This window comes from Citrobacter sp. Res13-Sevr-PEB04-36, from assembly GCF_015672735.1.
Taxonomy (GTDB): domain Bacteria; phylum Pseudomonadota; class Gammaproteobacteria; order Enterobacterales; family Enterobacteriaceae; genus Citrobacter.
Genome location: NZ_JADABY010000054.1, coordinates 1 through 57,671 on the forward strand (window position 1 = coordinate 1; position 57,671 = coordinate 57,671).

Annotated in this window: 44 protein-coding genes, 1 other RNA gene and 1 other annotated feature (1 of these 46 running past the window's edge); of the genes, 23 read left to right on the forward strand and 22 right to left on the reverse strand. The window is 52.0% G+C overall.

Translation table 11 applies throughout. The features are described from left to right. On the forward strand, positions 1 to 302 hold a 302-nt coding region (locus IMQ48_RS23100; protein WP_230326444.1), incomplete at its 5' end, for a hypothetical protein. A gap of 1 nt (position 303) precedes the next feature. Here the strand turns inward: IMQ48_RS23100 and clpB are convergent. The 3 genes from clpB to rluD all read right to left on the reverse strand — a co-directional run bounded on the left by clpB (position 304) and on the right by rluD (position 4,715). Beyond that, positions 304 to 2,877: an ATP-dependent chaperone ClpB gene (clpB, locus tag IMQ48_RS15710; protein ID WP_096756110.1), complete on the reverse strand. Its 2,574-nt coding sequence runs from the start codon at positions 2,875 to 2,877 to the stop codon at positions 304 to 306. Positions 2,878 to 3,006: 129 nt separating this feature from the next. Next, positions 3,007 to 3,738, reverse strand: a complete 732-nt coding sequence (yfiH, locus tag IMQ48_RS15715; protein ID WP_196209792.1) for a purine nucleoside phosphorylase YfiH — start codon at positions 3,736 to 3,738, stop codon at positions 3,007 to 3,009. Beyond that, entirely contained in the window at positions 3,735 to 4,715 is a 981-nt protein-coding gene (gene rluD / locus IMQ48_RS15720; RefSeq protein ID WP_196209793.1) for a 23S rRNA pseudouridine(1911/1915/1917) synthase RluD, read from the reverse strand. Before rluD ends, yfiH begins: the two co-directional genes overlap by 4 nt. Before the next feature lie 131 nt (positions 4,716 to 4,846). On the opposite strand from rluD, the gene bamD reads away from it, so the two are divergent. From bamD to pheA, 4 genes are all read left to right on the forward strand, one after another. Beyond that, a complete protein-coding gene (bamD, locus tag IMQ48_RS15725) occupies positions 4,847 to 5,584 on the forward strand; it encodes an outer membrane protein assembly factor BamD (protein ID WP_196209794.1) in 738 nt (245 codons plus the stop codon). Positions 5,585 to 5,853: 269 nt separating this feature from the next. Next, positions 5,854 to 6,192, forward strand: a complete 339-nt coding sequence (gene raiA, locus IMQ48_RS15730) for a ribosome-associated translation inhibitor RaiA (RefSeq protein WP_096756105.1) — start codon at positions 5,854 to 5,856, stop codon at positions 6,190 to 6,192. Between the two features lie 102 nt (positions 6,193 to 6,294). Beyond that, positions 6,295 to 6,420 (forward strand) — a sequence feature (Phe leader region). Next, the gene (gene pheL / locus IMQ48_RS15735; protein ID WP_100250063.1) at positions 6,296 to 6,343 is read left to right on the forward strand and encodes a pheA operon leader peptide PheL; all 48 of its coding nucleotides are present in this window, start codon (positions 6,296 to 6,298) and stop codon (positions 6,341 to 6,343) included. Its footprint overlaps the feature before it by 48 nt. A 22-nt stretch (positions 6,421 to 6,442) precedes the next feature. Next, positions 6,443 to 7,603 (forward strand): bifunctional chorismate mutase/prephenate dehydratase, encoded by a 1,161-nt coding sequence (gene pheA, locus IMQ48_RS15740; RefSeq protein ID WP_196209795.1) that lies wholly within the window; start codon positions 6,443 to 6,445, stop codon positions 7,601 to 7,603. A gap of 47 nt (positions 7,604 to 7,650) precedes the next feature. On the opposite strand, the gene tyrA is transcribed toward pheA, so the two are convergent. Continuing rightward, positions 7,651 to 8,772 carry a bifunctional chorismate mutase/prephenate dehydrogenase gene (gene tyrA / locus IMQ48_RS15745; RefSeq protein ID WP_196209796.1) on the reverse strand — a complete coding sequence of 374 codons (1,122 nt, stop codon included), beginning with the start codon at positions 8,770 to 8,772 and terminating at the stop codon, positions 7,651 to 7,653. Positions 8,773 to 8,782: 10 nt separating this feature from the next. Next, the gene (aroF, locus tag IMQ48_RS15750) at positions 8,783 to 9,853 is read right to left on the reverse strand and encodes a 3-deoxy-7-phosphoheptulonate synthase AroF (RefSeq protein WP_196209797.1); all 1,071 of its coding nucleotides are present in this window, start codon (positions 9,851 to 9,853) and stop codon (positions 8,783 to 8,785) included. A gap of 217 nt (positions 9,854 to 10,070) precedes the next feature. Here aroF and IMQ48_RS15755 point away from each other — a divergent pair, with 217 nt between their 5' ends. From IMQ48_RS15755 to IMQ48_RS15770, 4 genes are all read left to right on the forward strand, one after another. Continuing rightward, positions 10,071 to 10,445, forward strand: a complete 375-nt coding sequence (locus tag IMQ48_RS15755) for a DUF2799 domain-containing protein (RefSeq protein WP_196209798.1) — start codon at positions 10,071 to 10,073, stop codon at positions 10,443 to 10,445. Between the two features lie 158 nt (positions 10,446 to 10,603). Then, positions 10,604 to 11,122: a YfiR family protein gene (locus IMQ48_RS15760; protein ID WP_196209799.1), complete on the forward strand. Its 519-nt coding sequence runs from the start codon at positions 10,604 to 10,606 to the stop codon at positions 11,120 to 11,122. After that, positions 11,115 to 12,341: a diguanylate cyclase DgcN gene (dgcN, locus tag IMQ48_RS15765; protein ID WP_196209800.1), complete on the forward strand. Its 1,227-nt coding sequence runs from the start codon at positions 11,115 to 11,117 to the stop codon at positions 12,339 to 12,341. The genes IMQ48_RS15760 and dgcN overlap by 8 nt, the downstream gene beginning before the upstream one ends. A gap of 12 nt (positions 12,342 to 12,353) precedes the next feature. Then, complete coding sequence (locus IMQ48_RS15770) at positions 12,354 to 12,836, forward strand: OmpA family protein (protein WP_196209801.1); 483 nt, start codon at positions 12,354 to 12,356, stop codon at positions 12,834 to 12,836. Positions 12,837 to 12,840: 4 nt separating this feature from the next. Here IMQ48_RS15770 and IMQ48_RS15775 read toward each other — a convergent pair whose 3' ends face one another. The 7 genes from IMQ48_RS15775 to ffh all read right to left on the reverse strand — a co-directional run bounded on the left by IMQ48_RS15775 (position 12,841) and on the right by ffh (position 18,439). After that, positions 12,841 to 14,202 carry a PepSY domain-containing protein gene (locus IMQ48_RS15775; RefSeq protein ID WP_196209802.1) on the reverse strand — a complete coding sequence of 454 codons (1,362 nt, stop codon included), beginning with the start codon at positions 14,200 to 14,202 and terminating at the stop codon, positions 12,841 to 12,843. 63 nt (positions 14,203 to 14,265) lie between these two features. Next, the gene (locus tag IMQ48_RS15780; protein ID WP_370551866.1) at positions 14,266 to 14,676 is read right to left on the reverse strand and encodes a DUF2946 domain-containing protein; all 411 of its coding nucleotides are present in this window, start codon (positions 14,674 to 14,676) and stop codon (positions 14,266 to 14,268) included. A gap of 134 nt (positions 14,677 to 14,810) precedes the next feature. Further along, on the reverse strand, positions 14,811 to 15,158 hold the full coding sequence (rplS, locus tag IMQ48_RS15785) for a 50S ribosomal protein L19 (RefSeq protein WP_002914145.1): 348 nt from the start codon (positions 15,156 to 15,158) through the stop codon (positions 14,811 to 14,813). 39 nt (positions 15,159 to 15,197) lie between these two features. After that, positions 15,198 to 15,965, reverse strand: coding sequence for a tRNA (guanosine(37)-N1)-methyltransferase TrmD (trmD, locus tag IMQ48_RS15790; RefSeq protein ID WP_115257737.1), 768 nt, complete (start codon positions 15,963 to 15,965; stop codon positions 15,198 to 15,200). 44 nt (positions 15,966 to 16,009) lie between these two features. Further along, positions 16,010 to 16,558 (reverse strand): ribosome maturation factor RimM, encoded by a 549-nt coding sequence (gene rimM / locus IMQ48_RS15795; RefSeq protein WP_196209815.1) that lies wholly within the window; start codon positions 16,556 to 16,558, stop codon positions 16,010 to 16,012. Positions 16,559 to 16,576: 18 nt separating this feature from the next. Continuing rightward, positions 16,577 to 16,825 (reverse strand): 30S ribosomal protein S16, encoded by a 249-nt coding sequence (rpsP, locus tag IMQ48_RS15800; protein ID WP_135324692.1) that lies wholly within the window; start codon positions 16,823 to 16,825, stop codon positions 16,577 to 16,579. Between the two features lie 252 nt (positions 16,826 to 17,077). Continuing rightward, entirely contained in the window at positions 17,078 to 18,439 is a 1,362-nt protein-coding gene (gene ffh / locus IMQ48_RS15805; protein ID WP_196209803.1) for a signal recognition particle protein, read from the reverse strand. 165 nt (positions 18,440 to 18,604) lie between these two features. Here ffh and IMQ48_RS15810 point away from each other — a divergent pair, with 165 nt between their 5' ends. After that, the gene (locus tag IMQ48_RS15810) at positions 18,605 to 19,396 is read left to right on the forward strand and encodes an inner membrane protein YpjD (RefSeq protein WP_196209804.1); all 792 of its coding nucleotides are present in this window, start codon (positions 18,605 to 18,607) and stop codon (positions 19,394 to 19,396) included. 18 nt (positions 19,397 to 19,414) lie between these two features. Continuing rightward, a complete protein-coding gene (locus tag IMQ48_RS15815) occupies positions 19,415 to 20,707 on the forward strand; it encodes an HlyC/CorC family transporter (RefSeq protein ID WP_196209805.1) in 1,293 nt (430 codons plus the stop codon). Positions 20,708 to 20,756: 49 nt separating this feature from the next. Here the strand turns inward: IMQ48_RS15815 and grpE are convergent, their stop codons facing one another. Beyond that, positions 20,757 to 21,350 (reverse strand): nucleotide exchange factor GrpE, encoded by a 594-nt coding sequence (gene grpE / locus IMQ48_RS15820; protein ID WP_196209806.1) that lies wholly within the window; start codon positions 21,348 to 21,350, stop codon positions 20,757 to 20,759. Positions 21,351 to 21,471: 121 nt separating this feature from the next. Here grpE and nadK point away from each other — a divergent pair, with 121 nt between their 5' ends. From nadK to bamE, 3 genes are all read left to right on the forward strand, one after another. Next, positions 21,472 to 22,350, forward strand: coding sequence for an NAD(+) kinase (gene nadK / locus IMQ48_RS15825; protein ID WP_096756091.1), 879 nt, complete (start codon positions 21,472 to 21,474; stop codon positions 22,348 to 22,350). Positions 22,351 to 22,435: 85 nt separating this feature from the next. Next, a complete protein-coding gene (gene recN / locus IMQ48_RS15830; RefSeq protein ID WP_196209807.1) occupies positions 22,436 to 24,097 on the forward strand; it encodes a DNA repair protein RecN in 1,662 nt (553 codons plus the stop codon). 149 nt (positions 24,098 to 24,246) lie between these two features. Further along, entirely contained in the window at positions 24,247 to 24,591 is a 345-nt protein-coding gene (gene bamE / locus IMQ48_RS15835) for an outer membrane protein assembly factor BamE (protein WP_196209808.1), read from the forward strand. Positions 24,592 to 24,645: 54 nt separating this feature from the next. On the opposite strand, the gene IMQ48_RS15840 is transcribed toward bamE, so the two are convergent. Continuing rightward, entirely contained in the window at positions 24,646 to 24,924 is a 279-nt protein-coding gene (locus IMQ48_RS15840; RefSeq protein WP_230326448.1) for an RnfH family protein, read from the reverse strand. A gap of 1 nt (position 24,925) precedes the next feature. Further along, positions 24,926 to 25,369: a type II toxin-antitoxin system toxin RatA gene (gene ratA, locus IMQ48_RS15845; protein WP_196209809.1), complete on the reverse strand. Its 444-nt coding sequence runs from the start codon at positions 25,367 to 25,369 to the stop codon at positions 24,926 to 24,928. Positions 25,370 to 25,523: 154 nt separating this feature from the next. On the opposite strand from ratA, the gene smpB reads away from it, so the two are divergent. The 9 genes from smpB (at position 25,524) to IMQ48_RS15890 (ending at position 49,689) form a co-directional block, all read left to right on the forward strand. After that, positions 25,524 to 26,006: an SsrA-binding protein SmpB gene (gene smpB / locus IMQ48_RS15850; RefSeq protein WP_096759347.1), complete on the forward strand. Its 483-nt coding sequence runs from the start codon at positions 25,524 to 25,526 to the stop codon at positions 26,004 to 26,006. A 579-nt stretch (positions 26,007 to 26,585) separates the two neighbouring features. Continuing rightward, the gene (locus IMQ48_RS15855; protein WP_196209810.1) at positions 26,586 to 37,958 is read left to right on the forward strand and encodes a BapA/Bap/LapF family large adhesin; all 11,373 of its coding nucleotides are present in this window, start codon (positions 26,586 to 26,588) and stop codon (positions 37,956 to 37,958) included. 101 nt (positions 37,959 to 38,059) lie between these two features. Then, positions 38,060 to 39,469: a TolC family outer membrane protein gene (locus IMQ48_RS15860; RefSeq protein ID WP_196209811.1), complete on the forward strand. Its 1,410-nt coding sequence runs from the start codon at positions 38,060 to 38,062 to the stop codon at positions 39,467 to 39,469. Further along, positions 39,466 to 41,652: a type I secretion system permease/ATPase gene (locus IMQ48_RS15865; protein WP_196209812.1), complete on the forward strand. Its 2,187-nt coding sequence runs from the start codon at positions 39,466 to 39,468 to the stop codon at positions 41,650 to 41,652. Before IMQ48_RS15860 ends, IMQ48_RS15865 begins: the two co-directional genes overlap by 4 nt. A gap of 7 nt (positions 41,653 to 41,659) precedes the next feature. Next, on the forward strand, positions 41,660 to 42,823 hold the full coding sequence (locus tag IMQ48_RS15870; RefSeq protein WP_196209817.1) for an HlyD family efflux transporter periplasmic adaptor subunit: 1,164 nt from the start codon (positions 41,660 to 41,662) through the stop codon (positions 42,821 to 42,823). Positions 42,824 to 42,895: 72 nt separating this feature from the next. Then, positions 42,896 to 43,258: a transfer-messenger RNA gene (ssrA, locus tag IMQ48_RS15875) on the forward strand. Between the two features lie 204 nt (positions 43,259 to 43,462). Continuing rightward, positions 43,463 to 44,704, forward strand: coding sequence for an integrase (locus IMQ48_RS15880; protein WP_146717335.1), 1,242 nt, complete (start codon positions 43,463 to 43,465; stop codon positions 44,702 to 44,704). A 138-nt stretch (positions 44,705 to 44,842) separates the two neighbouring features. Further along, on the forward strand, positions 44,843 to 48,472 hold the full coding sequence (locus tag IMQ48_RS15885) for an ATP-binding protein (protein WP_146717336.1): 3,630 nt from the start codon (positions 44,843 to 44,845) through the stop codon (positions 48,470 to 48,472). A 542-nt stretch (positions 48,473 to 49,014) separates the two neighbouring features. After that, entirely contained in the window at positions 49,015 to 49,689 is a 675-nt protein-coding gene (locus IMQ48_RS15890; protein WP_153879342.1) for a DUF2971 domain-containing protein, read from the forward strand. 140 nt (positions 49,690 to 49,829) lie between these two features. On the opposite strand, the gene IMQ48_RS15895 is transcribed toward IMQ48_RS15890, so the two are convergent. The 7 genes from IMQ48_RS15895 to IMQ48_RS15925 form a co-directional block, all read right to left on the reverse strand. Further along, positions 49,830 to 50,420 carry a hypothetical protein gene (locus IMQ48_RS15895; RefSeq protein WP_228758114.1) on the reverse strand — a complete coding sequence of 197 codons (591 nt, stop codon included), beginning with the start codon at positions 50,418 to 50,420 and terminating at the stop codon, positions 49,830 to 49,832. A 353-nt stretch (positions 50,421 to 50,773) separates the two neighbouring features. After that, a protein-coding gene (locus IMQ48_RS15900) for an IS3 family transposase (RefSeq protein WP_153879344.1) occupies positions 50,774 to 51,885 on the reverse strand; the annotation gives its coding sequence in 2 pieces (ribosomal slippage) (positions 50,774 to 51,624 and positions 51,624 to 51,885; 1,113 coding nt in all). A gap of 125 nt (positions 51,886 to 52,010) precedes the next feature. Further along, positions 52,011 to 52,676 (reverse strand): GIY-YIG nuclease family protein, encoded by a 666-nt coding sequence (locus tag IMQ48_RS15905; RefSeq protein WP_153879345.1) that lies wholly within the window; start codon positions 52,674 to 52,676, stop codon positions 52,011 to 52,013. Between the two features lie 251 nt (positions 52,677 to 52,927). Then, entirely contained in the window at positions 52,928 to 53,125 is a 198-nt protein-coding gene (locus tag IMQ48_RS15910; RefSeq protein ID WP_014226449.1) for a hypothetical protein, read from the reverse strand. A 295-nt stretch (positions 53,126 to 53,420) separates the two neighbouring features. After that, positions 53,421 to 55,619 (reverse strand): DEAD/DEAH box helicase, encoded by a 2,199-nt coding sequence (locus tag IMQ48_RS15915; protein WP_146717339.1) that lies wholly within the window; start codon positions 55,617 to 55,619, stop codon positions 53,421 to 53,423. Continuing rightward, positions 55,616 to 56,932 carry an ATP-binding protein gene (locus IMQ48_RS15920; RefSeq protein WP_146717340.1) on the reverse strand — a complete coding sequence of 439 codons (1,317 nt, stop codon included), beginning with the start codon at positions 56,930 to 56,932 and terminating at the stop codon, positions 55,616 to 55,618. Before IMQ48_RS15920 ends, IMQ48_RS15915 begins: the two co-directional genes overlap by 4 nt. 3 nt (positions 56,933 to 56,935) lie before the next feature. Then, on the reverse strand, positions 56,936 to 57,671 hold the 3' end of the coding sequence (locus tag IMQ48_RS15925) for a TerB N-terminal domain-containing protein (RefSeq protein WP_146717341.1). The gene runs 1,574 nt beyond the window's last position; only the last 736 of its 2,310 coding nucleotides appear in the window; its start codon lies beyond the right edge, outside the window — the gene reads right to left on this strand; its stop codon occupies positions 56,936 to 56,938.

The window sequence follows — 57,671 nt, forward strand, 5'->3', positions numbered from 1 at the left end:
GCTTCGCTTTTTCTCAGCGGCGCGGGGTGTGCATATTACGCCATCCCGCTACGAAGTCAAACTTTTATTTTGCTTTTCTCCGCGAGGTTCTCACTGGAACCCCGCTGACCCGGCGGTTTGTAATCCGTTATTCCGTGTCAGTGGAGGCGCATTATAGGGAGTTATTTCAGGCTGACAAGCGGAAAATACAAAAAACTTATCAAACGATTACTTTCCCATCAAAACTAGTAATGGAAAGTTATTTTTGCCTGGTTTTTAAACAAAAAACGAGCCCTGCGGGGCCCGTTTTTTGTATTTTGTGACTTACTGCACTGCAACAATGCGATCGTCATTCACTTCCAGACGAATCGTTTTGCCAGGAACCAGCTCACCCGACAGGATTTGCTGGGCCAGCGGGTTTTCGATCTGTTGCTGGATAGCACGTTTCAATGGACGCGCGCCGTAGACAGGATCGTACCCATTCGCGCTCAGCAGTTTAAGCGCCTCGTCAGAGATGTGGATTTCATAGCCACGATCTTCCAGACGTTTGTACAGACGCTGCAGCTGGATCTGGGCAATAGAGGCAATGTGCTGTTCACCCAACGGATGGAAGACAACAACTTCATCTATACGGTTAATGAATTCCGGACGGAAGTTTTGGCTGACCACACCCAGCACCATGTCTTTCATGTGTCCGTAGTCCAGGTCACCAAAACGTTCCTGAATGAGATCGGAACCCAGGTTAGAAGTCATGATGACCACCGTATTACGGAAGTCGACCGTTCTCCCCTGCCCGTCAGTCAGTCGACCGTCATCCAGCACCTGCAACAGAATGTTGAACACATCCGGATGCGCCTTTTCCACTTCATCCAGCAGGATGACGGAATAAGGGCGACGACGCACCGCTTCTGTCAGGTAGCCGCCCTCTTCATAGCCAACGTATCCCGGGGGTGCACCGACCAGACGAGAGACAGAGTGTTTCTCCATAAACTCAGACATATCGATACGTACCATCGCGTCGTCGCTGTCGAACATAAAGTTAGCCAGCGCTTTACACAGCTCGGTTTTACCGACCCCCGTTGGCCCAAGGAACAAGAACGAACCAATTGGGCGATTCGGGTCAGAGAGCCCTGCACGGCTACGGCGAATCGCGTTGGATACTGCTTCCACCGCTTCGTTCTGACCAATGACGCGATTATGCAAATCCTGCTCCATACGCAGCAGTTTTTCACGCTCGCCTTCCAGCATGCGGGCGACAGGGATCCCTGTCCAGCGAGCCAGTACTTCAGCAATTTCTGCATCCGTCACTTTATTACGCAACAGGCGCATGGTTTTGCCTTCAGACTGGGTGGCTGCTTCCAGCTGTTTTTCCAGCTCAGGGATCTTGCCGTACTGCAGTTCGGACATCCGCGCCAAGTCACCCACACGACGTGCCTGTTCAATAGCGATTTTCGCCTGCTCCAGCTCAGCCTTAATCGTCTGTGTACCGGAGAGTGACGCTTTTTCCGCTTTCCACTCTTCTTCTAGCTCAGAATACTGACGCTCTTTGTCATCCAACTCTTCATTAAGCATATCGAGGCGTTTTTTACTCGCCTCGTCAGACTCTTTCATTAACGCCTGCTGTTCCAGTTTGAGCTGGATGATACGGCGATCGAGTCGGTCCAGTTCTTCCGGCTTGGAGTCAATCTGCATACGAATGCTGGACGCTGCTTCATCGATAAGGTCGATGGCTTTATCCGGTAACTGACGGTCAGCAATGTAGCGATGAGACAGCGTCGCTGCCGCAACAATCGCCGGGTCAGTGATCTGCACATGGTGGTGCAGCTCATAACGTTCTTTCAGACCACGCAAAATGGCGATGGTGTCTTCTACTGAAGGTTCAGCCACAAACACTTTCTGGAAACGACGTTCCAGCGCCGCATCTTTTTCGATGTACTGGCGGTACTCATCAAGCGTTGTAGCCCCTACACAGTGCAGTTCGCCACGTGCCAGCGCCGGTTTCAGCATGTTCCCGGCATCCATGGCGCCATCGGCTTTACCTGCGCCAACCATAGTATGCAGCTCATCGATAAACAGAATGACGTTACCTTCCTGTTTCGACAGATCGTTCAGCACACCTTTTAAGCGTTCTTCAAATTCACCGCGATATTTCGCTCCGGCCACCAGCGCGCCCATATCCAGCGCCAGTACACGGCGACCTTTTAAGCCCTCAGGCACTTCGCCATTAATAATTCGCTGCGCCAGTCCTTCGACAATGGCCGTCTTACCGACGCCAGGCTCACCGATTAATACCGGGTTGTTTTTAGTACGGCGTTGCAGCACCTGAATGGTGCGGCGAATTTCTTCATCACGACCGATAACCGGGTCTAGCTTACCCTGCTCGGCACGTTCGGTCAGATCGACGGTATATTTTTTCAAGGCCTGACGTTGGTCTTCAGCCCCCTGGTCATTCACGCTTTCACCTCCACGCATCTGTTCAATTGCCTGAGTGATATTGGCGGTCGTCGCCCCCGCTGATTTTAATAAATCGGTCAGCGTACCGCGCGACTCAAGCGCCGCCAGAACGAACAGTTCCGACGAAATAAAATTGTCCCCACGCTTTTGCGCCAGCTTGTCGCAAAGATTCAGTACACGCACCAGCTCCTGAGAAGGCTGCACATCACCGCCTGTGCCTTCTACCTGCGGTAAGCGGCTCAATGCCTGATCAATGGCTGTGCGTAACTGCCCGGCATTAATGCCAGCAGACGTTAACAAAGGACGGACCGATCCCCCTTCCTGATTAAGCAGGGCGCTCATTAGATGAAGAGGTTCGATAAACTGGTTGTCGTGCCCCAGTGCGAGTGACTGGGCATCGGCGAGTGCAAGCTGGAATTTATTAGTAAGACGATCCAGACGCATAACTCCTCCCATAACAGGTCAAAATTGCTACTGGAGATTAAATGAGGTCATCCCTCAATTATTCAAGGTGAATGACCTGAATTATGTGAAAAGAAAATTACACGTACCGGATCGTCTTGATTCTTTAGGTTATATCAGCCAAATAAAACTTGCCATACGACCGGTGGTTTTGTCGCGACGATAAGAGAAGAAAGTCTCACTTTCGCTGAACGTACAGTGGTCACCGCCGTAGAGGTTTGCGACCCCAGCATTTGTCAGGCGCTGGCGAGCGAGCTGATAAATATCCGCCAGATACTTTTCGCCGCGCGGCGCAAATGCACCGTCCGATTTCGGATCTTTGGCCATAAACGCGTCACGCACTTCAGGCCCCACTTCAAATGCACGAGGACCGATCGCCGGGCCTAACCAGGCAATAATGTTTTCGGGTTTATCAGCAAAACATGCAACGGTCTCTTCCAGCACGCCAGCACATAACCCGCGCCAGCCCGCATGAGCCGCCGCGACTTCCGTTCCTGCACGATTACAAAACAATACCGGCAGACAGTCCGCCGTCATCACCGCACACACGGTGCCCGGCGTATTGCTGTAAGACGCATCCGCACGCTTAGAAGAATAAGGTTCGCCGGTCAGTTTCAGGACGTCCTTACCGTGTGCCTGTTCGAGCCAGATCGGTTTTGAAGGCAGATTGCCCGCAGCAAAGAGTCGTTTGCGGTTCTCTTCAACATGTTCCAGGTTATCGCCGCAATGGGCTCCCAGATTCAGCGAATCATACGGTGGCTGGCTGACGCCACCAATACGGGTAGAACTACAGGCCGCGACGCCTTGCGGCAACGGCCACTGCGGGACAATTAGCTTACTCATAGCCAGGCCACATCATCCTTATGCTCTTCGAAATCGGCGCGCATCACGGCAATCAGATCAACCATATCTTGCGGGATCGGCGCATGCCATTCCATTTCGATACCTGAGATTGGGTGATACAGGCGCAGCATGGTGGCATGCAGTGCCTGGCGGTCGAACTTACGCAGCGTAGAAATAAATTCATCCGATGCGCCTTTCGGTGGGCGTGGACGGCCGCCGTAGACCTGGTCGCCCACCAGCGGGTGGGTAATATGCGCCATGTGCACGCGGATCTGGTGCGTACGTCCGGTTTCCAGACGCAGCCTAAGGCGCGTGTGTACACGGAAGTGCTCCATAATGCGGTAATGCGTCACCGCAGGTTTCCCCATGGGATGCACAGACATATGCGTACGTTTGGTGGGATGGCGGCTGATGGGCTCTTCTACAGTGCCACCGGCTGTCATATGACCAATCGCTACGGCTTCGTACTCACGCGTAATTTCACGCAGCTGTAGCGACTCGACCAAACGCGTTTGCGCCGGAACCGTTTTTGCTACCACCATTAATCCGGTGGTGTCTTTATCAAGACGGTGCACGATACCTGCACGAGGAACATCCGCAATCGGCGGGTAGTAATGCAGTAACGCATTCAAAACCGTGCCATCAGGATTACCAGCGCCCGGGTGTACCACGAAATCACGTGGTTTGTTGATGACCAGAATATCGTCATCTTCATAAACGATATCTAGCGGGATATCTTGCGCTTCAAAACGAATTTCTTCGTCAATTTCAGCATTGATGGAGACACGTTCTCCACCTAAAACTTTTTCTTTCGGTTTATCGCAAAGATTCCCGTTTACCAGCACGCGCTGGTCGAGGATCCATTCTTTTATGCGAGAACGTGAATAATCAGGGAACAATTCGGCCAAAGCCTGATCTAAGCGTTGACCGAGCTGATTTTCGGAGACTGTTGCGGTGAGTTCTACTCGTTGTGCCATAAACTGCTTCTTCGTTTAACGTTGGGTTTTACGGCTTTGCCGTTTAATATAGTGTGCTATTGTAGCTGGTCTTAACCGGGAGCAGGAACAGAGAATCTCCCGTAAAACATTTTGAGGAAAGTCAAAACGTCATGACGCGCATGAAATACCTGGTGGCAGCAGCCACGTTGAGCCTGTTTTTGGCGGGTTGCTCTGGTTCAAAGGAAGAGGTGCCCGATAACCCACCAAATGAAATCTACGCGACTGCTCAGCAAAAGCTGCAGGACGGTAACTGGAAACAGGCAATAACGCAATTGGAAGCGTTGGATAATCGCTATCCATTTGGACCTTATTCTCAGCAGGTGCAATTAGATCTCATCTACGCCTACTACAAAAATGCCGATCTGCCGCTCGCTCAGGCCGCCATCGATCGTTTTATCCGTCTGAACCCGACACACCCTAACATTGATTATGTCATGTATATGCGTGGCCTGACCAATATGGCGTTGGATGATAGCGCACTGCAAGGATTCTTTGGTGTTGATCGCAGCGATCGCGATCCACAGCACGCCCGAGCTGCGTTTAATGACTTTTCCAAACTGGTACGTGGCTACCCGAATAGCCAGTACACAACGGACGCCACCAAGCGTCTGGTATTCCTGAAAGATCGCCTGGCAAAATATGAGTACTCCGTTGCTGAGTACTACACCGCACGCGGCGCGTGGGTTGCTGTGGTGAACCGCGTAGAAGGTATGCTGCGTGACTTCCCGGATACCCAGGGAACACGTGATGCTCTGCCGCTGATGGAAAACGCCTATCGCCAGATGCAGATGACTGCACAGGCCGAAAAAGTGGCGAAAATTATTGCCGCCAACAGCAGCAATACCTGATTCCTCACTGAATGCAAAACGGCAGCCCTCGGGCTGCCGTTTTTTTATCCGTTTACGCCGTAACTGAAGCGGTTTAGCTGCGGTGCATCCCATCAAATATGGCCTGCTTTCCGGTATTCCTCAAGTAAAAAATCGCCCGTTCCTGCGGTGCCTCACAAAAAGGTTCTCTTGACAAAAAGCGACAAAAAAATGTGATTTAAATCACACATTTTGACATTAGGAAAGGTATGCTGGAATCACCAAGACGGGAAAGACAAGAGGTAAAATTTATGACAATGAACATTACCAGTAAACAAATGGAAATTACTCCGGCAATTCGCCAGCATGTCGCAGACCGTCTCGCCAAACTTGAAAAATGGCAAACTCATCTGATTAATCCACATATCATTCTGTCCAAGGAGCCACAGGGTTTCACTGCTGACGCCACCATCAATACACCGAACGGACATTTGGTTGCCAGCGCTAAACACGAAGATATGTACACCGCTATTAACGATTTGATCAACAAGCTGGAACGGCAGCTCAATAAAGTGCAGCACAAAGGCGAAGCCCGTCGTGCAACAACTTCAGTAAAAGACGCCAACTTCGTCGAAGCAGAAGAAGAGTAGTCCCTTACATTGAGTGTATCGCCAACGCGCCTCCGGGCGCGTTTTTTGTTGACAGAGTGAAAACAGTACGGGTACTTTACTGACGTAGCCTAAGGAAATTGACATGAAACTTGTTCCGTTCTTCTTCGCATTCTTTTTTACCTTCCCCTGAATGGGAGGCGTTTCGTCGTGTGATAAAGAATGCGAAGACGAACAATAAGGCCTCCCACAACGGGGGGCCTTTTTTATTGATAATAAAAAAGGCAACACTATGACATCGGAAAACCCGTTACTGGCGCTGCGCGATAAGATAAGCACGCTGGATGAAAAATTACTGGCCTTGCTGGCTGAGCGTCGTGGTCTGGCCGTCGAAGTCGGCAAAGCAAAACTACTTTCTCATCGTCCGGTGCGTGATATTGACCGCGAGCGCGATCTGCTGGACCGACTGATCCAGTTGGGTAAGGTGCATCACCTCGACGCCCACTACATCACTCGCCTGTTCCAGCTGATCATCGAAGATTCCGTACTCACCCAACAGGCGCTCCTGCAGCAGCATCTGAATAAAATCAATCCGCACTCAGCCCGCGTCGCATTTCTGGGGCCAAAAGGCTCGTATTCGCACCTCGCTGCGCGTCAATATGCCGCTCGCCATTTTGAGCAATTTATTGAAAGTGGCTGTGCCAAGTTTGCCGATATCTTTAACCAGGTTGAAACCGGGCAGGCGGACTACGCGGTCGTGCCGATTGAGAACACCAGCTCTGGCGCGATCAACGATGTTTACGACTTGCTGCAGCACACCAGCCTCTCTATCGTCGGTGAGATGACCATTATTATCGACCACTGCGTGTTGGTTTCCGGAACTACGGACCTGAATAGTATCGAAACGGTGTATAGCCATCCGCAACCGTTCCAGCAATGCAGCAAATTCCTCAATCGTTATCCGCACTGGAAGATCGAATATACCGAAAGCACCTCGGCTGCAATGGAAAAGGTCGCCCAGGCGAACTCGCCGCACGTGGCTGCGTTGGGCAGCGAAGCCGGTGGTGTGCTGCACGGTCTGCAGGTACTTGAACATATTGAAGCGAATCAAACGCAAAACATTACCCGTTTTGTCGTGCTTGCACGCAAGGCTATCAATGTTTCCGACCAGGTTCCGGCGAAAACTACGCTGTTGATAGCGACAGGGCAACAAGCGGGTGCGCTGGTTGAAGCGCTGCTGGTGCTGCGCAACCATAATCTGATTATGACTAAGCTGGAATCGCGCCCGATTCACGGCAATCCGTGGGAAGAGATGTTTTATCTCGATATCCAGGCAAACCTGGAATTGCCGGAAATGCAAAAAGCATTGAAGGAGTTGGGTGAGATTACGCGTTCGATGAAGGTATTGGGATGTTACCCAAGTGAGAACGTAGTGCCGGTCGATCCGAGCTAACATATGACAATACCGGATGGCGTATGCACGACCATCCGGTATCGATTCTACTGACGGCTATCGTTGGCCTGGCGCAACAATGTGCGGCTTTCATTCTGGAAGCGTTTGGCATAATCGCCAAACCAGTGCTCAACCTTACGGAAGCTGTCGATAAACGCTTGCTTATCGCCCTGCTCCAGCAAACCAATAGCTTCGCCAAAACGTTGGTAATAACGTTTGATCAACGCAAGATTACTCTCTGACGACATAATGATGTCAGCATACAATTGCGGATCCTGGGCAAACAGGCGTCCGACCATAGCCAGCTCAAGACGGTATATCGGCGAAGAGAGCGCCAGTAACTGTTCAAGTTGGACATTCTCTTCTGCTAAATGCAAACCGTAAGCAAAAGTCGCGAAGTGGCGTAATGCCTGGATAAACGCCATGTTCTGATCGTGCTCGACGGCACTGATCCGATGCAGCCGCGCGCCCCAGACCTGAATCTGTTCCAGGAACCATTGATAGGCTTCCGGCTGGCGTCCATCGCACCAGACCACCACCTGTTTTGCCAGGCTGCCGCTGTCCGGACCAAACATCGGATGCAGTCCAACTACCGGGCCATCGTGCGCCGCCAGCATCGCCTGTAATGGGCCGTTTTTCACCGAGGCCAGATCGACCAGGATACAGTCAGCAGGCAAGCGCGGTAATTTCGCGATCACCTGCTCGGTAACGTGAATCGGCACGCTAACAATCACCATTCCGGCATCCGCCACGATCTCCTCGGCGCGATCCCAGTCCTGCTGTTCAAGAATACGCACCTGATAACCTGACAGCGTAAGCATCTTCTCGAATAGCCGTCCCATCTGACCGCCACCGCCGACGATCACCACCGGGCGTAACGTTGGACAGAGCGTTTTAAATCCTTTGTCATTCTCGCTGGAGTATGACTCACGCATTACCCGACGTAATACATCTTCAATCAGATCCGGCGGTACGCCGAGCGATTCCGCCTCTGCACGGCGAGAAGCCAGCATAGACGCCTCCCGCTCAGGCACGTAAATCGGTAACCCAAAGCGGCTTTTTACTTCACCAACCTCGGCAACCAGTTCAAGACGGCGCGCCAGCAAATCCAGCAACGCCTTATCCACTTCATCAATTTGATCGCGTAATGCGGTCAATTCAGCCACCATAACCCACCTCTTAAGCCAGGCGCGTCGCCAGCTGGCCGTTCAAGTCTTTATTAATTTCACGCAACAACGCATCCGTCGTTTCCCAGCTAATGCAGGCATCAGTTACGGACACGCCGTATTTCATTGCGCTGCGCGGCTGCTCGGAAGACTGGTTGCCTTCGTGAATATTGCTTTCAATCATCAGACCGATGATTGAACGGTTGCCATCTTTAATTTGTGCAACCGCAGACTCTGCCACGGCAGGCTGGCGACGGTAATCTTTGTTGGAGTTACCATGACTGCAATCTACCATCAGTGATGGTCGCAGTCCCGCCTGCTCCATTTCTTTTTCACACTGAGCGACATCTGCCGGGCTGTAGTTCGGTGCTTTACCACCGCGCAAGATCACGTGACCGTCCGGATTACCCTGCGTTTGCAGTAGTGCCACCTGCCCGGCCTGGTTAATACCTACAAAACGGTGCGACTGGGCCGCCGCACGCATAGCGTTAATCGCTGTCGCCAGGCTACCGTCAGTGCCGTTTTTAAAACCAACCGGCATCGACAGACCCGACGCCATTTCACGGTGAGTTTGCGATTCAGTCGTACGCGCACCGATCGCGGACCAGCTAAACAGATCGCCCAGGTACTGTGGACTGTTGGGATCCAATGCTTCTGTCGCCAGCGGCAGCCCCATATTCACCAGTTCAAGCAGCAGCTGACGCGCAATTTTCAGACCGGCTTCTACATCAAAAGAGCCATCCATATGAGGATCATTAATTAACCCTTTCCAGCCGACGGTGGTACGGGGTTTTTCAAAATAGACGCGCATCACCAGGTAGAGGCTATCGCTGACCTCTGCGGCAAGGGTTTTAAATCGACGAGCATATTCCAGAGCAGCTTCAGGATCATGAATTGAGCAAGGACCACACACCACCAGCAAACGCGGATCGCGACCGGCGATGATGTCAGAAATTGTTTTGCGCGACTGAGCAATTTGCTCCTCTTGCGCCAGGCTCAATGGGAACGACGTTTTAAGTTGTTCCGGGGTCATCAGAACCTGTTCGTCGGTAATATGTACGTTGTTCAGCGCGTCTTTTTGCATGATGGCGATCCTGTTTAGCTCGTTTGCGATAGTTATTCCTCATCGAGGAGGTAATTACGATAACACAACAGGTAAAGATTTCAATCCAAATTTCGTAAACTTTTATTTACACCAAGCTATTTACCAGCAAATACAAGCCTTGTTTTTGTACATTTAAATTTACACACATCCGGTATCAGATCCACTATGCTTTAAAAAAACCAGGGAGTATCGGCAAATGAAGCGACTCATCAGCACTGTATTGGTCTTATTGATAAGCGGATGTCAGATAGATCCCTATACCCACGCCCCTACCTGGACTGGTACCGACTGGTACGATGCCGGAATACAAGATGCTATTTCGGGGTATGTCGTTAAAGATAATGAAACGCTTGCCGACAACTACAATGACCCCGAGGTCGATCGTAGGCAATATCTTAAAGGCTACACCGAGGGACAGAGAAAAACCTGTCAGCAAGATTTTGTCTATGCAAGAGGACTGGCCGGAAAAACCTTTCCGCCAAGTTGTGACACTGTCGAAAATGTCGACCAATTACACAATGCCTGGCAAAAAGGTTCAAATGAAGGCGCTGCCTCTATAAGGCTAAATTAAACAAGAGCTTGTAATTGATCGGCGAATAAGATTTAACTTAAATCGGTAATATTGCCCATCCAGGTATAATGACGCTCTGATAAAATAATGTTATTTTGTTGCAAACAATCGCGAATGTATTTCGACGTATTACAGCTAACGCTGGTAGGTACCTTTTCATGAGCTTTTCTTACCGACTCATACTGCTACTGGCATTGCTATTGTCCGGATTACCACTGTATGCCCAAAGCGCTACGGAAGAGGCGAAATCCGTACGCTTAATGGTTTCCGGCATCGTCAGCTATACACGCTGGCCAGCGCTTTCCGGTCCACCCAAACTGTGTATTTTCTCTTCATCGCGTTTTACCAGTGTGCTACAGGATACTCGTTCCGGAGCGTTACCCTATCTTCCTGTCATCGTCCATACACAACAAGACAGTTTGGTTGCGCAGTGTGACGGTTTTTATTTTGGCAATGAGTCCCCGACATTTCAGGTGGAATTAAAGAGTCAATTTCCGACTAAGGCATTGTTATTAATTGCCGAACAGAATACCGAATGCGTTATTGGTAGCGCTTTTTGCCTCATCATAAATAATGAAGAAGTGAGGTTTTCGGTAAATATGGATGCCCTGTCACGTAGTGGTGTAAGGGTCAGTCCAGACGTATTGATGCTTGCACGGAATAATAAGCATGGATAAGGGTCTTTCTCCCATAACTCGCCCAACGTTCAAACGGACACTACGGCGTATCAGCATCGTCAGCGTTCTGGTCACCATGACGCTGATCTGGCTGCTGCTGAGCATTTCTTCCGTGCTGGCACTCAAGCAGTATGCGCAAAAAAATCTGGATCTGACCGCCGCAACCATGACCCGCTCACTTGAAGCCTCATTGGTGTTTTCTGATAGCATTGCGGCAACAGAGACACTGGCTGCGCTGGGACAACAGGGGCAATTCTCCGTTGCGGAAGTTCGTAATAAAAATCAAAAGGTGATCGCCACCTGGCGTTATAACGCCCAGGACACAACCGACAAGATCAGCGGTCTGATTAGCCACTGGCTGTTCCCGCAGCCAGTGACACAGCCTATTTTGCATAATGGCAACGTCATCGGTGAAGTGCGTCTTATTGCGCGCGATAGCGTCATCAGCCATTTCATCTATCTGTCGCTGGCCGTGTTAACTGGATGCATTTTACTGGCCTCCGGTATTGCATTAATGCTCACGCGCTATTTACACAACGGCGTTGTTGAAGCGCTGCAAAATATTACCGAGGTGGTGCACGATGTTCGCACCAACCGCAACTTCTCACGGCGAGTGTCCGAAGAGCGTATTGAAGAGTTTCATCTGTTTGCCCAGGACTTTAATAGTCTGCTGGATGAGATGGAAGAGTGGCAACTACGCCTGCAGGCCAAAAATGCCCAGCTATTACGTACCGCACTGCACGATCCTCTGACCGGGCTTGCCAATCGCGCCGCATTTCGCAGCAGTATTAACGCCCTGATGAACGATGAGGCCGCCCACAGCAGCTCCGCATTATTATTCCTTGATGGCGATAATTTTAAATTTATTAACGACACCTGGGGGCATGCAGCAGGCGACCGGGTATTGATTGAAGTTGCCAAAAGGCTGGCAGAATTTGGTGGCAATCGCCATCAACCGTACCGACTCGGTGGCGATGAGTTTGCCATGGTGCTGTACAGCGTACATTCAGAGTACGAAGTTCAACGCATTTGTACAGCGCTGTCGCAAGAATTTAACCGACCGTTTGATCTTCACAATGGTCATCTGGCAAGCATGACACTAAGTATTGGATTTGCGCTGACGTGGGAATATGCCTCTGCCGAAAAATTACAAGAACTTGCCGATCACAATATGTATCAGGCTAAACATTTGCGTTCTGAACGCATCATTAAAAAATAAGGAATTACACACATGTTGAAGCGTCTATTATCCCCACTCATTCTGATAACACTGATTCTGGCTGGCTGCCAGGCCCCTCAGGGTAAATTTACTCCCGAGCAAATTGCTGCCATGAAATCATACGGATTTACCGAAGTATCAGGCGACTGGTCGCTGGGCCTGTCTGATACCATCCTGTTTGATAAAAACGACTACAAACTGCGCCCCGAAAGTGAAAAACAGATCCAGGAAATGGCATCCAAACTGGCTGCTACCGGTCTAAACCATGCACGTTTAGATGGTCATACTGATAACTACGGCGAAGACAGCTACAACGAAACCCTTTCGCTCAAACGAGCCAACGTGGTTGCAGACGCATGGGCTCAGGGTGCCAACATCCCACGTACCAATCTGACGACCCAGGGATTGGGGAAAAAATACCCGATTGCCAGTAACCAGACCTCAAAAGGTCGTGCCGAAAACCGCCGCGTTGCGGTCGTCATCAGCACGCCTTAGTGTCTTACTCGGCTGACTGCGCCAACAGATTCTGCGAAGTTTTGTACCAGCGCAGCCAGTCAATAACCATAAACAGCAGCAAGCTCACGCCCGCAACCGGCATCGCCATTCCCAGCACACCAGCCACTGCCAGCACCGCAAATCGCCCTTTCCCGTTGAGCATCAACCAGCACTGCACCAACGTTTGTGCCGGATTCACCGCCGGACCGGCGGGTCGGCGTATCCACCACAGACGATACCCAAGCACGATCATCAGACACAAAGCAGTACCAAAGACGATGAGCAACCCCTGATTGAGCATGCCAAACAAAATCCCCATATGGAAATCGACGCCCCAACGCGTCAACTTCGCCATCAGTGGGAAATCTGCAAAGTGAGTCTGGTCAATAATCCGCATCATAGTTGTATCAACAGACACCGCATCAACCTGGGTTGGCCAGCGGCGGTCAATTTCAGTGACGGTCCAGCCATGCTGTGCATCTTTCGCCGGGCGGATCTCCAACTTTCTGGCATCAATCCCCGCAGCCTGCGCTGTGCGTAATACAGCATCAAAAAGCCCGCTGTCAATCTCGCCCACCGATGGCATTATCATGCCAGCGTGGTGTCCGGCATGCTCATCGTGAGTTTGCTGGACGCCATCAAGTTGTGTATTCACCTGCGGCGTCAACCAGCCAAAGGCTGCCCGCATGCTATCTACATTGCCCCCCGCCCACTGCGACCAGGTCAAACCGGTTGCGGAAAAAAGTAACATCCCACCCAGCAGGATCCAGCCCAGCATAACGTGCAGGCGACGGTTTTTTTGCAGTTGATTATTCAAACGACGCCTGGGTCGAGTGAAAAACCAAAGCACAATGCCGCCCAGCGCCGCTACCCACATCCAGGATGCCGCCAGTTCGCTATAAAGCCGCCCAATATCCCCCAATAGCAAGGAACGGTGCGCATAGTCGATCCACTGGCGCAGAGGTAAGATCCCGCTGGTGCCATAAACGGTCATATCGCCTGTTACCGTAAGAGCAACCGGGTCGATAAAAATCGCCCGATGTTCAGAAGGGGCCAGTACAGAGTCTGCAAACATTACCCGGGTCGTCTCTCCTGACTCAAGAGCAGGTCGTACTGCGTACACTGGTAAATGATTGCCGACGACCTGCTGCGCGAGCGCAATTTGGGCGGCCAGCAATTGCGGCTCTCCCTGTTCGGTTCCCTGTAGCGCCTGAGAGTAAAGCGCCTCTTCCAGTTGCGGTGTGGCAACGTAGAGCGTACCGGTCAGCGCCGCGACAAAAATAAAGGGACCAACGAACAGGCCGACAGAGAAATGAAGGCGTCGCAGCAAGGTTACCCATGCCGCACGCGAGGTGCAGGTGGTCATACTTTTCCTTAGAAAAAATCAAAGATCGTCATGACGCTTACGCGTACAGACGTATTTTTAGGATCAGGAAAAAGCAGACGGGTACGGTGGTGCGCGGGTATCGGGATACAGCCAGGGGAAATAAAGCCAGAACGTCAGCGTAGGATGTAGCGGCGTTTTTTTCTGTAGTAGCAGCATGCCGCACAGCAGAATAATCAGCGTCAGTATCAGCCCGGGGACATGCGCCAGCAGCACACAATAGCCACATGCTTCGCCGTGATCGACAGGCATCGTCATCAAGGCGTCGTCACCATGTTGTTCAGCATGTTCTACCATCATGCCCATATCATGATGCATGCCCGGCATAGCATTCATAGGATCGTGTTGCAAAGAGACAGAGATAAGCGGCGCGATGACGATCAGCAGGATCGCAAACAACGCGAGCCAAGCCGCGCAGCGCTGATTACCAAACCGAGAAATTGCACCAATAACCACTGTCCCTCCAATAACGACAGGGCATTGTAAATGATTTATGAATTAATGGTTAATGATGTGAGTTTTATGGCGATAAAAAAAGGGGCCAGCCTATTGGCCAGCCCCTTCTGTCAGGATGTCGCCTGAGCGATATCTTAGTTAAGACGCTCTTTGATACGAGCAGACTTACCAGTGCGCTCACGCAGGTAGTACAGTTTAGCTTTACGAACAGCACCACGACGTTTAACAGCAATGCTGTCAACTACCGGAGAGTGAGTCTGGAAGACACGCTCAACGCCTTCGCCGTTGGAGATTTTACGAACAGTGAATGCAGAGTGCAGACCGCGGTTACGAATAGCGATAACCACGCCCTCGAATGCCTGCAGACGTTTTTTGGAACCTTCAACAACCCATACTTTCACTTCCACGGTATCACCCGGACGGAAGGAAGGTACGTCCTGCTTCATCTGTTCTTGTTCAAGTTGCTTAATAATGTTGCTCATAATTTAATCTCTTATCCTGGGTAAACTGATATTGGGGGCTTACGCCTGCCCATCATGTTTATGTTGCTGTTGTGCGTGTTCCTTTTTGAACTCCGCCAGCAACCTTGCTTGCTCTTCAGTCAGAGCCAGGTTTTCCAGAAGTTCAGGTCTTCTAAGCCAGGTACGGCCCAGCGACTGCTTCAAACGCCAGCGACGTATCTCAGCGTGGTTCCCCGACAGCAAAACTGCCGGTACTTCCATCTGCTCTAACACTTCAGGTCGGGTATAGTGCGGGCAGTCCAGCAATCCATCGGCAAAGGAATCTTCCGTTGCCGATGCTTCATGACCCAGTACCCCCGGAATAAACCGAGAGACGGAATCAATCAGCGTCATCGCTGCTAATTCTCCACCGCTGAGAACGTAATCGCCGATTGACCATTCTTCATCAATTTCGGTTTGAATCACGCGCTCATCTACGCCTTCATAGCGACCGCACACCAGAATCAGCTTTTGATTCGTTGCCAGTTCGCTCACGCCCGCTTGATCAAGCTTGCGTCCCTGAGGTGACAGATAAATCACCTTCGCGCCTTCACCTGCCGCGTCTTTTGCTGCATGAATGGCATCCCGTAAAGGTTGCACCATCATTAACATCCCCGGTCCGCCGCCGTAAGGACGATCGTCCACGGTACGGTGCCGGTCATGAGCAAAGTCACGAGGACTCCAGCTCTGGATGTTCAGCAGGCCATTTTTTACTGCCCGGCCAGTTACCCCGTAATCGGTAATTGCGCGGAACATTTCTGGAAACAGGCTAACGATACCTATAAACACAAGCCAATCCCCATCACGCCGACTTTTACCGTTTATCCGGTGGTTTAAAAACCAGGATCCCAATCTACTTCGATAGTACGAGTAGCGAGATCGACTTTCTTGATAACCTGCCCATCGAGGAACGGTACTAAACGTTCCTTGATACCAAACGCATCTTTCAGGTTTGCCTTGATGACAATCACGTCATTCGAACCGGTTTCCATCATATCGACGACTTTACCGAGTTCGTAGCCTTCAGTGGTCACTACCTGGCAGCCCATAAGGTCTTTCCAGTAGTAAGTGCCATCATCCAGCGCTGGCAACTGCGAGGAATCTACGACAATTTCACAATTAGTCAGTACGTTCGCCGCATCCCGATCGTCAACGCCTTTCAGCTTGATGATCAGATCCTGATTGTGGTGCTTCCAGCTTTCCAGCTGTACTTGCTGCCACTGACCCGCCTTCTGGATAAACCAGGGCTGATAGTCAAAAATGCTTTCGGCGTCTTCAGTGGAAGAAAACACTCTGAGCCAACCACGGATACCGTAAGGAGACCCCATTTTCCCCAGAACTATGGGTTCTTTGGGTGCCTGTGCGGCGAGTTGCTTGCTCATCATGACCACCGTGACAGATTAAGCTGCTTTGTTTGCTGCTTTGATCAGCGTAGCTACGCGATCAGAAATAGTCGCGCCCTGGCCAACCCAGTGAGCGATACGATCCAGATCCAGGCGAGTGCCTTCTTCTTTTTCGTTAGCGATTGGGTTAAAGAAGCCAACGCGCTCGATGAAGCGACCGTTGCGTGCATTACGGCTGTCAGTAACAACAACCTGGTAGAACGGACGCTTTTTAGCGCCGTGACGAGCTAAACGAATAGTAACCATAACATCCTCTTGTGTGAATAAAACACCGGGCCCCATCGAGGGAAGGGACCCGGTGTCATATTAAAAGCCCGAAAATTTTACTGATTTCTGAGAAAAAAGCAATCAACAGTTAATAACTCTGCCGTAGAAGGCCGTCGGCGGCGCAGCGAGTTCGGTGCCGGCGTGCGCGCAGCCACCGCAGCGTACACGCAGTACGTGAGGATGGCGAGCACACCCCGGTGCCGAAATAGCCAGTGAGCCAGGCCGGAAAAATTAGCGCCCAGGGAAACCTGGCGGCATCATGCCCTTCATATTGCGCATCATCTTGGCCATCCCGCCCTTCTTCATTTTCTTCATCATGCGTTGCATGTCGTCGAACTGTTTCAGAAGGCGGTTAACATCTTGCACCTGCATACCGCAGCCCTGAGCGATACGGCGCTTACGCGAACCTTTGATGATTTCCGGCTTAGCACGCTCTTTCATCGTCATCGAATTGATGATCGCTTCCATACGCACCAGCACTTTGTCATCCATCTGCGATTTCACGTTGTCAGGGATCTGACCCATGCCCGGCAGCTTGCCCATCAGACTTGCCATGCCGCCCATGTTTTTCATCTGATTAAGCTGCTCTAAGAAGTCATTCAGGTCGAAACCATCGCCCTTCTTCAGCTTGCTCGCCAGCTTCTCAGCCTGCGCGCGGTCAACCTTGCTTTCGATATCTTCGATCAGCGACAGCACGTCGCCCATACCGAGAATACGCGAAGCAATCCTGTCCGGGTGGAACGGCTCCAGCGCTTCGGTTTTCTCGCCGACACCGAGGAACTTAATCGGCTTACCGGTGATATGACGAATAGAGAGTGCGGCACCGCCGCGGGCGTCACCGTCGACTTTCGTCAGCACGACACCGGTTAACGGCAGCGCTTCGTTAAAGGCTTTCGCGGTATTCGCGGCATCCTGACCGGTCATGGCATCGACAACAAACAGCGTTTCTACCGGATTGATAGACGCGTGGACCTGTTTGATTTCGTCCATCATCGCTTCGTCAACGTGCAGACGACCAGCGGTATCCACCAGCAGCACGTCGTAGAATTTCAGCTTCGCTTCTTTCAGCGCAGCGTTAACGATATCGACTGGCTTTTGGCCGACGTCAGACGGGAAGAAGTCGACTTCAACCTGCTCAGCCAGCGTTTCCAGCTGTTTGATCGCCGCCGGGCGATAAACGTCGGCAGAGACGACCAGCACTTTCTTCTTGTGCTTCTCACGCAGGAATTTACCCAGTTTCGCCACGCTGGTCGTTTTACCAGCACCCTGCAGGCCCGCCATCAGCACCACGGCCGGTGGCTGAGCGGCCAGATTCAGGGTCTGGTTTTCTTCGCCCATCGCCGCAACCAGTTCGCTACGAACGATTTTGACGAACTCCTGACCTGGGGTCAGGCTTTTGTTAACTTCATGACCAACCGCTTTCTCTTTTACGCGATTGATAAACTCACGCACTACCGGCAGCGCAACGTCAGCTTCTAGCAGCGCCATGCGCACTTCGCGCAGCGTTTCTTTAACGTTGTCTTCAGTAAGGCGTCCACGGCCACTGATATTGCGCAGCGTGCGCGACAAACGATCGGTTAAATTATCAAACATTGTCTCTCGCCTGGGGTGGAAACGGTCGGTCGCTAGCGCGACACATCAACATAATTTTGTCGCAGTATAACATGAAGCCGCCTTTGTTGTTATGCAACGGTTGGAGCAGCGGTCACGTAACGCTATACTGCTTTTCTTTATCACTGGTCAACTGTCGACACCTATATGCCCGTTTTTGCTTTGTTTGCCCTTGTCGCCTATTCCGTCAGCCTTGCGCTGATCGTTCCCGCCCTGCTGCAAAAAAACAGCGGCTGGCGGCGTATGGCTATACTTTCTGCGGTTATCGCGCTGGTGTGCCACGCTTTTGCCCTGGAAGCACGTATTTTGCCCGGTGGCGAGAGTGGACAAAACCTGAGCCTGCTGAACGTTGGTTCTCTGGTTAGCCTGATGATCTGTACGGTAATGACCATTGTGGCCTCGCGCAATCGCGGCTGGCTACTGCTGCCGATTGTGTATGCCTTTGCATTAATCAATCTGGCCTGCGCCACGTTTATGCCCAACGAGTACATTACCCACCTTGAAGCCACCCCAGGCATGATGATCCACATCGGGCTATCGCTGTTGTCCTATGCCACGCTGATCATTGCCGCTCTGTACGCGCTGCAGCTCGCGTGGATCGACTACCAGCTAAAAAACAAAAAACTGGCGTTCAACAATGAAATGCCGCCGCTGATGAGCATTGAACGCAAAATGTTTCACATCACGCAGATAGGCGTGGTTCTGCTGACGCTAACCCTGTGCACTGGCCTGTTTTACATGCACAACCTGTTCAGCACCGAAAATATTGATAAAGCCGTGCTCTCTATCGTGGCATGGTTTGTCTATATCGTTCTGCTGTGGGGGCATTACCATGAAGGCTGGCGCGGACGTCGTGTCGTCTGGTTTAACGTCGCAGGTGCAGGCATTCTGACGCTGGCCTATTTCGGTAGTCGCATCCTGCAGCAGCTTGTGAGTTAAGTCTTTAAGGAACCCTACGTGGAACACATCTCCACCACCACGCTCATTGTTACGCTTCTCATCATGGTGGTTATTTCAGCCTATTTTTCCGGTTCCGAAACCGGAATGATGACCCTGAACCGCTACCGCCTGCGCCACCGGGCCAAGCAGGGTAATCGTCAGGCAAAGCGCGTTGAAAAACTACTCCGTAAGCCGGACCGCCTGATAAGCCTGGTACTTATCGGCAATAACCTGGTAAACATTCTCGCCTCCGCGCTTGGCACCATCGTCGGGATGCGTCTGTATGGCGATGCGGGCGTAGCGATTGCCACCGGGGTGCTGACCTTTGTGGTGCTGGTTTTTGCTGAAGTACTGCCAAAAACCATCGCCGCGCTGTATCCCGAAAAAGTCGCCTATCCCAGCAGTTTCTTACTGGCGCCACTCCAAATTCTGATGATGCCGCTGGTGTGGTTGCTGAACACCATTACCCGTCTGCTGATGCGCATGATGGGCATCAAAACAGATATCGTGGTAAGTGGTTCACTGAGTAAAGACGAACTACGAACGCTGGTGAATGAATCACGCTCGCAAATCTCGCGCCGTAATCAGGATATGCTGCTGTCGGTACTGGATCTGGAAAAAATCAGCGTCGACGACATCATGGTGCCGAGAAACGAAATCATTGGGATTGATATCAACGACGACTGGAAATCAATCATACGTCAGCTATCGCACTCCCCGCACGGCCGCATTGTGCTCTACCGCGACTCGCTGGACGATACCATCAGTATGCTGCGCGTACGCGAAGCCTGGCGCCTGATGGCAGAGAAAAAAGAGTTCACCAAAGAGACCATGCTGCGCGCCGCCGATGAGATCTATTACGTCCCTGAAGGAACACCGCTCAGCACCCAGCTGATCAAATTTCAGCGTAATAAAAAGAAGGTCGGCCTGGTGGTCAACGAATATGGCGACGTTCAGGGTCTGGTGACGGTCGAAGATATCCTGGAAGAGATTGTCGGCGACTTCACCACCTCCATGTCACCGACGCTTGCCGAGGAAGTTACCCCACAAAATGATGGTTCAGTGATTATTGACGGCAGCGCCAACGTACGCGAAATCAATAAAGCCTTTAACTGGCACCTGCCGGAAGACGATGCGCGAACCGTAAACGGTATTATTCTTGAAGCGCTGGAAGAGATTCCGGTGGCCGGTACGCGGGTGCGAATAGGTCAGTACGATATCGATATTCTCGACGTGCAGGATAATATGATTAAACAGGTGCAGGTCTTGCCGGTGAAACCGCTGCGGGAGAGCGTGGCGGACCAGAGATGATAATATCGCGCCGGGTAACGCATCTGCATTACCCGGCGCGAAAGGCTGATTAGCCCTTGGCTTTCGCCACAGACACCATCGCCGCGCGGATGGTACGTCCGTTCAGGGTATAACCTTTCTGCATCACCATCAGTACGTTACCAGCGGCAACGTCGTCAGACTCAACCATGGCAATCGCCTGATGCACATTCGGGTCCATCGGTACATCGATATCCGCAACCACCTGCACGCCAAACTTCGCCACCACATCCAGCATCGACTTACGAGTCAGTTCGATACCTTCGATCATCGCGGTCATGGCGTCGTTGCCTTTGTCCGCTACTTCCAGCGCACGATCCAGGCTATCCAGCACCGGTAGCAATTCGTTAACGAATTTTTCCAGCGCGAACTTATGCGCCTTTTCTACGTCCAGTTCAGTACGACGACGCAGATTCTCCATTTCCGCTTTGATGCGCAACAGGCTGTCACGCTCGCGCGTTTCGGCTTCAGCAAGCTGAGCTTCCAGATTCGCAATTTTTTCATCGCGCGGATCCACCTGCTCAGCAGAAGCGTCTGGTTCTACCGCCTCAACTTCTTCGTGCTGATCCATGATAATTTCTTCCGGGGTTTGCCCCTCAGGCGTTTTCTGTTCTTTACTACTCATGAATTTCTCCGCGTTTTTTCGCATTCATCTCGCTAACTTGGCTTATTATGGGGATAAGATTCAGGGATTCAAGGGAAGTACTCACATTGTCACTCATCTTCGCTACAAGGACCTCGAGAAAATGAATAAACATTTCAAGTGTATTGGCATTGTGGGGCATCCACGCCACCCCACTGCACTGACCACACATGAAATGCTTTACCGCTGGCTGTGCACAAAAGGGTATCAGGTTATCGTGGAGCAACAAATCGCCCGCGAACTACAGCTAAAAAATGTGCAAACCGGCACGCTGGCAGAAATTGGTCAGCAGGCGGACCTCGCGGTAGTGGTTGGCGGAGATGGCAACATGCTCGGTGCTGCGCGTACTTTGGCACGCTATGACATTAAGGTCATCGGGATCAACCGTGGCAACCTGGGCTTTCTCACCGACCTTGACCCGGACAATGCCCATCAGCAGCTAGCCGATGTGCTGGAAGGCCACTACATCAGTGAAAAGCGCTTTTTACTTGAAGCTCAGGTGTGCCAGCAAGATTGCCAGAAGCGTATCAGTACCGCGATCAATGAAGTGGTGCTGCATCCGGGTAAAGTCGCGCACATGATTGAATTTGAAGTCTATATTGATGAGGTCTTTGCGTTTTCCCAGCGTTCAGACGGGCTGATTATTTCCACGCCAACCGGTTCTACCGCCTACTCGCTCTCTGCCGGCGGTCCCATCCTGACGCCTTCTCTGGATGCTATTACGCTGGTACCGATGTTCCCGCACACGCTCTCAGCGCGACCGCTGGTGATCAACAGTAGCAGCACCATTCGCCTGCGCTTCTCACACCGCCGTAGCGATCTCGAAATTAGCTGCGACAGCCAGATTGCCCTGCCTATACAGGAGGGTGAAGACGTGTTGATTCGCCGCTGTGATTATCATTTAAACCTGATTCACCCTAAAGATTACAGCTATTTCAATACATTAAGCACCAAGCTTGGCTGGTCAAAAAAATTATTCTAATTTAACGCCAACCTCTTTACTGTATAAAAAACCAGTTTATACTGTATGTAATTACAGTTATGGTTTTTCATACAGGAAAACAGCTATGTTGGCACAACTGACCATCAGCAATTTTGCTATCGTTCGTGAACTTGAGATCGATTTTCAGAGCGGAATGACCGTCATCACCGGTGAGACCGGGGCGGGTAAGTCCATTGCCATTGATGCCCTCGGTTTGTGCCTTGGCGGACGTGCCGATGCCGACATGGTACGCGCTGGCGCTACGCGTGCCGATCTATGTGCCCGCTTCTCCCTGAAAGACACGCCAGCGGCGCTGCAATGGCTCGAAGAAAACCAGCTTGAAGAAGGCCGTGAATGCTTGCTACGCCGCGTTATCAGTAGCGATGGGCGCTCCCGTGGCTTTATCAACGGCACCGCGGTACCGCTGTCACAGCTTCGCGAGCTCGGCCAGTTGTTAATTCAAATCCACGGCCAGCACGCGCATCAACTGCTGACGAAATCTGAACACCAAAAATCCCTGCTGGACGGCTATGCCAATGAATCGTCCCTTATTCAGGAAATGGCGGCGCGCTATCAGCTGTGGCATCAGAGCTGCCGCGACCTGGCGCATCATCAGCAGCAAAGCCAGGAACGTGCTGCCCGGGCAGAACTGCTGCAGTACCAGTTGAAAGAACTGAACGAATTTAACCCGCAGGTGGGTGAGTTTGAGCAGATCGATGAAGAGTACAAGCGCCTGGCTAACAGCGGACAGTTGCTCACCACCAGCCAACAGGCGCTGGCTATCCTGGCAGATGGCGAAGACGCTAATCTGCAAAGCCAACTGTACACGGCAAAGCAGTTGGTCAGCGAACTGGCGGGTATGGACAATAAGCTTTCCGGTATTCTGGACATGCTTGAAGAGGCGACCATTCAACTCAGCGAAGCCAGCGACGAGCTACGCCACTATTGTGACCGGCTGGATCTGGATCCTAACCGGTTATTCGAGCTTGAGCAGCGTATCGCAAAACAAATTTCTCTGGCGCGCAAACACCATGTCGCACCTGAAGCGCTCCCGCAGTTCTATCAATCCCTGCTGGATGAACAGCAGCAACTTGACGATCAGGCGGACTCACTCGAAACCCTCACCCTTGCGGTGAACACTCATCACAAGCTGGCACTGGAAACAGCAATGACGCTGCATCACCAGCGGCAGCACTATGCTCAGGAGTTAGGGCAACTCATTACAGAGAGCATGCACGCACTTTCTATGCCGCACGGACTCTTTTGCATTGAGGTGAAGTTTGATGAACACCATCTGAGCGTAGACGGTGCCGATCGCATTGAATTTAAGGTCACCACCAACCCGGGCCAGCCGTTACAGCCTATTGCTAAAGTCGCATCCGGCGGGGAGCTGTCGCGTATTGCGCTGGCAATCCAGGTGATCACCGCGCGTAAAATGGAAACACCAGCACTGATTTTCGATGAAGTGGACGTTGGTATCAGTGGTCCAACGGCAGCGGTTGTCGGCAAGCTGCTGCGCCAACTCGGTGAATCCACGCAGGTCATGTGCGTCACGCACCTGCCGCAGGTTGCCGGTTGCGGGCATCAACACTTCTACGTCAGCAAAGAAACCGACGGCGCGATGACCGAAACACATATGCAACCACTGGATAAACGCGCGCGCCTGCAGGAGCTCGCTCGCTTACTTGGCGGTAGCGAAGTCACGCGCAATACCCTCGCAAATGCAAAAGAACTGCTGGCAGCATAAACTTTTTTCTCTTGTAACGGTCTGAGTTCAACATAAAATCGCCGTCCGACCCGACAGCAAAAGGTTTTAAAGTGGTGAAAGGTCTATTATCATCGGCATATTACATATGAGCCGCGTACTGCTCGGGCCCGAAAAGGAATCAAATCACTATGCGCTGTAAAACGCTGACTGCTGCTGCAGCAGTACTACTGATGTTGACCGCAGGCTGTTCCACTCTGGAGCGAGTGGTTTATCGTCCTGACATCAACCAGGGAAACTATCTGACTGCTAACGATGTATCCAAAGTTCGTGTGGGTATGACACAACAGCAGGTTGCTTATGCACTGGGAACACCGATGATGTCCGATCCTTTTGGTACCAATACCTGGTTCTATGTGTTCCGTCAGCAACCGGGACATGAAGGCGTAACGCAGCAAACGCTGACTCTGACCTTTAATAGCAATGGTGTGTTGACCAATATTGATAACAAGCCAGCATTGACCAGTAATCAATAAGCTGGTCTTCAGATAGCAAAAAAGGTGCTCAGTGAGCACCTTTTTTATTACCTGCTATTTGTTGGCAGATTTCTCAGCCCGCTTCCTGCGCAACTCTTTCGGATCGGCAATCAATGGCCGGTAGATTTCTACCCGATCGCCGTCATGTACGACATCAACAAGTTTTACCGGACGGCTGTAGATCCCAACTTTGTTTTTGCTGAGATCGATATCAGGGCGCAATTCCAGTAATCCAGATGCGCGAATGGCCTCTTCAACCGTCGCGCCCTCTTGCAGCGTCACGCGCTGTAAATATTGCTTTTCGGGTAGCGCGTACGCTACCTCGACGACCATTTTAGCCGACACTGACACTGTAAACCTCTTTTGCACGCACCGTGAAGGCCTGCACCATGTTCGATGCCAGCTCTTTAAAGATACGGCCGAACGCCAGTTCAATTAGCTTGTTAGTGAACTCAAAATCGAGCTGAAACTCAATGCGGCACGCTTCCTGACTGAGTGGCGTAAACTTCCACCCGCCAATAAGTTTTTTGAAGGGGCCATCGACCAGATGCATCAGGATGCTCTGGTTATTGGTCAACTGGTTGCGCGTAGTGAACGTTTTGCTAATCCCTGCTTTAGACACATCCACCGCTGCCGTCATCTGTCCCGGAGTCGATTCCAGAACGCGGCTTCCGGTGCAACCCGGTAAAAACTGGGGGTAGGATTTCACATCATTCACTAGCTGATACATCTGTTCCGCACTGTAAGGTACTAAAGCGGTCCGGCTAATCTGAGGCATAACAATTTCCATCTATATCAATCGAGCAAATAATACCATTTATCATCCGCTAAAAAAAACGCTATAGCCCAACTCGTGCTAAGATAGCGCCTTGCGCCCCGCTGGATGAAATGGGGTGTTTTTCGATTCCAGATTACCTATACTGAGCGGCATTATGACGAAGAAAAAAGCACACAAACCTGGCTCAGCCACAATCGCGCTTAACAAACGCGCACGACACGAATACTTTATCGAAGAAGAGTTCGAAGCGGGACTCGCTCTGCAGGGCTGGGAAGTCAAATCCCTGCGCGCGGGTAAAGCCAACATCAGCGACAGCTATGTCATTCTTAAAGACGGTGAAGCTTACCTGTTTGGCGCCAACTTCATCCCCATGGCGGTTGCTTCAACGCACGTGGTCTGCGATCCCACCCGTACCCGTAAGCTGCTGTTAAACCAACGTGAGCTCGACTCGCTGTATGGTCGAATGAACCGCGAGGGTTACACCGTTGTGGCGCTGTCACTGTACTGGAAGAATGCCTGGTGCAAAGTGAAAATTGGCGTCGCGAAAGGTAAGAAACAGCACGATAAACGCTCCGATGTGAAAGAGCGTGAGTGGCAGGTGGATAAAGCACGTATTATGAAAAATGCTGGCAGATAACACCTTCGTTTTGTGACCAGTCTCTCATTACGGGACTGGTCCTTATTATTTAGTTATTGAAATCGCCCTAATATATTCACCGTATTTATAGTTCCACATTACTGAATCGTTCAGACATCGAATAATCTACGCCTTTATTTCCTGGCGCTTATAGACTAATAAAATAAAACATCAAGAACCTCCTCGCTTTATTTCCCTTAACCAAAATAACACTATTATTACTGATGTTTATTATATACCCCCGCTATCATTAAAAAAATAAACTCATTAAATACATGTAGTTACAATGCATTTCGGTCTATAAAAAACTTTGCTTTTAATCCATCTAAAATATCAATCACTGTTTTTAATATGAAGAAGTTGCAGAATACTTTCTTTCTGACTATATCATCTAATACGAAAGAACTATTCAACGCCGAGGCCAACTCTTACCAGCTAATCGAACCGACATCGTTGTGATCTAATCAATGAAACCACATGTGTAAATTCATCCTCAGGATGAACGGGGCACCTGTCTGCTCATTTTCCCAGAACGCTGTTGCGGAATAATTCCCCCGGCAAGCCATCAGGAGTGAACATATGCGTCATATCGCCGTTGTATCAAAGTTGACTGGTGTATCTACGAATATCGAAACCTCCGAAGTGACGCTCAGTACCCCGTCCATCGTGAAGTTATCCGTTTCGCGTGAGGACATCAGCCAACTGACTCGTGTTAATCAGGATCTGGTAGTCACGCTCCGTTCAGGCGACGTTATCACGATTAAAAACTTCTATGTTGCAAATGGCAGTGATAAAAGCCAGCTCGTTCTCGAAGACAGCAACGGTGCTCTCTGGTGGGTTCAGGATACCGACGGCGCGTTCCACTTCCAGCATCTGGACGATCTCACACCGCTGATGGCGGCCGAAGGCAGTCATGACGGTGGTGCCATCTGGCCGTGGGTTCTCGGCGGGGTAGCGGCTGCGGGTGGCATTGCCCTCGCGGCAGGTGGCGGTGGTGGTGGCGGTGGTGGGAATAATCCTGGTAACGGGAATAACCCTGGCGATGGTGACGGTAACGGGAACGGGAATAACCCCGGCGATGGTGACGGGAACGGGAACGGGAATAACCCCGGCGATGGTGGCGGCAACGGGAACGGGAATAACCCCGGCGATGGTGGCGGCAACGGTAACGGGAATAACCCCGGCGATGGTGGCGGCAACGGTAACGGGAATAACCCCGGCGATGGTGACGGCAATGGTAACGGGAATAACCCCGGCGATGGTGACGGCGAAACTCCACCGATAACACCTGCGATCCCGGGTGTGCCTGTCATCACCAGCGTCATTGATAACCAGGAACAAAATACTGGCATCGTAAATCAGCAGGATACCACCAACGACAATACCCCTACACTTCAGGGGACGGGCCCCGCGAATACCACGTTGCATATTTACGATAACGGCACTGAAATTGGCCAGATCACCATCGATGCTAGCGGTAACTGGATGTTCACACCATCCCCACCGCTTACAGATGGCACTCATCAGTTTACAGTCAGCGCGTCGAACAGCGCAGGCAGCAGTGGCATGTCGGACAGCTGGGTCATTATCATCGATACCCTCGCCCCTGATGCGCCTGAACTCTCTCAGGAACTCGACGATGTCGGCTCCATTCAAGGGCTTATCGCCAGTAACGCCGTGATTGACGATGACACACCGACGCTCTCAGGTACCGGTGTTGCCGGCAATCTCATCAGCATCTATGACAATGGTATTTTGATTGGTACAAAGTTGGTTGATGAGAACGGTGACTGGACATTCACACCAGGTACACCGCTGAGCGAAGGCATCCACAATCTGACGCTAACGCAAACCGATCCTGCGGGTAACGTCAGTGCAGAAACCACCGTGCCAACCTTTACCGTCGATACCACCCCGCCTCCGGCGGCAGCGATTACCAACGTCAACCCGGAAGGGACAACGGTAACCGGCAGCGCAGAGCCTGGCAGCACGGTCAGTATTATCGGCAGTAATAATCAGCTGCTGGGTTCGGCCATTGTTGGTTCAAGCGGCAATTTCACCATCGCAATTTCACCGTCGCAGACCCACGGTGAATCGCTTACCGCAAAAATTCATGACGAAGCCGGCAACGTCGGGCCTGATACCACCTTCACAGCGTCAAACTCAGGCTACCCTGGCGTACCGGTTATCGTTAGCGTGATGGATGACGTCGCCCCGTCAACCGGGCCGTTGAACAATAATCAGGCGACTAACGATAACAAGCCCACACTTTCAGGTACAGCCGAAGCCAACAACACGGTTAAAATTTACGACAACGGCGTAGAGGTCGACAGCGTACAGGCTGATGGCAACGGCAACTGGAACTGGACATCAAGTTCACCGCTGGATGACGGCCCACACACCTTCAGCGTCACCGCAACCAACCAGTCTGGTACCGGGGGCATGTCGCTCGCATTCAACATCGATGTCGATACCCAGCCGCCGTCATCGCCGGACGAACTGAGCGTTTCCGCCGATGGTTCCGTCGTTACGGGAACTGCCGAACCCGGCAATACCGTGGTAATCACCGACCGTAACAGCAACCCAATTGGCAGCGGCGTCGTCGGGCCGGATGGTTCATTTATCATCACTATCAAGCCACCTCAAACCAATGGCGAAACGCTAACCGCCATCGCCACCGATCCAGCCGGAAATTCCAGTCCACCGGAAACGACGCTTGCACCGGACATTACCGCCCCACAACCACCTACAGACCTGGTGATTAATGGCGCAGGCGACCAGGTCACCGGCAAAGCCGAACCCAATAGTACGGTCAACATCCAGGATCCGCGCGGTAATGTTATTGGCACAACGACGGCCACTGCTGATGGGGACTTCACGGCAACGCTGGTTCCACCGCAGACCAACGGCGAGATCCTTACTGCAAACGCGACTGATGCAGCAGGTAACGAGGGGGGCAATACCTCCGTAACCGCGCCAGACACCACGGCGCCGGATGCACCAACAGACGTTATCGTCGCCGGAAATGGAGGCTCAGTGAGCGGCCACGCAGAAGCCGGAAGCACCGTCACCGTCAAAGACAGTGGCGGTCATATTATTGGCGAGGGTCAGGCGGACAACGGCGGCAATTTCACCGTTTCGATTACACCGGCACAAATCAACAGCGAAACCGTAAACGTCACGGCGACGGACGGCAAAGGCAACGAAAGCCTGCCAACGTCCGCAAAAGCCCCGGATCTCACGGCACCTGAACAGCCCATTATTATTGCTGTCACTGACGATGTTGCGGATTTCACCGGTCCCATTGATAACAATGGATTCACTAACGATGATAAACCTGAAATAAAAGGCACTGCCGAAGCGGGGTCTAAGGTTAAAATTTACGACAATGGCGCATTGTTAACCACCGTTACCGCCGATATCAATGGTAACTGGAACTACACCCCCACCTCGGCGCTAACGCAGGGAGCACACGTATTTACAGTGACGGCTACCGACGCCGCCAATAACACCAGCCCCTCTGCCAGCTGGAAGATCATTGTCGACAGCATCGCTCCCACAGTACCGGCCATTACGCTTATCAACGATGACGTAGGAACCATCACCGGCAACGTCGCGAACAATGGGGTCACCAACGATAAAACACCCACGTTCTCAGGGACAGGGGAGCCAGGATCGCTGGTGACGCTGTATGATAATGGCCTGCAGATGACGGTTATTCTTATCGACAGGTCAGGCGTATGGAGCCATAGCGTTCCAACAAAAGAGGCTCTCACCGAAGGCACCCACTATTTTACGGTAACCGCAACGGACGCCGCCGGTAACGTCGTCACCGCTCCTCCTGTCATCGTGACCGTTGACACTCAGGCTCCCGCAACGCCCTTCATTGGGAGCGCCACGGACGACGTAGGCAGTGTGCAAAGCGACCTGGCCACTGGCGGACGTTCAGACGATACCTTGCCGCTGCTGAAAGGCACCGGAGAAGTCGGATCCACCATTACTGTCTACGATGGTGCCACGCCAGTAGGTACCGTTACCGTCGGGATGGGAGGAGGCTGGAGTTTTCAGATAACCCAACCTCTGAGTGAAGGCCCACACGCGCTGTCGGCTATCGCGACAGATAAGGCGGGTAATGCCAGCAGCGCCGGAAATTTCACGCTGACTATTGATACTACCCCACCGGCCGCCCCGGTTATCACCTCAGCAGAGGGTCTTATTGGCAGTGATACAAAACCGCTGGCGAACGGCGGGAGCACCAAAAGCGAAAACCCCAAGCTGTCCGGTACCGGAGAACCGGGTGCGACGATTACCGTCTTTGATAACGATGTCCGTCTGGGGACTACTTCCGTGCAGCCAAACGGCACCTGGACATTTACCCCGACCTCGCTTGTGGAAGGTCCGCATAAATTCACGGCGACAGCGACCGATATTGCAGGCAATACAGGCATTCCGTCAGCGGGCTTTACACTGACGGTGGATAATCTGCCACCAACGAAACCCGAACCACCGACCATCACTGATGATACCAATCCGATAACCGGCATTATCACCAACGGCATCACCAACGATACCACGCCAACCTTCAGCGGTACCGGGAGCGCAGGGGATGTTATCGCCATCTATCTTGATGGCCGAACCGAACCGCTGGGCACGGCAACGGTAGGTGCGGATGGTAACTGGAGCTTTACGCCAACCGATCCGATTAATCAGGACAGTTACCAGGTCACCCTTACCGCAACCGATCCGGCAGGCAACGTCAGTCCACGCTCGGATGCCATTACCCTGGGCATCGACACAATGCCGTCCGCTCCGCCAGTTATCACCGCAGTTTATGATGACGTTGGTAACGTCAAAGGCGATCTTGCGCCCGGCGCCGTAACCGATGACACAACACCAACCATTCGCGGTACCGGCGCTAACGGGGATATCATCACTCTGTATAACGGCAGCACGGTGATTGGCACTGCCACCGTCGTGGGCAGTATCTGGAGCATCACGCCCGGTTCGGCGCTGGCAAACGGCAGCTATACGTTGACCGCCATCGCCACCGATGCAGCAGGAAATACCAGCGACGCTTCAGGCAGTGTGTCATTTACGGTGAACAACACCACACTGATCCTGCCACAGGTCACCAATATTGAAGATAACGCCGGAGTCTTTACCGGTTCTCTAACCAGCGGCAGCGTCACGGACGATACCACCCCGACGATTAGCGGGACCGGCACACCGGGCAGTACGGTGTTAATTTTCGATGGCAGCAATCCTGTCGCGATTGCCACGACCACCGTTGCAGCGAACGGCAGTTGGAGTATAGATGTTCCCCTCACGCCCAACGTCACTCACACACTGACTTTCGGTGCCCAGGATGCCGCGGGTAACGTACTGGCGGCAGGAAATTCCGTGACGTTAATCGTCGATACCTTGCCTCCTGCAATACCAACCGTCACCAGCGTAGATCCAAACGGGACGCAGGTAAGCGGCATGGCCGATGCTGGCAGTACTGTCATCATTCGCAGCGGTAACACTATTCTCGGTCAGGGGGTGGCCGACAGATTAGGAAACTTTGCCGTCACGATTTCACCAGCGCAAACAACCGGCCAAGCACTCAATGCCATCGCCCAGGATCCCGCAGGCAATCAGAGCGATCCCACGCAATTTATCGCCACCACGTCCAACGTGCCGCATCCTCCGACCCTTGAGATCGTTGATGACGTCGCGCCCATCATGGGGGTGATTGGCAATGGTAAAACCACCAATGACATCTTACCGCTGCTGCAAGGAACGGCCACTGCAGGGGCATCAGTGACTATCTATCAAAATGGTGGGTCTATCGCCACGGTAACGGCCAATGCTATTTCTGGCGCATGGAGTTATCAGTTACCCGCCCCACTAATAAACGGCACAACCTATAATTTCACCGTGTCGCAAACCGTGAATAATGTTCCCAGCGGCCAGACACCCAATTACACCATCACCATCGATACCGTCGCCCCGCAGGCACCGACCATCACCAGTGTCATCGACGATGTCACGCCAGGTACGGGCTCATTAGATAAAGGGCAGTTCACCAACGATTCGCGCCCAACGTTCAACGGCACCGGTGAACCTGGCGCAACGATCACTATCTTTGATGGCGATGGTGCATACGCCACCACCACCGTCAACAGTAGCGGATTCTGGAGCTATACCCCAACCGATGCACTGGGAGAAGGCGTTCATAATTTTACCGTGCGTGCGACAGATGCCGCAGGCAACCAGGGCGATGCGTCCAGCAATTTCTCCATTATCGTTGATACCCTAGCCCCGGACGCCCCCTCAATTGTGACGGTAACGGACAACGTCGGCAACACTCAAATACTCACCTCCGGAAAGTCGACTAACGATAACACCCCAACGCTCGCAGGTATTACCGAAGCGGATTCAGTTATCACCATCCGCGACAATGGCGCGATAATCGGCACGACCACCAGCGACGCAGACGGCAACTGGAGCTTTACGCCGCTTCCCGCGCTGAGTGAAGGTAACCATTCGTTGAGCGCAACCGTCACCGATGGCGCGGGCAACATTAGCCCGGCAACGCCGCCGTTCCTGTTGGTTGTCGACACACTGCCGCCCGCCGCACCGGTCATCACCTCGGTGATTGACGATCAGCCAGGCAACACGTCGCTGACTAACGGGCAACTGACCAACGATGCGCGACCAACGTTGAACGGCAAAGGAGAAGCCGGTGCCACCATTACGATAAAAGATAAGGGCGTCGAAATAGGTACTACGCAAGTAGACGGCTCAGGCAACTGGACTTTCACACCGGAAAATGCGCTAGGCCAGGGGCAACATGTCTTCACCGCAACGGCCACAGACCAGGCCGGTAATACGGGCGGGGCATCCACCGCCTTTACCCTCGAGCTTGATTCCGTGGCACCGCAAGCGCCGATCATTAGTAATGTGCAGGACAACACGGCCCCCACCACCGGGCCAATAGGTAACGGTCAGACGACCAACGAAACCCGCCCGGCGCTGAACGGTAGCGGTGAAGTTGGCGCGACTATTACTATTCTGAGTGACGGCTTACCCATTGGCACAACCACCGTCGGCGCAGGCGGCACCTGGAGCTTTACCCCAACCGACGCGCTGAGTAGCGGCCTGCATACGCTGACCGCCACCGCCACCGACAGCGCGGGCAATACCAGCCCTGCTTCCAGTGGCTTTACGCTGACGGTTGATACCGTATCGCCGAATGCACCAGTCATCACGCAGGTCAGCGATGATGTCGGCCCACTGACCGGAAATCTGAACAACGGCCAGGCGACAAACGATGCGCGCCCTACCCTCAACGGTACGGCGGAGGCCAATTCAACGGTCAAAATCTATGACAACGGCACGCTTATCAGCACGGTTTCAGCAGACGGGAATGGGGTATGGAATTTCACGCCGGGGAGCGATCTGGGCAACGGCAGCCACACGTTGACAGTGACATCCACCGACGCGGCTGGCAACGTCAGTGCGTCATCTTCCGGGTTTACCCTGATTGTGGATACCGTCGCCCCACAGGCCCCCACCATCATTCAGGCATATGATGACGTGCCTCCTGGTACCGGTACGCTGTCGAGCGGCGCCTGGACCAACGACACCCGCCCCGTACTGAGCGGCTCCGCAGAGGCCAATGCCCGGATTGCCATTTACGACAACGGTACGCTGCTGACGACGGTAACGGCGACGATAGATGGCTCTTGGGAATATCTGCCTTCTACGCTGGGCAACGGTCAGCATGTGTTTACCGCCATCGCCACCGATGCCGCCGGGAACGTCAGCCCTGCTTCAAGCAGATTTATTATTAATATTGATACAGTGGCACCATCAACACCGCTCCTGACCTCGGTGGTAGATGACGTCACAGGCGGCGTGTTCAATGCCGTACTGAGCAACGGGCAACTGACCAATGATGCCCGCCCTACGCTCAATGGCACCGCTGAAGCAGGCAGCACCGTCAGTATTTTCGACGGCAGCACGCTGCTCGGCACCGCCCTCGTGCAAAGCAACAGCACCTGGTTGTTTACCCCCACCGCTCCTCTGGGGAATGGTTCACATACCTTTACCGTCACCGCCACCGACCCTGCAGGTAACACCAGCGGTGCAACGGCGGGCTTTACGATTAACGTGGACACCATCGCCCCCACACTGCCGTCGATTAGCAGCATTATTGATGATGTCGGCCCCAATACCGGATCGATTGGCAACAACCAGCCCACCAATGACGCGCTCCCCACGTTAAACGGTACCTCGGAAGCCAATGCCCGGATCGATATTTATGACAACGGCAACTTTGTGACCAGCGTAACGGCGGACGACAGCGGCAACTGGAATTACACCCCGTCCGCCGCACTGGGTCAGGGGCCCCATTCATTTACTATTACCGCAACGGACAGCGCGGGTAATACCAGCGGCATGTCGGCTGCCGCTGCAATTGTGGTCGATACCGTCGCACCGGGTGTTCCCACCGGTCTTGCGGTTAACGCCAATGGCACCGTGCTGACTGGCGTTGCCGAAGCCAACAGTACGGTGATCGTCACGACCAGCGGCGGCACCGTGCTCGGTACCGCCACGGCCAATGCCTCCGGCAATTTCACCTTCACCCTGAATCCGCCGCAGATCAGCGGACAAACGCTACTGGTTAGCGCGCAGGATGCCGCCGGGAATACCGGCACGCCAGGCAGCGCGCTGGCCCCGTTTACCGGGGTGCCACCCGCGCCGATTATCGCCAGCGTCTTTGATGATATTGGTACGGTCACCGGCAACGTCGCCGCCGGGAAAACCACCAACGACACCCGCCCTACGCTCAGCGGCACGGCGCAGGCCAACGCCGTCGTCAGCCTGTACAATAATGGAACGTTGATGGGCACCACGACCGCGGACGGTAACGGACTGTGGAGCTTTACCCCTTCCGGCGCGCTCGGCGAAGGCAACCATGAGTTTACCGCCAGTGCGGCCAACGCCAACGGTTCCGGCGTGTTGTCGGGCGCATTCAGCGTGATTGTGGACACCACGCCACCGCCGCCACCCTCAGTGCTCATCAGCGCCGATGGCGGCACGGTCAGCGGCATCGCCGAAGCAGGCAGTACGGTCACTATTTCCCTGTCCGGCGGCGGCAGCATCACGGCGGTCGCCAACAGCAGCGGGATCTACAGCGTCACCCTGCCGGTTCGCCAGATTGAGGGCCAGTCATTGTCCGCTACCGCGACCGACGCGGCAGGCAACACCTCAACGCCGACCAGCATCCTTGCACCAGTCTTACCGTTATTGGCTGAAGACAACGTCACCCGCCTGGCGCTACAAACTGACTTCACGGTCACCAACGAGCACAAAAGTGATTATGGCTTTCTGCTGGTCAATGCTCTGGGTAATGTGGCGAACGTACTGGGAGACAACACCGCAAGCGTTAACTTCAATATCCAAACGGGCGGCAGCGGCGCCATCACCATCAACGCAGCAGCAACAGGCATTGTGCTGTCACTGCTGAGCACCATGGAGATTGTTATCCAGCGCTTTGACACCGGGCGCAACGCCTGGGTGACGGTGGTCGATACCGGTAAAGCCAATTTTGCCGACCTGCTGACGCTCAGCGCCTCCGGCGTAACGCTCAACTATGGCGGGCTGAGCGGCGGGGACTACCGCGTGGTCAGCTACAACACCAGCCTGCTGGCGACCGGGGCCTTCACCAGTCTGGACGTGGCAGTGGTCAAAACCAGCGCTGGATCGATCACCGGTGGCATGACCGAATCTGGCAACATCATTACCGATATCGATCCTACTAACGGGCAGGATAACGCACCTTCCGGCACGCGGGTGACGTCGATTACCGATGGCAACGGCAACGTGGTGAATATTCCTCTGAGCGGGGCTGATGTGCAGGGTAAATACGGCACCCTGCATATTAATCAGGACGGGAGTTATACCTACACCCTTACCAATAAAAACGCCTCGGTATACGGCCGCTCTGAAAGCTTCACCTATACGCTGACGCACGGCAACGACCACTCTTCGGCAAAACTGGTGGTGGCGCTGGGCCAGGGTCCGACGACCAGCACGGTGACGGCGGCAGACGATGTGGCTTCACTGACCTACGGCACCGAGGTCAGCGCGGTCGACCACGGGCCGTCAAAACAAACCGGCTTTACGCTCGCCAGCGTGGGCCTGGGGAATGTGCTGGACGTCAGTCTGGTAAACGGTTTGACCAACCCTATCAAATTCAACGTTGAAGACGGCGCCACCCGCACGCTGACAATTCAGGCCGACGTTCTCGGCGTGACGCTCGGCGGCTTTGATCTGTACGTCTATCGTTTTAATGACGCTATTCAGCAATACGAGAAATACCAGGTACAACCCAACTGGGTCACGGCGGTGTTAGGCGGAAAATCAAAGGATTACACCATCACACTGCCGGGCGGTGACTACCTGTTCCTGCTGAATGCCGGCGGCGGTCTGGCACTGTTGACCAGCTACACCCTGAATATTCAGGCCGATCACACCTATGCGGTAGACAGCCTGAGTGCCTCAACCAACGGTAATATTCTGGTCAATGATTCGGCGCCAGCCGGTACGGTTATCAGCGACGTGAACGGCGTTGCGGTCAACTTGACGGGCACAACACGTATTGACGGGCAGTACGGCACCCTGACTATCGATGCGAAGGGAAACTATAGCTACACGCTAAAAAGCGGGCTGGGTGCGGACAGCATCAATACACCAGACAGCTTTGTGTACACGGTCAAAGCGCCAAACGGCGATATCGGCAGCGCGTCGCTGAACATCAAGGCGACCCCACAAGCGCTGGACGCGGTGAACGACACCAGCAGCCAGATGGCGGTGACGACGTTGCAGGATACGTCTCAGCCCTTTAGCGATACCAGCGTAGGGACGGCCAGCTGGATGACCAAGCTTCTGGCCGCGACATCACAAAATGGCAGCGGCGTTATTGAAGTAGCGGCAGGTACAGCGGTGCAAAACGTAGTGCTGCACTTCAACGTGGTATCGGGTCTGGCGCTCGGCGGGCTAAACGTGGCCTGGGCACTGTATGACAGCAGCGGCAACAAGGTTGCCAGCAATTCATTCAGTGGCGGGCTACTGAGCAGCGGCAGTATCGATATTGCTCTCAACGGACTGGTGCTGCACGCCGGGAACTATCGCCTCGACTACACCGGCAGCGTCGGGGCACTGTCCATCGGGGAGATCACCATCACCCCCAGCGTAAAAGGCGCGATAGTCGATCTGGATAATTTTGAAACCGCAGGCGCCAATAGCGTCATCGGCAACATCTATGACGGCGACCATATTGCCAGCGTGCATACCCTGCTAACGGTGAATGGCGCAGGCGGCAGCACCGCCACGCTGGATCCGCTGGGCAGCAGCACCGCCAGTGCCACCATCAATGGGTTGTACGGCAAACTGACAATCGGCATTGATGGTCATTACACCTATACCCTCAACAGCGATGTCTCACTGGAATCCATCAAAACCAAAGAAACGTTCAATTACACCCTTAACGACCAGAAAGGGCATACCGATAGCGCCACGTTGACCATCGATATGAATCCACAGGTGATCAGCACCGCGGAGGCCGATCGGGTTATCGGCAGCACGTACGGCGATACGCTGATTTATCACCTGCTTAGCGCCAATAATGCAACCGGCGGCAACGGAACCGCGGACACCTGGAGTAACTTCTCGCTGGCGCAGGGAGACAAAATCGATATCGGCGATCTGTTAGTGGGTTGGAACGGGCAGAACGCCACGCTCGGCAATTATCTCACCGTGTCCACCAACGGTAACAACACGGTGGTGTCCATCGACCGCGACGGTACGGGCGCCACCTATCAATCAGCCAGCCTTGTGACACTGGAGAACGTACACACCACGCTCGATGAGCTGATCCAACAAAATCATATTGTGACCTGACGTTTGAACCAGAACGCTAAAACGCCATAACAACAGCCCCGGATGCCATGACGTCCGGGGCAATAACAGCCGTCACTGCCGTATTTTGTAAGGGATAAACGATGAGAAATGTCACCTCTGTCGCTTTACTGCTGGCATTCACGCTCTGTTCACTGCGGGGCAATGCCGAAGATGAACCACAAATCATTACGCCAGAAGGACTGGCGACCAGCCAGATGCTCCCCTCTCTGGATGGGTCGGTGGCCGAACTCCCGCTGAGCGCCGCCGCGCCCGGCAATCTGACGCTTAACGATGCGGTAAGCCGCGCCGTGAGTTGGCATCCGGCTATTCGTGAATCCATCGGCAAACTGCTCTCGCAAAATGAGCAGATCGACGTGGCGAAATCGAAATATTATCCGCAGGTCACTGCCGGGGTGAACAACGGCTACAGCAATACCTATAACGATCATGGTTTCAGCCCGTCACTGGTTATCTCGGTCTCGCAAATGCTGTATGACTTTGGCAAAGTCGCCAGTCAGGTACGTGCCGAAACCGCGGGAGCCGCCCAGCAGCAGGCCAACGTTTTACTCAGCATTGACACCGTCGCCCACGAAACCGCCAACGCCATTGTGCAGGTACAGTCCTGGCAGCAAATGGTCGACGCCGCCGAAGCGCAACTCTCCGCCCTGAACGGCATTGGCAGGCTAACCCGGCAACGCAACGACGAAGGGGCCACGTCGCTCTCTGACGTTGTACAAACCGACGCACGTATCGAATCCGCCCGTTCGCAACTGGCGCAGTATCAGGCGAACCTCGACAGCAGCAAGGCGACACTGATGAGCTTTCTTGGCTGGAACTCGCTCAACGGCGTCAGCAACGAGTATCCTGTGAAACTGGACAGCAGCTGCGACATCACCAAGCCTGATGACAGGCTGGTACCTGCGGTGCTGGCGGCCTGGGCGCAGGCTAATGTCGCACAGGCCAATCTGGATTACGCCAACGCGCAGATGACGCCCACCATCTCTCTCGAACCTTCCGTGCAGCACTATCTCAATGACAAATATCCCAGCCATGAGGTGCTCGACAAAACACAGTACTCTACGTGGGTAAAAGTCGAGATGCCGTTGTATCAGGGAGGCGGACTCACCGCCCGGCGCAACGCCGCCGGCCATGCGGTAGACTCGGCGCAGTATTCTGTTCAGCGTACCCGACTCGACGTGCGCCAGAAACTGCTCGAATCCCGCAGCCAGGCGATGAGCCTTGCCACAGCCCTGCAGATCCTGCGCCGCCAGCAACGGCTGAGCGAACGCACGCGCGAACTGTATCAGCAGCAATATCTGGATCTCGGCTCTCGTCCACTGCTCGACGTGCTTAATGCCGAGCAGGAGGTGTATCAGGCCCGCTTTGCCGAACTGCAAACCCAAAGCCAGCTTCGTCAACTCCAGCTGAACTGCCTCTACAATACCGGCACGCTGCGCCAGGCGTTCGCCCTCAACAATCGCAGCATCCAGTCAGTGGAGATCCAGCTATGAGCCGCGTCGAGCCGGGTGCAGAAGAGACGATTAGCGAGCCTGCCCTGAACCTGTGGGCGCAGGCCATTAGCCATATTGCCAGCCACTATCGCGTCACCTGCTCGCCCGGCGCGATTCAGGCCAACGCCCCGTGGTTTGCCGGAAAAAATAAACCCCTCGCTCTGACGCAGCTCGCGCGCCAGGCGGGGCTGTCGTTTCATGCGCTGGATACCACAAAACAGCTGTTCAGCCAGTGGCGTTTACCGGTTGTGGCGGAGCTACGCGACGGCCAAATGATGGTGATAGAGCACTTCAACTGTGAAGATGCGCTGGATGTGTTTATCATCGCCGAAGAAGGCCAGCGCAACCGGCTGGCGATTGCCGAGCTGCTGCCGGAGATCCACTCTATTATCGCGCTGCGCCCGCTGTCGGCGCTCAAAGACAGCCGGGTCGACCGCTATGTTTCGCGCTTTAAGCCGGACTGGATGCGCGACCTGGTGCTACAGGACATCCGGCCTTACCTGCCGGTGATGGTAGCCGCGTTCCTGATTAACGTCCTGTCGCTCGCCGGGATTATCTTCTCGATGCAGGTTTACGACCGGGTGATCCCCGCTCAGTCGTATCCCACGCTGTATGTGCTCTCGACCGGCGTGCTGGTGGCGGTGCTGTTCGGTTTTTTACTGCGCGAAGCCCGCACCCATATCATGGATGTTCTCGGCAAACGCGCCGACATGCGCATTTCCGATCGCGTGTTCAGCCATGCTCTGCGCCTGCGTAACAGCGCCGTCCCCCGCTCCACCGGCAGCTTTATTTCCCAGCTCCGCGAACTGGAGCAGGTGCGTGAAATGATCACCTCCTCAACGCTGTCGACCCTTGTCGATCTGCCCTTTTTCTTTCTGTTTATCGTCGTGCTGGCCTGCATCGCCCCGCAGCTGGCGTGGATAGCGCCCGTCGCTGCGATCCTGATGATCCTGCCTGGCCTGCTGTTACAGAAGAAGCTGGCTGTGCTCGCCAACCAGGCTGCACACGAGTCCACGCTGCGTAACGCCGTGCTGGTCGAAAGCGTCCAGGGGCTGGAGGACATCAAGCTGATGCAGGCGGAGAACCGCTTTTTACAGCAGTGGAACAGCTACATCCGCATTACCGGCGAGTCGGGACTGCGCACGCGCAAGCTGACTCAGGGGCTGATTGGCTGGGGCATGTCGGTGCAAAGCCTGGTCTACGCCGCCATTATTATGTTCGGTGCGCCGATGGTCATCGAAGGTACCATGACCACCGGCGCGGTCGTGGCGGCCTCAATGCTCGGCTCGCGCATGATCGCCCCGATGGCGAATCTGTGCGGGGTGCTGGCGCGCTGGCAGCAGGTCAAGGCAGCAAAAACGGGGCTGGACAGCATTATGCAGCTCCCCACCGAAACCCAGCACGATGAGAACCGGGTACATCAGGAGATTTTTCGCGGGCACTATCTGTTTGAGAACGCCCACTTTCGCTATCACAGCGACGATCAACAGGTGCCGCTGCGCATCTCCCGCCTCGAGGTGAAGCCAGGGGAACGCATCGCCATCCTCGGGCGTAACGGCGCGGGGAAATCCACCTTGTTGCAGGCCATGGCGGGCGGCGTGGAGCTGATTCAGGGCGACGTCCGGCTCGATAACCTGAGCCTGGCGCAGATCGACATGGCCGATTTACGCCGCAATATCGGCTTTCTCAGCCAAAACGCGCGCCTGTTTTTTGGCTCTCTGCGCGAGAACCTGACTCTCGGCGCGCCGCATGCCAGCGATGCACAAATATTTGACGCACTGGAAGTCAGCGGCGCAGCCACCTTTGTTAAACAGCTCGCCAAAGGGCTGGGACACCCGATTATGGAAGGCGGCAACGGACTCTCCGGCGGGCAACGGCAATCCATTCTGCTGGCGAGAATGCTCCTGCGCTCGCCCAATATTGTGCTGCTCGACGAACCCAGCGCCTCGCTGGATGAACATACCGAGCGGGAGTTTATTCAACGGCTAAACCAGTGGCTCGGCAACCGCACGCTGATCGTCGCCACCCATCGCGTACCGGTTCTGGAACTGGTCGAGCGCGTGGTGGTGTTAAAAGAGGGTCAACTGGTGATGGATGCCCCGAAAGCACAGGCGCTGAACGCGAGTCGCGCGCCTGCACAGACTCACGGTCGGGAGTGGAAAAATGAAAACCAATCCGCATGATGCCGCCATGGACGACCTCGATATCCGCCACGAACAGCGCTTTTCCGGTGCCAGCCGAATTATCCTGCTCAGCACGCTGCTGTTTGCCATCCTGGGCATCTGGGCATACTTCGGGACGTTAGATGAAGTCTCCACCGGCAGCGGCAAAGTGATCCCCAGCTCTCGCGAACAGGTGTTGCAGTCGCTTGACGGCGGGATACTTGCCGAACTGACGGTGCGCGAAGGAGACAAAGTGCAGGCCAATCAGGTGGTGGCCCGTCTCGACCCGACCCGCTCGGAATCTAACGTCGGCGAAAGCGCCGCCCGATACCGCGCCTCGCTGGCTTCCAGCGCGCGACTCAATGCCGAAGTCAACGATCTGCCGCTGACCTTTCCCGATGCGCTGAACGCCTGGCCCGACCTTATCGCCTCCGAAACCCGGCTGTATAAAAGCCGTCGGGCGCAGCTTGCCGACGCGATGGTCGAACTCCAGGATGCGTTGGTCTCGGTAAATAAAGAGCTGGCAATCACCCAGCGGCTGGAGAAAAGCGGCGCCGCCAGCCATGTGGAAGTGCTACGCCTGCAGCGACAAAAAAGCGACCTCGGACTAAAAATCACCGATCTGCGATCGCAGTATTACGTGCAGGCGCGGGAAGCACTGTCAAAAGCCAACGCCGAAGTGGATATGCTGGCGGCCATTTTGAAAGGGCGTGAAGATTCCGTCACCCGTCTGACCGTCCGCGCCCCGATGCGCGGCATCGTGAAAAACATCCAGGTCACCACCATTGGCGGCGTGATCCCCCCCAACGGCGAGATGATGGAGATTGTGCCGGTAGACGATCACTTGCTGATTGAAACACGTCTGTCGCCGCGCGATATCGCCTTTATTCACCCCGGACAGCGGGCGCTGGTGAAAATCACCGCCTATGACTACGCCATCTACGGCGGGCTGGAAGGCGTGGTCGAAACTATCTCCCCGGACACCATTCAGGACAAAGTAAAGCCAGAAGTCTTCTACTACCGCGTGTTTATCCGCACCCATCAGGACTATTTGCAGAACCAACTGGGTCGTCATTTCTCAATCGTTCCGGGCATGATTGCCACCGTGGATATAAAAACCGGTGAAAAAACCATCGCCGACTATTTAATCAAACCGTTTAATCGCGCAAAAGAAGCGCTACGCGAGCGCTAAATCGTTGAGGATAAGGGGTTGCAGGGGCTGGTCACGCGTGTCACAAGTCTGTTATACTTGCCTTAACACATTGGGGCTGATTCTGGATTCGACGGGATTTGCGAAACCCAAGGTGCATGCCGAGGGGCGGTTGGCCTCGTAAAAAGCCGCAAAAAAATAGTCGCAAACGACGAAAACTACGCTTTAGCAGCTTAATAACCTGCTAAGAGCCCTCTCTCCCTAGCTTCCGCTCTTAAGACGGGGATCAAGAGAGGTCAAACCCAAAAGAGATCGCGCGGATGTCCTGCCTGGGGCTGAAGTGCTAAAACTAATCAGGCTAGTTCGTTAGTGGCGTGTCTGTCCGCAGCTGGCGTGCGAATGTAAAGACTGACTAAGCATGTAGTACCGAGGATGTAGGAATTTCGGACGCGGGTTCAACTCCCGCCAGCTCCACCAAAATTCTCCATCGGTGATTACCAGAGTCATCCGATGAAGTCCTAAGAGCCCGCACGGCGCAAGCCCTGCGGGCTTTTTTGTGCCCTCAAATTGTCCCGCGAAGTCCGAAGAGAACTAATTAAATCCGAACCTTTTAGGCACCTTGTTAGGCACCTCATAAAGCTTTATTGTTTTTGAGGTGCCTAAAACTATGGAAACCCGGCAATGGCAAGACAAACCAAACCTCTATCCGTTAAAGAAATCGAATCCGCCAACCCCAAAGAAGCGGACTACGTTCTCTATGATGGTGATGGCCTTGAGCTACTCATCAAATCCAGCGGAAGTAAAATCTGGCAGTTTCGCTACATTCGCCCTGTCACTAAGAAACGTGCGAAGAAGAGCATAGGTCCCTACCCGTCAGTTACCCTTGCCGATGCCCGAAACTATCGGGCAGAGTCCCGCTCTCTTCTGGCGAAACAAATTGATCCCCAGGAACATCAGCAGGAACAACTGCGCAGTTCAATTGAAGCCAAAACCAATACTTTCCAGCTCGTAGCTGAACGTTGGTGGAATGTGAAGAAAGCAAGCGTGACAGCGGACTATGCAGAAGATATCTGGCGCTCTCTTGAGAGAGATGTCTTTCCTGCAATTGGGGACGTTAGCGTTACAGATATTAAAGCTCACACACTGGTTCAGGCCGTTCAACCTGTTCAGGCCAGAGGAGCACTGGAAACCGTTCGTCGACTGTGCCAACGCATTAATGAGGTCATGATCTATGCCCAAAACACAGGGCTGATTGATGCTGTTCCCAGCGTTAATATCGGTAAAGCCTTCGAGAAGCCTCAGAAAAAGAACATGCCCAGCATTCGACCGGACCAGCTACCTCAACTGATGCAGACAATGCGAACAGCCAGCATTAGCCTTTCCACACGCTGCCTGTTCATGTGGCAACTTCTTACTATTACCCGCCCTGCCGAAGCGGCTGAAGCTCGCTGGGAAGAGGTAGACATAGAAGCGCGAGAGTGGAAGATTCCTGCAGCACGCATGAAAATGAACCGCGACCATACTGTTCCATTGTCAGATGAAGCAATTGCGATACTGGAGATGATGAAGCCGTTAAGTGGTAATCGAGAATTTATCTTTCCCAGTCGCATTAAGCCTACCCAGCCGATGAACAGCCAGACAGTGAATGCTGCACTCAAGCGTGCTGGCTTAGGAGGCATACTCGTATCACACGGTTTACGTTCTATCGCTAGTACGGCACTCAATGAGGAAGGATTTCTGCCTGATGTCATTGAAGCAGCACTGGCTCATGTAGACAAAAATGAGGTACGTCGCGCTTATAACCGCAGTGATTACCTTGAGCAACGGCGACCGATGATGCAATGGTGGGCTGATTTTGTTATGGCTGCTGATCGCGGAAGTATGATTGAGGGAGGTATGAGGGGAGAGCGTTTAGCGGGATGACGGATAATTAATGACAGTTCCCACTTTAGTAGTGGGCCAGATGAGAATTTATATTTCAAGCGAAAGCTAATAGTTTTAGAAATAAAGCTAATTAGCATAATATCTCTTAATTGAAGGGATATGGAGCCGCAGAAATAAATGAAGACACGGCAGTATGCGCAAAAATCAATCTTCGATCTGGAAGCAATCTTCGAGCAGTCCAGCAACAATGTTAGCGAACTTGAACAGTTGTTGAGCGAGCTGACCTTTCGCAACACTGCCAGGGCGCGGACGCTGACGGCTAAAATCGAGCAATCTCTATTTGCACTTAGCGGCCACAGCGTGGTCGCCATGTCGGCTTCCAGCCCATCAACACGCCATCCCGATTCGGTGTCCATTCAATCTTCTCGAGTTGTGCCCCACAATTCGCCTGCTGCGGAAGAGCAACTGCAACTGAAGGCCATCCCAGACTCTGCCATACGAGAGCAATTCGACAAAGACCAAATCGACCTTGGTCCGATCCCGTCTTTTTCTCCATCAGGTAAGGCGAATGATGCGCGAGCAATACTGGCAGCATGGACAGCCCTCGAAGCACTGTCGCCTCAAGGTTATAAACGCCCAGAGGATATGGCAACCGGCGACCGCTCTAGGGTTGCTCTATTGGAGCGAGGTGTTCCATGGGGACCAAATGCCCGCAGCAAGCCCAGTTATAAGCTTTATTTCGAGGTCGTCCTCGGCTCCATCGCTCTCGACAAGGCGACGGACGAGCTGGTCAAGGTTTTTGGCGAGGATGAGGAGCGTTCACGCCCGGACGGTAAGAAAGCGGCCATCGGCTCGATCCTGATCGACAAAGAAGGCTATGTGCTTGAGGAAAAAGGCGTTGCCGTGTCCAGTTTTGCCTGGGCACTCAAGCCGGCTCTCGATCTGAAGCTTGGGAGTTTAGGGAATTGGCCGAATGTTGAGCCGCGCATTATCGAGCATCTGGATCGAATGATTCGCCACCACAACAAAGATGGAGAACCCATACCGATCGATCTGAATGTTGTTCATAACGCTTATAAATGGCTTGTATCGCAGTTCAGTGTACCCGAGCATTTGGTTGAGCCACCCACATTCGCGATTAAGGTGTTTCATCATTTCAAGGCTAAGGCGCCGCCTGAACCTTCGTTACTGAATTCCTTCTATCTTGAAGATCTCGGTGAAGCAACCAAATTGCTCGAGACGGGCAAAGCCGGAACCGGTTTGCGCCGCTACATGGGAATTGGCAGACCTGACCAGAAAATCGACGTGCTATCGCCCATTTCCGCAGTTGAGCCGTTCGTCGCACCGTCGCTCATGCCGCAGGCTCGTTGGCCTTCGAAAGGCGGCCATCCACTGGTGTTGCTTCAACAGGCTGCCGTGAATGCGGCGCGTGCTGAGCTGAATGATGCTCCAGGTATCATCGGCGTCAATGGGCCTCCGGGAACCGGTAAGACCACTCTTCTCCGGGATATCGTCGTTGGATGCATTCTCGATCGGGCCACGGCGATGTCCGGCTTCAACAAACCGCAGGATGCCTTTTCCACAACAGGCGAGAAGCTGGCATTCGGTTCCAATGCATTCCTGCACTTCTACAAGTTACATGCATCCTTGAGGGGCCATGAGATCGTCGTAGCCTCCTCCAATAACAAAGCGGTCGAAAACGTCAGTAAAGAGCTTCCTCTCAAGGAAGCCAATGGTCGCCATGAACAGATCGCCTACTTCCGGTCCATCAGCGACCTGATTGCGAATCCCAAACGCGCCGGCTATTTCGAAGCCGAGGCCGAGGGGGACATCCCCTCCGACACTGTCGAAACCTGGGGGCTGATCGCCGCTGCTCTCGGCAAGAGCAGCAACCGAGGCGCGTTTCAGCAAGGTTTCTGGTGGAATGAAGACGGTGGTTTCCTTACCTACCTGAAAGCAGCTCGCGGCATAAATGTCATGCGTGAGATCAAGGACGAGCGAACTGGCGAAACCATCGATCGTGTGATGCCCAGCGTGGTTGTCAATGAGCGGCCCAGCACCAACGAAGCGGATGCTGCTGCGGCCTGGCTGAAAGCGCGAACCGCCTTTCTTAAACTTAAGGAGACGGTAGACGCCGAAATCGCCAGCATCGAAGAGATGCGACGGGATATCCAGGCGCTCAAGGGAGCGATCACCGAACTTCAAAGGGCTGAACAGCGTCGACCGAGTCTGAATGAAGCCGTCGAAGAGGCACACAAGACTGCTGAATCCTGCCAACGAGAGCATGAGAAGGCAAAATCGCAGATCGAGCAGGACAAGATCATGCTCGACAGCCATCTTGCTTGCCGTCCAGGTTTCTTCTCCCGTTTGTTTGCGACTGCGGCCTGGAAGTCGTGGAGATCGACACTGCAGAAGCTCTCGACGACCTTGCAGCAATCAGTCATACGGGCGCAGGGGACGGACGGTGCCCTAGAGCTTGCAAGGGCTGAGTGGAGCAATACTGAGTCCCAGTTACAGCAACTCGACCAGGAAATTTCCAGCAAATGTCAGGCTGTCTCGAAATTGAAGGCAACCGAGGCACAGGCACGAAACCGTATGGGAGACAGGGTCGTTGATGAGAGGTTCTTCGAGCGCGAGCACGAGGCTATCCACCTCACTGCGCCATGGCTTCCCGATGAGGTTCATCGCCTGCGGGAGGATCTTTTCGCCGCTGCCCTGACTGTGCATAAAACGTTCATCGATGCTTCGGCCAGCCGCTTGCAACACAATCTTGGGTTATTGATGTCAGGCATGGTAGCTGGTGCCTTCCAGTCTTCCGCTCACCGTGAACTTCTCCCCGACCTTTGGTCAAGCCTTTTCGTGGTTGTGCCGACCGTGTCCACGACATTCGCCTCTGTTCGGACGATGTTCGGGGATCTGCCACCAGAGAGCATTGGTTGGCTTCTGGTAGATGAAGCGGGCCAAGCCGTTCCTCAGGCAGCAGTTGGAGCTATCATGCGGGCAAAGCGCTCCATTGTGGTAGGTGACCCGTTGCAAATCCCACCTGTAGTTTCACTTCCTGAAAAGCTGAACGCCGAAATCTGCAAGTTCTTTGACATTGACCAAGTCGAATGGTCTGCCCCCGCAGCATCTACGCAGACCCTTGCTGATCAGGCATCGCGCTTCAAATCCACCTTCGTCATGGACGTAGGTGATCGAGAAGTCGGGCTGCCATTGCTCGTTCACAGGCGTTGCCAGAACCCAATGTTTGATGTTTCTAACTCCATCGCCTATGCCGGGCAGATGGTCCATGCTGTCGGGCCTAAAAAACCCGGATCTATAGGCTCGGCTTTGGGGAGATCTCACTGGGTGGATATCAATGGCGATGCTGAGACGAAGTGGTGTCCCGACGAGGGCGAAGCGGTTGTGCGAATGCTCAAAGAGCTGGCAGCATCGGGCATTACAAATCCGGACGTATTTATCATCACACCATTCAAGATCGTAGAGCAGAACATGCGTCGGCGTCTCGACAGTGAAACTGATCTGCTGCGAACGTTCGGCGTAAAGCTGGATGAATGGTGCCGTGATCGTGTAGGCACAATCCACACGTTCCAGGGCCGAGAGGCGGACACGGTAATCCTGTTGCTGGGTGCGCCGAAAGCGAGTCAGCAAAGAGCACGTCAGTGGGCGGCAAGCCCACCAAACATAATCAATGTAGCCGTCTCACGCGCCAAGCAAAACCTGTATGTGGTCGGCTCGGCTGCTGCATGGACAGGGGCGGGAACTAGCCTTCAGGTCCTGCATCGGCAATTGGCGAAATCAGCCTAACAATCTCCGAGGTGGCCCTCATTATTGAGGGCTCATCGCGACTCATTTTTGGCTAACTTCAGTAATGGGCTGGCCGCTATGTGTTAAAATCTGACATTGCTCACATAATAATCAAGCAGTCACTTTTCACCGCCCATCCAAGCTTGATAATTCTTACCGCTCCCCTTATATCCACACTGAGGAATAACCTCTGACATGGCTAAGGAGTATGATTATGGGGCTTAAACCTGGTCCAAAACCAATCGCAAAATCAACAGGAAAACCCGATCAACGCAGACGTGATAATAAGGATACACCCGGCAATACCCCAGGACTGAAACCAAGCAAATCAACTGGGAAGTAATCGTTCAAGGGTATGGAGAATTCATCTATACCCTTATCTCATCAAATCAGTCTGCTTTAGCCCGTTTAGTGCCAATAGCGGACATTGCTAACATTATCTAATACACAACAAAAAATGTCAGTCTATATGATATCATCTACTGTCTTTTAAATTCCCCACCTGTCTCGGTTATTAGTGTTAGATAAGGAATCAAAAAATCATGAGAGCATATAAATTTAGGTCGGCTTCTCAAATAGCATTTACCCTAGATATAATTTTTAATCGTAGGCTTTTTTGCTCTGACTGGAAAATGTTGAATGACCCAATGGAAGGGATGTTTGTTTTCTCTCATCAAACATCTGATGGTTACGACTATAAAAAAGAAATTCAGCAGATAATAGAAGAAAAGAAACGGCTTAAGGTTTGTTCTCTTTCAGCTACATATGAGTCTCATTTACTTTGGGCTCACTATGCTGGGGGGTTTGATGGTTGCGCTATCGAAATTGAAATCCCAGACAATCATCACAGTATTAAACAAATTGAATATAGAGGTGTATTTGCAAATTTAGCAATGCCCAATATTTCTAGTCCTGATGAACTTGCTAACCAAGTTTTATCCTCTAAATATCGAGAATGGGAATACGAACAGGAAGTTAGGATTTTGCAAACGAATGAGTGGTTTTACTTAGATAAACCAGTTCGACGAGTAATAGCAGGGCATAGAATGCCTTCGGCATTATTTGAAGCCATGAATATAATATGCAACTCGATGGGGATTGAATTTTGCCGTACTGGAATTGGTGATGAGGGGATTGATGCCGATTATGTTGAGCCCTCAAAAATTCTAACGCCGAATAATCATCTTGACTGGAATGTACTAAAAAATGACCGATGAATTAGAGATTTATCTGGTTAGCAGAGTGTAAGGCTCAAGATTCCCACGCTCAATAACCAATTGATTGTGAATAACTTTCACCCACAATTGCTCGATGTGAAACCATGAGCAATTGTGATGTAAATGTATGCAACAGGTTTTTATATCTTATTCCCAAGTATTAACTGTGTTGAGCGAGCCATAATTCTAAATATAAATGGCATACCCTCTGTTAGCTCATCTAGTGTTGGCGTTCGCCTGCTTGCTTCCAAAAGTATTGAACGCAGAAACTCAACTTCTGGATCACATGCAATTTCTTCATCCAATGCCTTAAGTTTGCCTTTTATTTCTTTTATCTCTGACAAACTATGGTTGAGGGTTTCACTTCCCTTTATTTCTGAAAGTATACGTCTTTCATGGTAATTAAGTTGCTCACGGAAAAACAATGCCATACTGGCTTTCTTTACTAAAAGCTCCATTTCCTTTCTTTTTTTCTCAAGATCTAAGATTTCTTCTTGAGTTGAGTTTTTATTCGTTTTTAGGGATTTTAACTCACTAATAGTCTTAGTTATGGACTCTAATGAAGTGGCCTCAAGCTGTTCTAAATCTGACTGTGTAATAGCAGGCTTCGACAATGAATAGATGCAAACAATAGTCATTACAAAACCTACAACAGCCATCCCATTTAAATAAATTGGCAGTTCCAATTTATTTAAATACGCAAATAAACCACCTATAATGAAATAAGCCATGCTTAACAAAACCAGTACAGTACAAAACCGCCTCATTCTAACCTCGTTAAATTTTTTTAGTTTATATGGTTAACCTACTAAAGCCTTGTTCCCAGCATTTCGAGCAGGAACTTTACGTTCCTCACTTGAGCAAGCTACTGCGGCAACACAATATCTTAACTTAAAAAACTGAACTAGCAAGCTACTCATAACGTCCGCTCTTCGCTCTCAGCAGACCTTTATCGGCAGGTACTTGTCTGCTGTGTGCCAGAAGCAGATATTATTATATAATTCTTTAACCAATGGATGAGGAAAAATTCTGGAACTTATTAAAACTTCATAACTTTAAATCACCTCATGTAAATAGACCCGTTTTAGTTCCAGGCATTTTTTGAGATCCCGGCCAAATGATTGTGTTGCCGATATTCCTCCGGCGTCATATTGTTCAGTGATTGATGAGGGCGTTCACAGTTATATTCTGACACCCATCTTGCCGTGATTTCCCGCACTTCATTCAGTGTTCTGAACAGATAAAAATCGAGTATTTCTGTACGGTATGTTCGGTTAAAGCGCTCAATAAAAGCATTCTGCGTCGGCTTACCCGGCTGAATAAATTCCAGTTTTACTGCATGTTGCTCTGCCCATTCAGCCAGTACAAGTGAGATAAATTCCGGACCATTATCCATGCGTAGCATGACCGGATAGCCGCGATTTGCCGCGATCCTGTCGAATACACGGACCACGCGCAGAGCTGGCAGATTCAGATCGATTTCAATCGACAACGCCTCACGGTTAAAGTCATCAACGACATTGAACGTGCGAAAACGACGACCACAGACCAGGGCATCATGCATAAAATCGACAGACCAGCTCTGGTTCAGCGCTTCCGGTGTGGCCAGTGGCGAGGGATTACGCACTGGCAACCGTTGTTTGCCTTTACGGCGAAAATTCAGCTTCAGCAGACAATAAATACGATGGATCCTTTTGTGATTCCACGGGTATCCCTGCCGCCGCAGAACCTGGAAAAGTTTTGGAAAACCGTACCGTGGGTATCGCTCTGCCATTGCCTGCAACGCGACAATAACGGGTTCGTCACGCGTGGTATCCGGACGGTAATGGTAAACCGTTCTGCTCAGGTTCAGACTCCGGCAGGCCTGACGGATACTGAGTCCAAATGTTGTTATCAGATGAGTGACCAGCTCACGCTTAAAGGCTGGTTTTAAAGCTTTTTTTCGATAACGTCTTTCAGCGCCCGGTTCTCAAGGCTCAGGTCGGCAAACATCTGTTTGAGACGCCGATTCTCGTCCTCAAGATCCTTGATCTTTTTAATATCAGAAGCCTCCATGCCGCCGTATCTGGACTTCCAGTTGTAGTAGGTGGCCTCAGAGATACCGGCCTCCCGGCAGACATCTTTAACAGTTCGTCCGGCTTCAACCGATTTAATTACGGCAATGATCTGATGCTCAGTAAAACGGGCTTTACGCATAGCGATCTCCTTTGTTGGCAGATTGATTATGCCGGAGGATCTCTAAATGTGAATGGCACGATTATGCGGGATACTTACACTCATTCATTAATGAATCATTAACTGTATGGTTAAAAGATAAAAACTTATTTTTTATTATTAACTTGCTTTGCTAAAGAGCTATAAACCAAATCAACGAAAACATATTTTTCGCATTCCCAAGGTTCACTAATTGATGGGTTTACTAAATCGGGCTTCCCCCCCATTAGACTATGTACGTGCGAATAAATACCAATTCTTTCTGCGAGTTGCATTAGTTTCATTTGATGTTCTGGTGGGAGCATCTTATTTCTAAACCATGTTGTAAATATATGCTTAGTAAGTTCTTTAGTACATATAAACCATTCGCCTTGACGTCTTTCGTTGCTAAATTTTTCATGTAGATAATTTTCTTTTTCTGATCCGCCAGGTTCCAAAGCGTGTAATATTAATTGACCAAAGGTACCTGTTTGTAAGTTAGATAATCTTTTTAGCACATTATTGGAACGTCCTATTTTCACATAAAGCCCCGAATAAGGATTATTTTTATCTGAAGAACCGGCCCAAGTATCAGGTACTTGTAAAATATAATAAATACTACTTACTTTTCCACTCGATACACTATTTGCCCAAGTTTGCCACTCTTCCATCCAGCTATTTGCATCTTCCTTCGTGTCAAAAGAGTGACTTGTATAGTATAATTCACCACTATCCAATAACATATCGAAAACATATTCCCCACTCTCAATCATTCTTAAGTTGTCGGTTCTCATGGAAGTATCTCATAAATTTACAGGGATATATAAAATGGACTTTACTACACTTATTAAGTGATATCCATTTTTATTGTTCCACTTGCAGTGTTCTCATCCATTATGTTACCACCTGATTATTTCATTATTTAATTTAAACAACTTATTGTTAGTGATAACGGTTTGATGCCCGCTTCTCACTCCAATCTAACTTTCAGAATAAATTTGATCTAAAATATCTCAAATAGGCCGTTAGTAAATATGGACCATTGTTAATCAGTTAGAGGATCAATCTGATTTTCTCTAATAAGATTTCGCAACGCAGTACGAGCAGCAGCGATTTCTGTCATCCCATTAAGAACCACGCTGGACTGTCCTCCTCTAACCCCAAAGACTGTAACCATATTCTCTTCACAGAAATACTCACCTTCATACTGCAGGCCATCTTTCTCTACTCGAATGTATGACATAACAACCTCATTTAAGGATCTTTTGTTTGAATCATATCCCCACAAAATAATTTAATCAATCTCACCCTAGACTACACGCGATGCTTGTCTTGTAAGCACTGCACTTAACCGAACCATTCGATTTTAGAGATCCTGCGTACAGTTCAGTTATGCTTGTAAGGCTAATGTCCGCTCCTCGCTCAAAGCAGACCTTATGACCTCGATTTCTGGCAGATCCGAGCCAAGAGCAAAAATTGATATCATCAATCGGCCTCAAGCTTAAGGGGGAACATCTCCCCCTTTTTATGTAACCAGTTTACTGAAGATGTTCTTTCAGCCAGGTACACGCGCCTTCAATGTCATACGCTTTTTCCCCAAAACCTTTCGCAAGCAGAAACTCTGGTAAATATTCATCATATTTATCTAAGTACTTTTCTGGAACATTTACAGCAAGATCAAACGCTGAGGGCAAGCCTGACAGCAGCAGGTCTTTAAGGGCCTGTTGAACAGAAGTGATACTTGAGCCGTCAATTTCTATAACTCCAGCCAATGAATTAGCTTTAAAGCCACAACGTATGAGCAAGGCTGTAATCGTATTGACAACCTTATCTCCCATCCATGGGAGGATGTAACAGTATTGGCCGCTCGTAAGAAAATACTCATTTTGCAGGTTATAACTCTGGAAGTTACGACTGCCTTCCGCAAATAGGCTTCTGGCGGCAGAATCGGCATAATCTACTCTCTTGCTACCTATTGCTATGCGGTAATCACCTTCCCTATAGATAGCGAGCATTTCCTGACGAACGGCATCATGAACAGACATTCCCCCCCCACTAAATTGTGGTGGCTGACCGCCTTTGGTCGCCTCTACATAGATAACTTTTTTCTCTGTCTCGATCTCTGTCACTCTCCAGCGCCGCCCACCGAAGATGATGTGTTGATCTGGTAGCAGTGGGGAATCCACAGGCACTGTTCCAAGGGTTCTGTTTCCGGTGACAATGCGGAACTCTTCTGGTGTGTTGAACACGGCATAAAACGTGTAATGGTTAGTCAGTTTCTCCCCCTCTGCCCCAACAACCATTTCTCCACTAGCGAGTTGAGTGAGCAAGCCACATGCCCCCATATGTTTAAGCAGGCTTTTGAAATCGCCTATATCCACATTACGGAACGGGCCTGTTTGACATAGCTGTGACCAGAGTTGATCAGCACGAACTCCGCCCCATTGCGCGGTAATTGCAAGAATCTGGTGTAGCAGCGTGGAGTAATGCATCTGCTGGGAATCGGCAGGCTCAAACCATTGTTTAGAGATCATCAATCTGATCATTGCCATCGACTGGACCAAATGCAGCCGTAGGTGGTCAACGATACTGCCAGTCACAGTGAGCTCATTTTCTGTAATTAGCATTCTTAGAACTGATGGGGAGTCGCGTCGCCCAGAACGTCCCATACGCTGACGCAGACTGGAAACAGTATGCGGAGGCGTAACTTGGATAACCGACTTAACCTTACCGATATCAATTCCCAACTCAAGCGTCATTGTACAAACAGCTGTTGTGGGCAAATTTCCTTTCTGAAGACGAGTTTCAAGCGCTTCCCGCAATTCCTTGGCAAGGGAACCATGGTGGGGAAAGAATTCATTGGGAACAATATGTTCCTCACACATGTCGCTCAGCGTGGCAGCAATGCTTTCAGTCCGCTTTCGACTGTTTGCAAAGACCAAATGAGAATCGCCACGGCAAAGTCTAAAAATGTCAGCGCAAACGTCATGTTCAGCTGAACTCTGAAGTTCTTCTTCTTTTTGGAGCACTCGCTCCAGATAACCTTTGACCTGTACCTGAAGAGTGGCCTCGCTCTTACTATCTGTAACAGTTACGCAGGGTAGTCGTTTGTCCGGGCGCAAAAGTTCGGGTACTTTCTCCAGTTCCCCCAGCGTGGCACTCAACGCAACGCGGGGAATTGGATTTACCAGGCGTCCTAACACATGGTCAATTCTATTGAGCAGAGAAAGCAGCTGTACACCACGCTCTGAGCCAATGAAAGCATGAAACTCATCAATAACGATGTATGCGACTGACGAAAACGCCTGTTTGAGCCAGCCCATTGAATTTATGAGCAAAGACTCAAGTGACTCAGGTGTAATCAGTAAAATGCCAGCAGGGTTTGTCCGAGCCTTCTTCTTTTTGCTTTGTGGTACATCCCCGTGCCAAGGAGTCACTGGCATTTCCAATGCATCTCCAAGGCTCTCAAGACGACGGTACTGATCGTTAATCAATGCCTTCAACGGACTGATATAGACGATGCCAAATCCATTAGTGAGATCTGCAACTGCCGAACAGGCAGGAAGAAAGAAAGCCTCTGTTTTACCCGCTGCTGTGCCTGCACTGATTAGCACGTCTCGATCACGGGCTAAAATTGCCGGGATAGAACTCTCCTGCAAGGGCCTTAATGTAGACCACCCCTGCTTGTAAACCCACTTACGGACGCGGGGATCGAGACTATCATAGGCACTGCTCATAATTTGAAGTTCGCCAGTCCGTCGTCGTCATCGCTTTCCTCTATAATGGCGTCATCCATTCCGCTGGGCCTGTCCTCTTCAATCGCCACACCCTCGATTAGTGTTTGCCAGTTCATCGTTCTGTTTTGTTCCAGCACGGCCAGCATGTCCAGGAAACCTTTTATGGTATTACGGGGGGTACGGAAGTAAGCGTCTCCAATGGTTTTACTACAGTGATGCAGAAATCCAGTCAGTGCCTCATCTGGAACCAGATAATTCTCTGGATCTCCGCCTGCATAAACATGACGAAGATTTCTCAGTAAAATATACAGTTCCTCAGGGGTGAGGCTGGCAAGATGCAAAGTGGGAGACGAGTAGTCAATCACTCCTGCTTTTTGCGCGAACCGATTTTCCGCCAGACGTGATTGGAGCGCCTGATAGCTGTAAAGACCTTTGCGAGGATCGAAAAGGAACTCTGGCGTCCCCCCGAGGATAAAACCAATATTCTCGGCTGAGCCTTGCAGGCAGTCATTCAGGATCCGCAAAACCTGTTCGTAGTTCGCTGTTCTTGCTTGCGTATTATTCAGTTTAAAGAGGTTCACCATTTCGTCGAGGCTGACCAAAAGACCGGCATAGCCTGCCTGGCGGACAAAAAGGCTCATCAGCTTCAAAGAGTCATAGAATGAAGCGTCTGAGATAATAGTCCGAACGTCGAGATCGTTACGGGCATCAGTTTTAGTGGTGTATTCTCCCCGCAACCAGCGAATAGCATTGGATTTTAGTGTTTCGTTATCCTGCTCATGCCCGCGCCAGAATGCATCAATGACCTTCGCAAAGTCATATCCGCCGACCATATCTGATAGTGCTGCCAAGCGTTTATGAATAACTGATGAAACCTCGGAGCCGTTCGTGTCAGCTTCCTTCCTTGCCTCCGTAACGAATCTTTCAACAACGCTAAGTAACGCATTACCATCCGGCTTGTTTCTGGTGGACATGTTTTTCATAAGCTCAGAATAGAGATTACGAGCCTGACCTCCCGATGAGTGAATGCGTCTGTCAGGAGAAAGGTCTGCACTGATTGACACCAGCTTCTTCTCTAGCGCAATAGAGCGCACAACACTCAGAAAGAACGTTTTACCAGAACCATATTCACCGATGATAAGTCTGAAGCTTGCACCACCGTCAGCAATCCTCTCAATATCCTGGTGGAGAGCGGTGATCTCATTCACGCGGCCAACCTGGATATGCTGAATGCCTATCCTTGGCGTTACACCTGACTTAAGTGACTGAATAATAGCGTCGCGTTCTTTCACTCTTATACGTGTTACAGACATTCACTATCCCTCTAATTCTTTGGCAATTTCCAGGTCAACCCAGATATCATCATCGGCATCGTCCAGTACCGGAGCATCAACCACCGCATAGGACCAGTCATTAATCACCTCAAGCGCACCGCCGAGCATCAAATTCAAATTTCCGCACAATTCTGTCGCCTCTTTCCGGGACCACTGTTCTTTCTCCAGCAAACTGCGATAAAGCTGGCTATGTGCGGAGTCTAGCCCCCCCGCCTCCGTTAATGAGGCTGGAGCGCTTTCTGGCTCTTCCGGTTCTTCTTCGGTGAAAATTGTGTTCAGCAATTTACGAACATCATCCGTGGCAGATTCGTGGCGGGCAAGTACATTAGCATCCAGTGTGAACCCTACTGCTGGCTGATCAGTTGGTACAGACGAGACGAGATCATGTTCAGTTGCGGAATGCTGATGGATATTGCTCGAGACAGATGAGGGATCCAGCCCCAAACTTGAATAAATCTTCTCAAGCTGTTTGATTTCGGCAGGCGCTATTGTCCTATCCGAACAGGCAACACTAACGATAACTTTACCCACAGCAGCTTTTTCCGCGGCCCCCATCAACTCAATCCTGCTTTTCATTCCTGTCATATTGGCTGGGGTATGAAGTTGCCACGTTAAATACGCATGTAGAGAGCGTTTTTCATCATCGGTGAAGCCAGTATTGTTGTTGATGGCATTCTCAAGCACTTTCTGTTCAGCTTGATCAAGAGAATCGTCAATC

Coding starts and splice junctions, on each gene's coding strand:
- clpB (WP_096756110.1), bottom strand. CDS start 2,877: ATGCGTCTGGATCGTCTTACTAATAAATTCCAGCTTGCACTCGCCGAT.
- yfiH (WP_196209792.1), bottom strand. CDS start 3,738: ATGAGTAAGCTAATTGTCCCGCAGTGGCCGTTGCCGCAAGGCGTCGCG.
- rluD (WP_196209793.1), bottom strand. CDS start 4,715: ATGGCACAACGAGTAGAACTCACCGCAACAGTCTCCGAAAATCAGCTC.
- bamD (WP_196209794.1), top strand. CDS start 4,847: ATGACGCGCATGAAATACCTGGTGGCAGCAGCCACGTTGAGCCTGTTT.
- raiA (WP_096756105.1), top strand. CDS start 5,854: ATGACAATGAACATTACCAGTAAACAAATGGAAATTACTCCGGCAATT.
- pheA (WP_196209795.1), top strand. CDS start 6,443: ATGACATCGGAAAACCCGTTACTGGCGCTGCGCGATAAGATAAGCACG.
- tyrA (WP_196209796.1), bottom strand. CDS start 8,772: ATGGTGGCTGAATTGACCGCATTACGCGATCAAATTGATGAAGTGGAT.
- aroF (WP_196209797.1), bottom strand. CDS start 9,853: ATGCAAAAAGACGCGCTGAACAACGTACATATTACCGACGAACAGGTT.
- IMQ48_RS15755 (WP_196209798.1), top strand. CDS start 10,071: ATGAAGCGACTCATCAGCACTGTATTGGTCTTATTGATAAGCGGATGT.
- IMQ48_RS15760 (WP_196209799.1), top strand. CDS start 10,604: ATGAGCTTTTCTTACCGACTCATACTGCTACTGGCATTGCTATTGTCC.
- dgcN (WP_196209800.1), top strand. CDS start 11,115: ATGGATAAGGGTCTTTCTCCCATAACTCGCCCAACGTTCAAACGGACA.
- IMQ48_RS15770 (WP_196209801.1), top strand. CDS start 12,354: ATGTTGAAGCGTCTATTATCCCCACTCATTCTGATAACACTGATTCTG.
- IMQ48_RS15775 (WP_196209802.1), bottom strand. CDS start 14,202: ATGACCACCTGCACCTCGCGTGCGGCATGGGTAACCTTGCTGCGACGC.
- rplS (WP_002914145.1), bottom strand. CDS start 15,158: ATGAGCAACATTATTAAGCAACTTGAACAAGAACAGATGAAGCAGGAC.
- rimM (WP_196209815.1), bottom strand. CDS start 16,558: ATGAGCAAGCAACTCGCCGCACAGGCACCCAAAGAACCCATAGTTCTG.
- rpsP (WP_135324692.1), bottom strand. CDS start 16,825: ATGGTTACTATTCGTTTAGCTCGTCACGGCGCTAAAAAGCGTCCGTTC.
- ffh (WP_196209803.1), bottom strand. CDS start 18,439: ATGTTTGATAATTTAACCGATCGTTTGTCGCGCACGCTGCGCAATATC.
- IMQ48_RS15810 (WP_196209804.1), top strand. CDS start 18,605: ATGCCCGTTTTTGCTTTGTTTGCCCTTGTCGCCTATTCCGTCAGCCTT.
- grpE (WP_196209806.1), bottom strand. CDS start 21,350: ATGAGTAGTAAAGAACAGAAAACGCCTGAGGGGCAAACCCCGGAAGAA.
- nadK (WP_096756091.1), top strand. CDS start 21,472: ATGAATAAACATTTCAAGTGTATTGGCATTGTGGGGCATCCACGCCAC.
- recN (WP_196209807.1), top strand. CDS start 22,436: ATGTTGGCACAACTGACCATCAGCAATTTTGCTATCGTTCGTGAACTT.
- bamE (WP_196209808.1), top strand. CDS start 24,247: ATGCGCTGTAAAACGCTGACTGCTGCTGCAGCAGTACTACTGATGTTG.
- IMQ48_RS15840 (WP_230326448.1), bottom strand. CDS start 24,924: ATGGTCGTCGAGGTAGCGTACGCGCTACCCGAAAAGCAATATTTACAG.
- ratA (WP_196209809.1), bottom strand. CDS start 25,369: ATGCCTCAGATTAGCCGGACCGCTTTAGTACCTTACAGTGCGGAACAG.
- smpB (WP_096759347.1), top strand. CDS start 25,524: ATGACGAAGAAAAAAGCACACAAACCTGGCTCAGCCACAATCGCGCTT.
- IMQ48_RS15855 (WP_196209810.1), top strand. CDS start 26,586: ATGCGTCATATCGCCGTTGTATCAAAGTTGACTGGTGTATCTACGAAT.
- IMQ48_RS15860 (WP_196209811.1), top strand. CDS start 38,060: ATGAGAAATGTCACCTCTGTCGCTTTACTGCTGGCATTCACGCTCTGT.
- IMQ48_RS15865 (WP_196209812.1), top strand. CDS start 39,466: ATGAGCCGCGTCGAGCCGGGTGCAGAAGAGACGATTAGCGAGCCTGCC.
- IMQ48_RS15870 (WP_196209817.1), top strand. CDS start 41,660: ATGGACGACCTCGATATCCGCCACGAACAGCGCTTTTCCGGTGCCAGC.
- IMQ48_RS15880 (WP_146717335.1), top strand. CDS start 43,463: ATGGCAAGACAAACCAAACCTCTATCCGTTAAAGAAATCGAATCCGCC.
- IMQ48_RS15885 (WP_146717336.1), top strand. CDS start 44,843: ATGAAGACACGGCAGTATGCGCAAAAATCAATCTTCGATCTGGAAGCA.
- IMQ48_RS15890 (WP_153879342.1), top strand. CDS start 49,015: ATGAGAGCATATAAATTTAGGTCGGCTTCTCAAATAGCATTTACCCTA.
- IMQ48_RS15895 (WP_228758114.1), bottom strand. CDS start 50,420: ATGGCTTATTTCATTATAGGTGGTTTATTTGCGTATTTAAATAAATTG.
- IMQ48_RS15905 (WP_153879345.1), bottom strand. CDS start 52,676: ATGAGAACCGACAACTTAAGAATGATTGAGAGTGGGGAATATGTTTTC.
- IMQ48_RS15910 (WP_014226449.1), bottom strand. CDS start 53,125: ATGTCATACATTCGAGTAGAGAAAGATGGCCTGCAGTATGAAGGTGAG.
- IMQ48_RS15915 (WP_146717339.1), bottom strand. CDS start 55,619: ATGAGCAGTGCCTATGATAGTCTCGATCCCCGCGTCCGTAAGTGGGTT.
- IMQ48_RS15920 (WP_146717340.1), bottom strand. CDS start 56,932: ATGTCTGTAACACGTATAAGAGTGAAAGAACGCGACGCTATTATTCAG.